This window comes from Castellaniella sp., from assembly GCF_049650445.1.
GTDB lineage: Bacteria > Pseudomonadota > Gammaproteobacteria > Burkholderiales > Burkholderiaceae_B > Castellaniella.
Genome location: NZ_JBASAD010000020.1, coordinates 55,459 through 111,435, shown reverse-complemented (window position 1 = coordinate 111,435; position 55,977 = coordinate 55,459). Strand labels below are relative to the sequence as shown.

53 protein-coding genes and 2 tRNA genes (2 of these 55 cut by a window edge) are annotated in these 55,977 nt (G+C 65.7%); 17 read left to right on the top strand and 38 right to left on the bottom strand.

Annotated elements, in window-relative coordinates:
- Both WA983_RS07120 and WA983_RS07115 read left to right on the top strand, forming a co-directional pair.
- Window positions 1-1,158, top strand: the 3' portion of a protein-coding gene (locus WA983_RS07120; protein WP_113931796.1) for a TrbI/VirB10 family protein. It extends 102 nt beyond the left edge of the window; only the last 1,158 of its 1,260 coding nucleotides appear in the window; the start codon falls outside the window, past its left edge; the stop codon is at window positions 1,156-1,158.
- Window positions 1,155-1,397 carry a DUF2274 domain-containing protein gene (locus WA983_RS07115; RefSeq protein ID WP_073665898.1) on the top strand — a complete coding sequence of 81 codons (243 nt, stop codon included), beginning with the start codon at window positions 1,155-1,157 and terminating at the stop codon, window positions 1,395-1,397. Before WA983_RS07120 ends, WA983_RS07115 begins: the two co-directional genes overlap by 4 nt.
- A 598-nt stretch (window positions 1,398-1,995) precedes the next feature.
- On the opposite strand, the gene WA983_RS07110 is transcribed toward WA983_RS07115, so the two are convergent.
- The 3 genes from WA983_RS07110 to WA983_RS07100 all read right to left on the bottom strand — a co-directional run bounded on the left by WA983_RS07110 (window position 1,996) and on the right by WA983_RS07100 (window position 4,030).
- Window positions 1,996-2,688 (bottom strand): substrate-binding periplasmic protein, encoded by a 693-nt coding sequence (locus tag WA983_RS07110; RefSeq protein ID WP_424311801.1) that lies wholly within the window; start codon window positions 2,686-2,688, stop codon window positions 1,996-1,998.
- Between the two features lie 6 nt (window positions 2,689-2,694).
- Window positions 2,695-3,798, bottom strand: coding sequence for a PLP-dependent cysteine synthase family protein (locus WA983_RS07105; protein ID WP_424247103.1), 1,104 nt, complete (start codon window positions 3,796-3,798; stop codon window positions 2,695-2,697).
- Between the two features lie 144 nt (window positions 3,799-3,942).
- A tRNA-Ser gene (locus WA983_RS07100) sits at window positions 3,943-4,030 on the bottom strand.
- A 58-nt stretch (window positions 4,031-4,088) separates the two neighbouring features.
- On the opposite strand from WA983_RS07100, the gene WA983_RS07095 reads away from it, so the two are divergent.
- Window positions 4,089-5,069, top strand: a complete 981-nt coding sequence (locus WA983_RS07095) for an NAD(P)H-quinone oxidoreductase (RefSeq protein ID WP_424311800.1) — start codon at window positions 4,089-4,091, stop codon at window positions 5,067-5,069.
- A 178-nt stretch (window positions 5,070-5,247) separates the two neighbouring features.
- Window positions 5,248-5,805, top strand: a complete 558-nt coding sequence (gene speG, locus WA983_RS07090) for a spermidine N1-acetyltransferase (RefSeq protein ID WP_424249644.1) — start codon at window positions 5,248-5,250, stop codon at window positions 5,803-5,805.
- A gap of 119 nt (window positions 5,806-5,924) precedes the next feature.
- Here speG and pnp read toward each other — a convergent pair whose 3' ends face one another.
- From pnp to WA983_RS07055, 7 genes are all read right to left on the bottom strand, one after another.
- On the bottom strand, window positions 5,925-8,066 hold the full coding sequence (gene pnp, locus WA983_RS07085; RefSeq protein ID WP_424249646.1) for a polyribonucleotide nucleotidyltransferase: 2,142 nt from the start codon (window positions 8,064-8,066) through the stop codon (window positions 5,925-5,927).
- 158 nt (window positions 8,067-8,224) lie between these two features.
- Window positions 8,225-8,494, bottom strand: a complete 270-nt coding sequence (rpsO, locus tag WA983_RS07080) for a 30S ribosomal protein S15 (RefSeq protein ID WP_043683847.1) — start codon at window positions 8,492-8,494, stop codon at window positions 8,225-8,227.
- Between the two features lie 129 nt (window positions 8,495-8,623).
- Window positions 8,624-9,409, bottom strand: a complete 786-nt coding sequence (pssA, locus tag WA983_RS07075) for a CDP-diacylglycerol--serine O-phosphatidyltransferase (protein WP_424249649.1) — start codon at window positions 9,407-9,409, stop codon at window positions 8,624-8,626.
- 38 nt (window positions 9,410-9,447) lie between these two features.
- On the bottom strand, window positions 9,448-10,131 hold the full coding sequence (locus WA983_RS07070; RefSeq protein ID WP_424311799.1) for a phosphatidylserine decarboxylase: 684 nt from the start codon (window positions 10,129-10,131) through the stop codon (window positions 9,448-9,450).
- A gap of 238 nt (window positions 10,132-10,369) precedes the next feature.
- Entirely contained in the window at window positions 10,370-11,386 is a 1,017-nt protein-coding gene (gene ilvC / locus WA983_RS07065) for a ketol-acid reductoisomerase (RefSeq protein WP_424249653.1), read from the bottom strand.
- 82 nt (window positions 11,387-11,468) lie between these two features.
- On the bottom strand, window positions 11,469-11,960 hold the full coding sequence (gene ilvN, locus WA983_RS07060; RefSeq protein WP_043683853.1) for an acetolactate synthase small subunit: 492 nt from the start codon (window positions 11,958-11,960) through the stop codon (window positions 11,469-11,471).
- A gap of 12 nt (window positions 11,961-11,972) precedes the next feature.
- A complete protein-coding gene (locus WA983_RS07055) occupies window positions 11,973-13,694 on the bottom strand; it encodes an acetolactate synthase 3 catalytic subunit (protein ID WP_424311798.1) in 1,722 nt (573 codons plus the stop codon).
- Between the two features lie 427 nt (window positions 13,695-14,121).
- Between WA983_RS07055 and WA983_RS07050 the strand changes: the two genes are divergently transcribed.
- Window positions 14,122-16,353, top strand: coding sequence for an FUSC family membrane protein (locus tag WA983_RS07050; RefSeq protein ID WP_424311797.1), 2,232 nt, complete (start codon window positions 14,122-14,124; stop codon window positions 16,351-16,353).
- A 26-nt stretch (window positions 16,354-16,379) separates the two neighbouring features.
- Here the strand turns inward: WA983_RS07050 and WA983_RS07045 are convergent, their stop codons facing one another.
- The 9 genes from WA983_RS07045 to WA983_RS07005 form a co-directional block, all read right to left on the bottom strand.
- Window positions 16,380-17,699 (bottom strand): TRAP transporter large permease, encoded by a 1,320-nt coding sequence (locus WA983_RS07045; RefSeq protein WP_424249186.1) that lies wholly within the window; start codon window positions 17,697-17,699, stop codon window positions 16,380-16,382.
- Window positions 17,696-18,184, bottom strand: coding sequence for a TRAP transporter small permease subunit (locus tag WA983_RS07040; protein ID WP_424249188.1), 489 nt, complete (start codon window positions 18,182-18,184; stop codon window positions 17,696-17,698). The genes WA983_RS07045 and WA983_RS07040 overlap by 4 nt, the downstream gene beginning before the upstream one ends.
- Before the next feature lie 76 nt (window positions 18,185-18,260).
- Window positions 18,261-19,256 carry a TRAP transporter substrate-binding protein DctP gene (dctP, locus tag WA983_RS07035; protein ID WP_424249190.1) on the bottom strand — a complete coding sequence of 332 codons (996 nt, stop codon included), beginning with the start codon at window positions 19,254-19,256 and terminating at the stop codon, window positions 18,261-18,263.
- Window positions 19,257-19,342: 86 nt separating this feature from the next.
- Window positions 19,343-20,875: a malonate--CoA ligase gene (locus tag WA983_RS07030; protein ID WP_424249192.1), complete on the bottom strand. Its 1,533-nt coding sequence runs from the start codon at window positions 20,873-20,875 to the stop codon at window positions 19,343-19,345.
- A gap of 1 nt (window position 20,876) precedes the next feature.
- A complete protein-coding gene (locus WA983_RS07025; RefSeq protein ID WP_424249193.1) occupies window positions 20,877-21,680 on the bottom strand; it encodes an enoyl-CoA hydratase/isomerase family protein in 804 nt (267 codons plus the stop codon).
- The gene (locus tag WA983_RS07020) at window positions 21,671-22,981 is read right to left on the bottom strand and encodes a malonyl-CoA decarboxylase domain-containing protein (protein WP_424311796.1); all 1,311 of its coding nucleotides are present in this window, start codon (window positions 22,979-22,981) and stop codon (window positions 21,671-21,673) included. Before WA983_RS07020 ends, WA983_RS07025 begins: the two co-directional genes overlap by 10 nt.
- Window positions 22,968-23,690, bottom strand: coding sequence for a GntR family transcriptional regulator (locus WA983_RS07015; RefSeq protein WP_424250695.1), 723 nt, complete (start codon window positions 23,688-23,690; stop codon window positions 22,968-22,970). The genes WA983_RS07020 and WA983_RS07015 overlap by 14 nt, the downstream gene beginning before the upstream one ends.
- 93 nt (window positions 23,691-23,783) lie before the next feature.
- Window positions 23,784-24,557 carry a peroxide stress protein YaaA gene (yaaA, locus tag WA983_RS07010; protein WP_424311795.1) on the bottom strand — a complete coding sequence of 258 codons (774 nt, stop codon included), beginning with the start codon at window positions 24,555-24,557 and terminating at the stop codon, window positions 23,784-23,786.
- Between the two features lie 16 nt (window positions 24,558-24,573).
- Window positions 24,574-25,356 (bottom strand): 3-hydroxybutyrate dehydrogenase, encoded by a 783-nt coding sequence (locus WA983_RS07005; RefSeq protein WP_424250692.1) that lies wholly within the window; start codon window positions 25,354-25,356, stop codon window positions 24,574-24,576.
- Window positions 25,357-25,466: 110 nt separating this feature from the next.
- Between WA983_RS07005 and crcB the strand changes: the two genes are divergently transcribed.
- Window positions 25,467-25,856, top strand: a complete 390-nt coding sequence (gene crcB, locus WA983_RS07000) for a fluoride efflux transporter CrcB (protein ID WP_424250690.1) — start codon at window positions 25,467-25,469, stop codon at window positions 25,854-25,856.
- A gap of 97 nt (window positions 25,857-25,953) precedes the next feature.
- Here the strand turns inward: crcB and WA983_RS06995 are convergent, their stop codons facing one another.
- Together WA983_RS06995 and WA983_RS06990 are read right to left on the bottom strand one after the other, a co-directional pair.
- Complete coding sequence (locus tag WA983_RS06995; protein ID WP_424250688.1) at window positions 25,954-26,667, bottom strand: TerC family protein; 714 nt, start codon at window positions 26,665-26,667, stop codon at window positions 25,954-25,956.
- 250 nt (window positions 26,668-26,917) lie between these two features.
- Window positions 26,918-28,063 (bottom strand): diguanylate cyclase domain-containing protein, encoded by a 1,146-nt coding sequence (locus tag WA983_RS06990; RefSeq protein WP_424250686.1) that lies wholly within the window; start codon window positions 28,061-28,063, stop codon window positions 26,918-26,920.
- Window positions 28,064-28,271: 208 nt separating this feature from the next.
- On the opposite strand from WA983_RS06990, the gene WA983_RS06985 reads away from it, so the two are divergent.
- Both WA983_RS06985 and WA983_RS06980 read left to right on the top strand, forming a co-directional pair.
- Window positions 28,272-29,108 (top strand): universal stress protein, encoded by an 837-nt coding sequence (locus tag WA983_RS06985; RefSeq protein ID WP_424250684.1) that lies wholly within the window; start codon window positions 28,272-28,274, stop codon window positions 29,106-29,108.
- 77 nt (window positions 29,109-29,185) lie between these two features.
- The gene (locus tag WA983_RS06980) at window positions 29,186-31,045 is read left to right on the top strand and encodes an ABC transporter ATP-binding protein (protein ID WP_424250682.1); all 1,860 of its coding nucleotides are present in this window, start codon (window positions 29,186-29,188) and stop codon (window positions 31,043-31,045) included.
- Window positions 31,046-31,096: 51 nt separating this feature from the next.
- Here the strand turns inward: WA983_RS06980 and WA983_RS06975 are convergent, their stop codons facing one another.
- The 4 genes from WA983_RS06975 to WA983_RS06960 all read right to left on the bottom strand — a co-directional run bounded on the left by WA983_RS06975 (window position 31,097) and on the right by WA983_RS06960 (window position 34,579).
- Window positions 31,097-31,846: a sulfite exporter TauE/SafE family protein gene (locus WA983_RS06975; RefSeq protein ID WP_424250681.1), complete on the bottom strand. Its 750-nt coding sequence runs from the start codon at window positions 31,844-31,846 to the stop codon at window positions 31,097-31,099.
- Window positions 31,847-32,986: a metallophosphoesterase gene (locus WA983_RS06970; protein ID WP_424311794.1), complete on the bottom strand. Its 1,140-nt coding sequence runs from the start codon at window positions 32,984-32,986 to the stop codon at window positions 31,847-31,849.
- A 92-nt stretch (window positions 32,987-33,078) separates the two neighbouring features.
- The gene (locus WA983_RS06965; RefSeq protein ID WP_424311793.1) at window positions 33,079-33,372 is read right to left on the bottom strand and encodes a hypothetical protein; all 294 of its coding nucleotides are present in this window, start codon (window positions 33,370-33,372) and stop codon (window positions 33,079-33,081) included.
- Window position 33,373: 1 nt separating this feature from the next.
- On the bottom strand, window positions 33,374-34,579 hold the full coding sequence (locus WA983_RS06960; protein WP_424311792.1) for a S8 family serine peptidase: 1,206 nt from the start codon (window positions 34,577-34,579) through the stop codon (window positions 33,374-33,376).
- A 237-nt stretch (window positions 34,580-34,816) separates the two neighbouring features.
- Between WA983_RS06960 and WA983_RS06955 the strand changes: the two genes are divergently transcribed.
- Window positions 34,817-36,148: a ferredoxin reductase family protein gene (locus WA983_RS06955; protein WP_424252368.1), complete on the top strand. Its 1,332-nt coding sequence runs from the start codon at window positions 34,817-34,819 to the stop codon at window positions 36,146-36,148.
- Between the two features lie 56 nt (window positions 36,149-36,204).
- A tRNA-Cys gene (locus WA983_RS06950) sits at window positions 36,205-36,278 on the top strand.
- A 152-nt stretch (window positions 36,279-36,430) separates the two neighbouring features.
- On the opposite strand, the gene WA983_RS06945 is transcribed toward WA983_RS06950, so the two are convergent.
- The 6 genes from WA983_RS06945 to WA983_RS06920 form a co-directional block, all read right to left on the bottom strand.
- Window positions 36,431-36,592, bottom strand: coding sequence for a DUF1328 domain-containing protein (locus tag WA983_RS06945; RefSeq protein ID WP_424252370.1), 162 nt, complete (start codon window positions 36,590-36,592; stop codon window positions 36,431-36,433).
- A 482-nt stretch (window positions 36,593-37,074) separates the two neighbouring features.
- Complete coding sequence (locus tag WA983_RS06940) at window positions 37,075-37,488, bottom strand: I78 family peptidase inhibitor (RefSeq protein WP_424311791.1); 414 nt, start codon at window positions 37,486-37,488, stop codon at window positions 37,075-37,077.
- 177 nt (window positions 37,489-37,665) lie between these two features.
- On the bottom strand, window positions 37,666-37,881 hold the full coding sequence (locus WA983_RS06935; protein ID WP_424250129.1) for a cold-shock protein: 216 nt from the start codon (window positions 37,879-37,881) through the stop codon (window positions 37,666-37,668).
- A 134-nt stretch (window positions 37,882-38,015) separates the two neighbouring features.
- The gene (locus tag WA983_RS06930; RefSeq protein ID WP_424250131.1) at window positions 38,016-38,249 is read right to left on the bottom strand and encodes a hypothetical protein; all 234 of its coding nucleotides are present in this window, start codon (window positions 38,247-38,249) and stop codon (window positions 38,016-38,018) included.
- Between the two features lie 288 nt (window positions 38,250-38,537).
- Window positions 38,538-39,467 (bottom strand): ZIP family metal transporter, encoded by a 930-nt coding sequence (locus WA983_RS06925; RefSeq protein ID WP_424311790.1) that lies wholly within the window; start codon window positions 39,465-39,467, stop codon window positions 38,538-38,540.
- Window positions 39,460-40,944: a M20 family metallopeptidase gene (locus tag WA983_RS06920; RefSeq protein WP_424311789.1), complete on the bottom strand. Its 1,485-nt coding sequence runs from the start codon at window positions 40,942-40,944 to the stop codon at window positions 39,460-39,462. The genes WA983_RS06925 and WA983_RS06920 overlap by 8 nt, the downstream gene beginning before the upstream one ends.
- A 100-nt stretch (window positions 40,945-41,044) precedes the next feature.
- On the opposite strand from WA983_RS06920, the gene WA983_RS06915 reads away from it, so the two are divergent.
- The 3 genes from WA983_RS06915 to WA983_RS06905 all read left to right on the top strand — a co-directional run bounded on the left by WA983_RS06915 (window position 41,045) and on the right by WA983_RS06905 (window position 43,925).
- A complete protein-coding gene (locus WA983_RS06915; protein ID WP_424247956.1) occupies window positions 41,045-41,638 on the top strand; it encodes a DUF2946 family protein in 594 nt (197 codons plus the stop codon).
- 148 nt (window positions 41,639-41,786) lie between these two features.
- Window positions 41,787-42,956, top strand: coding sequence for a p-hydroxyphenylacetate 3-hydroxylase oxygenase component (locus WA983_RS06910; RefSeq protein WP_424247954.1), 1,170 nt, complete (start codon window positions 41,787-41,789; stop codon window positions 42,954-42,956).
- 12 nt (window positions 42,957-42,968) lie between these two features.
- Window positions 42,969-43,925 (top strand): p-hydroxyphenylacetate 3-hydroxylase reductase component, encoded by a 957-nt coding sequence (locus tag WA983_RS06905; protein WP_424247952.1) that lies wholly within the window; start codon window positions 42,969-42,971, stop codon window positions 43,923-43,925.
- 35 nt (window positions 43,926-43,960) lie between these two features.
- On the opposite strand, the gene hpaA is transcribed toward WA983_RS06905, so the two are convergent.
- Window positions 43,961-44,911 (bottom strand): 4-hydroxyphenylacetate catabolism regulatory protein HpaA, encoded by a 951-nt coding sequence (gene hpaA / locus WA983_RS06900; protein WP_424247950.1) that lies wholly within the window; start codon window positions 44,909-44,911, stop codon window positions 43,961-43,963.
- Between the two features lie 87 nt (window positions 44,912-44,998).
- Here hpaA and WA983_RS06895 point away from each other — a divergent pair, with 87 nt between their 5' ends.
- The 4 genes from WA983_RS06895 to WA983_RS06880 all read left to right on the top strand — a co-directional run bounded on the left by WA983_RS06895 (window position 44,999) and on the right by WA983_RS06880 (window position 48,384).
- The gene (locus WA983_RS06895; RefSeq protein ID WP_424247948.1) at window positions 44,999-45,586 is read left to right on the top strand and encodes an NUDIX hydrolase; all 588 of its coding nucleotides are present in this window, start codon (window positions 44,999-45,001) and stop codon (window positions 45,584-45,586) included.
- 28 nt (window positions 45,587-45,614) lie between these two features.
- Window positions 45,615-46,457, top strand: a complete 843-nt coding sequence (gene aat, locus WA983_RS06890) for a leucyl/phenylalanyl-tRNA--protein transferase (protein ID WP_424311788.1) — start codon at window positions 45,615-45,617, stop codon at window positions 46,455-46,457.
- 87 nt (window positions 46,458-46,544) lie between these two features.
- On the top strand, window positions 46,545-47,297 hold the full coding sequence (locus WA983_RS06885) for an arginyltransferase (RefSeq protein WP_424247944.1): 753 nt from the start codon (window positions 46,545-46,547) through the stop codon (window positions 47,295-47,297).
- 43 nt (window positions 47,298-47,340) lie between these two features.
- Window positions 47,341-48,384 carry a quinone-dependent dihydroorotate dehydrogenase gene (locus WA983_RS06880; protein ID WP_424311787.1) on the top strand — a complete coding sequence of 348 codons (1,044 nt, stop codon included), beginning with the start codon at window positions 47,341-47,343 and terminating at the stop codon, window positions 48,382-48,384.
- Between the two features lie 78 nt (window positions 48,385-48,462).
- Here the strand turns inward: WA983_RS06880 and WA983_RS06875 are convergent, their stop codons facing one another.
- The 6 genes from WA983_RS06875 to WA983_RS06850 form a co-directional block, all read right to left on the bottom strand.
- Complete coding sequence (locus WA983_RS06875) at window positions 48,463-51,624, bottom strand: efflux RND transporter permease subunit (RefSeq protein ID WP_424311786.1); 3,162 nt, start codon at window positions 51,622-51,624, stop codon at window positions 48,463-48,465.
- Window positions 51,621-52,817 (bottom strand): efflux RND transporter periplasmic adaptor subunit, encoded by a 1,197-nt coding sequence (locus WA983_RS06870; protein ID WP_424311785.1) that lies wholly within the window; start codon window positions 52,815-52,817, stop codon window positions 51,621-51,623. The genes WA983_RS06875 and WA983_RS06870 overlap by 4 nt, the downstream gene beginning before the upstream one ends.
- A gap of 350 nt (window positions 52,818-53,167) precedes the next feature.
- Window positions 53,168-53,737 carry a TIGR01841 family phasin gene (phaP, locus tag WA983_RS06865; RefSeq protein ID WP_424311784.1) on the bottom strand — a complete coding sequence of 190 codons (570 nt, stop codon included), beginning with the start codon at window positions 53,735-53,737 and terminating at the stop codon, window positions 53,168-53,170.
- 153 nt (window positions 53,738-53,890) lie between these two features.
- On the bottom strand, window positions 53,891-54,613 hold the full coding sequence (locus WA983_RS06860; RefSeq protein WP_424247961.1) for an IclR family transcriptional regulator: 723 nt from the start codon (window positions 54,611-54,613) through the stop codon (window positions 53,891-53,893).
- A 264-nt stretch (window positions 54,614-54,877) separates the two neighbouring features.
- Window positions 54,878-55,753, bottom strand: coding sequence for a competence/damage-inducible protein A (locus WA983_RS06855; RefSeq protein WP_424311783.1), 876 nt, complete (start codon window positions 55,751-55,753; stop codon window positions 54,878-54,880).
- A gap of 12 nt (window positions 55,754-55,765) precedes the next feature.
- Window positions 55,766-55,977, bottom strand: the 3' portion of a protein-coding gene (locus WA983_RS06850) for an EI24 domain-containing protein (RefSeq protein ID WP_424311782.1). 580 nt of this gene lie beyond the right edge of the window; only the last 212 of its 792 coding nucleotides appear in the window; its start codon lies off the right edge, out of view — the gene reads right to left on this strand; its stop codon occupies window positions 55,766-55,768.

The following is a 55,977-nucleotide window of genomic DNA, read 5'->3' as shown; positions in this document are numbered from 1 at the left end:
AACCGGCGCACGCTGGCCATCCTCGTCGGCGGCCTGTCGGTCGCCGTGCTCGGGGCCACGATCTGGTCGCTACAGCCGCAGCGGCGCGGGGCCAACGAGCAGACCGAGCTTTACAACGTCGATCGCGTGTCCAAGTCCGAAGGGCTGGATGGCCTGCCGGCCGACTACTCGAAGCTGACGCCGAAGGTGCCCGAGCTGGGGCCGCCGCTACCGGGCGACCTCGGACCGGCCATCGTGGCCTCGCAGCAGCCGGCCGTGGCCGCCTACTCGGCGCCCGGCCACGACCCGAATGACGCCTTGCGCAAGGAGGCGGAAGCCGCTGCGGCTTCGTCGGTGTTCTTCCGCTCGGGCGGCCAAGCCGCCGCCATGGTGGCGCAGGCGGCGCCGGGTGCAGCAAGCACGCTCGCGGCCTTCGACCCGCTCGCTGCCGGGCCCGCTTCGACATCGGCCCAGCCCGCCGACCCGACCGCCGTGCAGAACCGGCAAGATCAGAAAGAGGCATTCCTGAAAGCCGGTTCTACGGAAACCCGCAATTCCGGCAACCTGGCGTTGCCGGCGTCGCCGTATCAGGTGATGGCGGGAACGGTGATCGCCGGTGCGCTGGTGACGGGTATCAAGTCGGACTTGCCGGGCGACGTGATCGCCACGGTGACGGAGCCGGTCTATGACTCGGCCACGGGCAAGTTCCTGCTGATCCCGCAAGGATCGCGCATCCTCGGGCGCTACAACAGCCAGGTCAGCTACGGGCAGAGTCGCGTGCAGGTGGTGTGGAACCGGGTCATCCTGCCCGACACGTCCTCGCTGGCGCTCGACAACCTTGTCGGCACCGACCCGGCCGGCTACGCCGGCCTGGAGGACGACGTGGACTGGCATTGGAATCGCATCATCGCGGGCGCGGTGCTGACGACGCTGCTGGGCGTCGGCGCTGAGTTGGCTGCGCCGGAGAACCGGCAGGACGGCAACCGCATCGTCATTGCCGGACGCGACAGCGCACAGGACAGCATCAATCAGGTCGGCCAGGAGATGACCCGGCGCAACATGAACATCCAGCCGACGCTGACGACGCGGCCGGGCCTGCCGGTTCGCATCATCGTCAACCGGGATCTGGTGCTGCGGCCGTACCAGCCGCTGTTCTTCAATCGGGGAGTTTCGCAATGAGCGCGACCAAGAAGCTGCGGCTCGGGCCGCTGCCCAAGACCGAGAGCGTCAAGCTGACCTTTGCCTGCCCGGCCAGCCTGAAAGCCGACCTCGACCGCTACGCCGCGTTGCACGCGCAGGCGTATGGCGAGGCGGTCGATGCCATGACGCTGATCCCGCACATGCTGGAAGCCTTCATGGCCGGGGATCGTGGCTTCAAGCGCACACAGCCCAAGAACGGAAAAGCCGCCCCTGCGTGAGCAGGGGCGGCTCTGGATTGGTGCCCGAGGCCGGAATCGAACCGGCATGACCGTGAGGTCGAGGGATTTTCTTACCACTTCGGCTTTCGCCGCCGTCCTGCTCACACAGGGCGTTCGTGGTCTGGAGCACGCCTTCACCATAGCCTTACAGCCGTAGGTGCCCGCCGTCTGCTCTCTACACCTTCCCAAGCGCATAGCTTGGGCTTGGCTCGGCGTTGGCTCGGATGCCGAAGCATCCAGGGCTTTCGCCGAATTTGACGGGCTTCACTTCGGGCGTTTCCCCCCGAAGGCTCAAATTGTTCAAGTCCCTTGTGTCTACCGATTTCACCACTCGGGCGTAGCGCGGTGCGCTGGAAACACCTACCTCTATCTACTGGCGCCTAGTTGGCTCCTGATCGCCAAGCCAAGCTATGAAGCTACATCTTGGATGCTCGCAAACCGTTGTCACTATTGACCTTCTGGCCCGGTAGTTCAAGCAGAAAGGACTTGACAGAACAGATTTTAAGTCCCTTGTGTCTACCGATTTCACCACTCGGGCAGATGGATGCGGCATTGTACAGAATAAGACAGGGCGTCCCGGCAGCGAAAGACGGCTCCCCTAGCCCAGCACCACCGCATGCACCCGATCCCGCCCGGCCTGCTTGGCGGCCTGCAGGGCTTCCTGTTGCCGCAGAATGAGCTGGTTGCGTTCAGCCAGCAGGCGGGACAGCCGGCGGTAGCGACGCAGGGCCAGCACGCACGCCAGGGCCAGCACGCACGCCAGGGCCAGCAGCACGGCAGCGGCGCAGGCGATCTGCAGCAGGGTCCGCTGGCTGCGCTGGGCCACATAGCGCTCGATGAGTTGGACTTCACCCTCCTCGTGCCGCGCGATGGATGCCGACACGTCCAGCGCCGCGAGATACCGGTCGAACACCCGCACCATGCGCCGATGTTCGGCGGTGTCGCTGATGTAGAACCGGTAGGCGCGCGGATATTCGTGCAGGACCAGGACGACTTCCAGATCGAAATATTCGTGGCTGTAGCGCTTCTCGGCAAAAATGTTCTGATTGAACACGGCCACGTCGATCTCGCCCGCGCGCAGTGCCTTGAACAGGCCATCGCTGGAGGACTGGTCGTAAGTCCGCAGCCGGTCCGCCGGCACGACTTCCCTGAGCACAGGCTCGAACGCGACGCCATGCACGAGGCCGACGCGGTAGCGCGCCAGATCGGCCATCTGGTGAATCTGCGACTGCACGCCCTTGCGGGCGATGACGGCGTAGTGACTGTTGTAATAGGGCCGGGTGCGCCGCAATCCGGCCTACAGCAAGCATCCCTCTCCGGTATCCAGAAAATGCTCGATCCGCTCGCGCCATCCGCTGATGTCCAGACTCTGCGCACGCAGCCAGTCTTCGTCGTAATACGTCGTGGCGTAACGGTCGCCGCTGTCGCAGATCAGCGTGACCAGGGACCCGGCCCGCCCCTGCTGCCGCATGAGCGAGGCCATGCACAGCACGCCCATGAAATTCGTGCCCGTCGAACCGCCGACACGGCGGAACAACCGGCCGGACAGCACGTGCGCAGCCGCGATCGAAGCCTCGTCGGGGATGCGGATCATCTCGTCGATGACCGTCGGGATGAAGGAGGGCTCGACGCGCGGGCGGCCGATCCCTTCGATGCGGGAACCCGTCGCCGTGATGCCCCTATCGCCGCTTTGCCAAGCTTCGTAAAAGGCGGAGCCCTCGACGTCGACCACGCAAAGCCGGGTATCCAGATTGCGGTAGCGGATGAAGCGTCCCAGCGTGGCCGAGGTGCCGCCGGTGCCAGCGCTCATGACCACCCATTCGGGGACGGCATGGAACTCGCCTTCCATCTGGCGGAAAATGCTTTCGGCGATATTGTTGTTGCCGCGCCAGTCCGTGGCGCGCTCGGCGTGCGTGAACTGGTCCAGGTAATAGCCGCCCGACTCGTCCGCAATGGCCTGGGCCGCGTCATAGACCTCCCGGGCATGATCCACGAAATGGCAGCGCCCGCCGAAGCGTTCGATCGCCTCGACTTTCTGCTGGCTGGTCGAACGCGTCATAACGGCGACGAAGGACAGGTCCAGCAGACGGGCAAAATAGGCTTCGGATACTGCCGTCGATCCCGATGAGGCCTCGACCAGCAGCGTGTTCTTGCGGATGCGGCCGTTGCAGATGCCGTACAGAAACAGGGAACGCGCCAGGCGGTGCTTGAGGCTGCCGGTCGGGTGCGTGCTCTCGTCCTTGAAGTAGATGTCGATGCCGCGCAGCCCCGGAAAATCCGGCTTCACCAGGTGCGTGTCGGCGGAACGCCTGCCATCGGCCTCCAGGATGCGGATGGCCCGACGCGTCCAGTCCCGGTCTTCGGGCGCCAGGGCGCTTTTCCCCTGCATGCAGTTATTCATATGATGGCTTCCTGGACCGGGTGGCGAGCGTTTCGACATCGGTGGCCGGCAGCGCATTGGGCAGGAAGATCGGACTGACGGTGCTTTGGACGCCGCTGGCGCTGATGGGATTCGAACTGTTTCTTATTATTGCACCGATCATTCTGGCGGAGGCGGTGAGATTCGAACTCACGAACGGTTGCCCGTTGCCGGTTTTCAAGACCGGTGCAATCGACCACTCTGCCACACCTCCGGATCGGAGACCGAGAGTGTAGCGCATAATGCCGCTTGCACATTCGAAGGAGCGCCACATGCAAGCCATTGAAATCACCACGCCGGGCGGCCCCGAAGTCCTGCGCCTGACGGACCGCCCTACCCCCGTGCCCGGTCCCGGCGAGGTTCTGATCGAAGTCGAGGCCGCCGGGGTCAACCGCCCCGACGTCTTCCAGCGTCAAGGCAGTTATCCGCCCCCGGCCGGTGCGTCCGACCTGCCTGGCCTGGAAATCGCCGGCCGCATCGTCGGCGGCGATCCGGCATCTGCAGGATTCAAACCGGGCGATGCCGTCTGCGCCCTGGTGACCGGCGGCGGCTACGCGCAATTCTGCGTGGCGCCCGCCGCACAATGCCTGCCCGTGCCGGCCGGCCTGTCCATGGTCGAGGCCGCCGCGCTGCCGGAAACCTATTTCACGGTCTGGAGCAACGTCTTCGACCGGGGCGCCCTGACGTCCGGCGAGACCCTGCTGGTCCACGGCGGCGCCAGCGGCATCGGCACCACGGCCATCGCACTGGCGCGCGCCTTCGGCCACACGGTCTATGCCACGGCCGGCAGCCCCGAGCGCGTCCAGGCCGTCGAGGCCCTGGGCTGCGCACGCGGCATCGACTACCACACGCAGGATTTCGTCGCCGAAATCAAGACCCTGACCCAGGGACGCGGCGTGGACGTGATCCTGGACATGGTGGCGGGCAAATACCTGGAGCGCAACATCGACGTGCTGGCCGACGATGGCCGGCTGGTGATGATCGCCCTGCTGGGCGGCGCCAAAGGCACGCTGAACTGCGGTGAGGTGATGCGCCGTCGCCTGACGGTGACCGGATCGACGCTGCGGGCGCGTCCCGTGGCCTTCAAGGCCCGCATCGCCCAGGCGCTGCGCGAGCGCGTCTGGCCGCTGCTGGAATCCGGCGCGGTACGGCCCTCGATCCACGCCACCTTCCCGCTGGCCGAGACATCGCGCGCCCACGCGATGATGGACGCGGGCGAACAGATCGGCAAGATCGTGCTGACGCTGCGCTGAAGCGCTGATCGAGCCACCGTCCGCCATGGCAGCGAATTGGCGCAATTGATCTAAATCCCAGCGCATGAGCCATGGATTTCCCATCTATTAATCAGATGGGTTCCATCTTTATGTATCTACAAACAAGAAAGATAATGTTTTCAGCCCCTTGTATTGTCAAGGAGGAAGGATATCGATCATGCACGCCGAACACATCAAACTACGCCCGCTGGAGCGGGTGGACCTGCAATTCGTACATCAGTTGGACAACAACGCCAGTGTGATGCGCTACTGGTTCGAAGAACCGTACGTGACCTTCTCCGAACTGCAGTCCCTGTACGACCAGCACGTCCACGACCAGAGTGAACGGCGCTTCATCGTCGAATGCGATGGTCAGCGCGCGGGCCTGGTGGAACTGGTGGAAATCGACCACATCCACCGGCGTGCGGAATTCCAGATCATCATCGCGCCCGAACACCAGGGCCGGGGCCTCGCCACCCGCGCGACGCAACTGGCGATGGAATATGGCTTCAAGGTGCTGAACCTCTATAAGCTCTACCTGATCGTGGACATCGAGAACAAGAGAGCGGTTCGGATCTATACCCGGATGGGCTTCCAGACCGAGGGCGAACTGAAGGACGAGTTCTTCGTCAACGGCGAATACCGCAGCGTCCTGCGGATGCGCCTGTTCCAGCACGACTATCTGGGCAAGCATCCACCGTCGCACATCCGCCTGACGGAGACGACCGTCTACTGATCCGACGTCCGGGCGGCGGGCAAGACAGGTTGCCCCAAGCGAAATGGGCGCCCCGAGGGGCGCCCATTTCGCTCTCCCCTGCACGGCCCGCAGGCCGTGCAGGGGAGAGCGGACAGCGATTACTGCGCAGCCGGAGCGGCAGGGCCGCCTTGGGCTTCAATGCCGCCGATCGCCTTGACCGACAGGCGCAGACGGCCGCGTTCGTCGACCTCGAGGACCTTGACGCGCACCGACTGGCCAACCTTCAGCACATCGTTGATGTCGGCGATGCGGTAGTTGGCGATCTCGGAGATGTGCAGCAGGCCGTCGCGACCCGGCAGGACCTGGACGATGGCGCCGAAATCCAGCAGACGCTGGACGGTGCCCTGGTATTCCTGGCCCACTTCGACGTCGGCGGTCAGTTCCTTGATGCGGCGCTCGGCTTCGTGGGCGCGGTCCAGGTCGGCGCTGGCGATGGTGATGCTGCCATCATCGCTGATGTCGATCTGGCAACCGGTTTCCTCGGTCAGCGCGCGGATGGTGGCGCCGCCCTTGCCGATCACGTCACGGATCTTTTCCGGATTGATCTTGATGCTGAGCATGCGCGGCGCGAAGTCGGACAGTTCCTGGCGGGAGCCGTCGATGGCTGCGCGCATCTCGCCCAGGATGTGCAAACGGCCTTCGCGGGCCTGAGCCAGCGCGACCTGCATGATTTCCTTGGTGATGCCCTGGATCTTGATGTCCATCTGCAGGGCGGTGATGCCGCTGACGGTGCCGGCCACCTTGAAGTCCATGTCGCCCAGGTGATCTTCGTCACCCAGGATGTCGGTCAGGACGGCGAACCGGCCGCCTTCCTTGATCAGACCCATGGCGACGCCCGCCACGTGATCCTTGACCGGCACGCCGGCGTCCATCATGGACAGACTGCCGCCGCAGACCGAGGCCATGGACGAGGAACCATTGGATTCGGTGATCTCGGACACCAGACGCAGGGTGTACTGGAAGTCTTCGGCGGCGGGCAGCAGCGGCGACAACGCACGCTTGGCCAGACGGCCGTGGCCGATCTCGCGGCGCTTGGGCACACCGAAACGGCCGGTTTCACCGGTGGCGAACGGCGGCATGTTGTAGTGCATCATGAAACGGTCACGGTATTCACCCATGATCGAGTCGATGATCTGCTCGTCCTGCTTGGTGCCCAGAGTCGTGACCACCAGCGCCTGGGTTTCGCCACGCGTGAACAGGGCGGAACCGTGGGCGCGCGGCAGCACGCCCAGGCGGATGCTGATCGGGCGCACGGTGCGCGTGTCGCGGCCGTCGATGCGCGGTTCGCCGTTCAGGATCTGGCCGCGGACGATTTCCGACTCCAGCGCGAACAGCATGTTCTCGACTTCGACGTTGTCGGGGGCGGCGTCGCCCCGGGCGGCAGCGTGCTCGGCCAGCTTGGCGCGGACTTCGGCGTAGACCTGGCGCAGGCGCGTGGTGCGTTCCTGCTTGTCACGCAGTTGGTAGACGGCCTGCAGGGGCTCGAAGGCGGCCGCGCGCACGGCGGTGGCCAGGACTTCGTTGCGCGCAGCGGCTTGCCAATCCCATTCGGGCTTGCCCGCCTCGGCCACCAGGTCGTGGATGGCGTTGATGCAGGCCTGCATCTGCTCGTGGCCGAACACCACGGCACCCAGCATCACGTCTTCGGACAGTTGCTTGGCTTCGGATTCGACCATCAGCACGGCGGTTTCGGTCCCGGCGACCACCAGGTCAAGCTGGGACTCGCCACGCACCTGCGAAGCACTGGGGTTCAGGACGTACTGGCCGTCGATGTAACCCACACGGGCAGCGCCCACCGGGCCGTTGAAGGGGATGCCGGAGATCGCCAGAGCGGCCGAAGCACCGATCAGGGCGGGGATGTCGGGATCGACTTCCGGGTTGACCGACACGGTATGGATGATGATCTGGACGTCGTTGTAGAAACCGTCCGGGAACAGCGGGCGCAGCGGGCGGTCGATCAGGCGGGAGGTCAGGATTTCCTTTTCGGAGGGCTTGCCTTCACGCTTGAAGAAGCCGCCGGGGATCTTGCCGGCCGCATAGGTCTTTTCGACGTAATCGACGGTCAGCGGAAAGAAATCCTGACCGGGCTTGGCGGTCTTGGCAGCCACCACCGTAGCCAGCACCACCGTGTCGTCGACGGACACCAGCACCGCACCGCCAGCCTGACGGGCGACTTCGCCGGTTTCCAGGACGACAGTGTGCGGGCCGTACTGGAACGACTTGCTCACTTTGTTGAACATTTTCTGATCCTATAAAAGGGACGCCTGCGGGGCTCTTGCCCGCGACCCGCCCACCAGAGGCGGGGCCGATTGCGGCGACCCATGACAAAAAGCCGCGCACGCTGCCTGAAACGATGCAGCGTACACGGCTCGTGCAGAGGGAGCAAAGCCCCCGGGCATTACTTGCGCAGGCCGAGTTTTTCGATCAGCGCGCGGTACGAATCGGGGTTACGGCCCTTCAGGTAGTCCAGCAGCTTGCGGCGGCGGCTGACCATGCGCAGCAGGCCGCGACGCGAGTGGTGGTCTTTCTTGTGGGTCTTGAAGTGGCCGGTCAGTTCATTGATGCGGGCCGTAAGCAGGGCGACCTGGACTTCAGGAGAACCGGTGTCGCTGGCGGCGCGCTGGAATTGCGCGACGATGTCGGATTTGACGATATCTGCAACAGACATTTTTATTCCTCAGTGGACAAGCGGCAGCACCGAGGCGCGCTGCCGTGAGATGAAATGAAAACGCCACGCAAAACGTGGCGCGGAAAGATTATAGCGGATTACGGCCGACAATGCGCGACCGCGCCCCGATCAGGGCTGTCCTTCTCCGGCATCGTCATCGCTGTCGGCGCCCCGCATGCGCTGCCCCAGGCGGCGCGCCCGGCGCACGCGCCAGACCCACAGCACCCAACCCGACAGGCTGTAGACCACGAACAGCATGAACAGCACCACCGGCGGATCGCTGGACACGAAGACGAAAGCCGCCACCACCACCAGCATGACCCAGAACGGCACACTGCGGCCCAGCGCAAAGGATTTGCCGCTGAAAAACGGTGCGTTGGACACCATGGCCACGCCGGCGTAAATCGTCGTTCCGAAGGCGACCCAGGCGATGATGCCATCGGACAGGGACAGTTTGTTGTCCACCGACAGCCAGACGAAACCGGCGATCAGGGCGGCCGCCGCCGGGCTGGGCAGACCCTGGAAGTATTGCTTGTCGACCTTGCCGATATTGGCATTGAAACGCGCCAGGCGCAGAGCGGCCCCCACCACATAGACGAAGGCGGCCAGCCAGCCCCAGCGTCCCAGATCCTGCAGCGACCATTCGTACATCACCAGCGCGGGCGCCATGCCGAAGGAGATCATGTCGGCCAGAGAGTCGTACTGCTCGCCGAAGGCGGACTGGGTATTGGTCAGCCGGGCCACGCGCCCGTCCATGCTGTCGAACACCATCGCCAGGAAGATGGCAATGGCCGCCACTTCGAAGTGCTGGTTCATGGACTGCACGACGGCGTAGAAACCGGCGAACAGATTGGCGGTGGTGAAAGCGTTGGGCAGCAGATAAATGCTGCGACGGCGCTGCGGTTCGTCAGGCATCAGGCGTATTGGATCTAGTGCGTTGCATCAAGTGCGGATCAGGCTGCGGAAGCATCATCGCGAGGCGACGCGACAGGCAGTTCGGCCAGGACCGTGCGGGTGGCCTTGACCTTGTCGCCCAGGGCGACCCTGGGACGTGTCCCTACGGGCAAGTATACGTCCACCCGCGATCCGAAGCGGATGAAGCCGTAGCGCTGCCCCGCGTACAGGGCCTGTCCGGCCTGGGCGTGGCACAGGATGCGCTTGGCCACCAATCCGGCGACCTGGACGGCCGTGACCGTCTGCCCGTCTGCCGTGCGCAGCACCATGGCGTTGCGCTCGTTTTCCAGCGAGGCCTTGTCCAGCGCCGCGTTGAAGAACTTGCCGGGGAAGTATTCGATCGACTGCACCTCGCCGTCCACGGGAGCGCGGTTCGAGTGCACGTTGAAGACGTTCATGAAGACGCTGATCTTCAGCGACGGACGCCCGCCCGCATAGGGGTCGGCCGCGTCCTCGACGCAGACGATGCGGCCGTCGGCCGGACACAGCACCAGGCCGTCGCCTTCCGGCGCCTCGCGCGCGGGGTCACGGAAGAACTGCAGGGCGAACAGCGTGAACACCCAGAACGGGATGGAGGCCCACGGCGACCACCAGGCCACCAGCAGGGAAACAACCAGCGCACCGGCCAGGATGGGCCAGCCTTCGCGGGCGATCAGGGGGTGGGGATAAGGTGGGATTTTCATGATAGGCGCAAGGATAACCCAAAAAAAGCCCCCCCCACGCTGCACAGGCTTACACCTGCTTGCATCCACCGCGCGGCTTGCAAGCCGCTTGGATGCGCCAGGCACGAAACAGTCCACTGGGACTGTCCCGTGTCCGGGCTTATCCCCCGAGGGGCGCGTTTTGTCTTGGGGCGGCCCGGCGACAAAAAAACAGCCGGCATCCCATCGGGATTTCCGGCTGTCCACTTCAAGGCGCGGATCAGTTCTTGGTCTGGTCCACCAGCTTGTTGGCGGCGATCCAGGGCATCATGGCGCGCAGCTTGGAGCCGACCTGTTCGATCTGCGATTCCGCGTTCAGGCGGCGGCGCGAGGTCAGTTCCGGAGCGCCGGCGGCATTTTCCAGGATGAAGTTCTTGGCGTAGACGCCGGACTGGATGTCGGCCAGGCACTGGCGCATCGCGGCACGGGTTTCGTCGGTCACCACGCGCGGGCCAGTGACGTATTCGCCGTATTCCGCGTTATTGGAGATCGAGTAGTTCATGTTGGCGATGCCGCCTTCGTAGATCAGGTCCACGATCAGCTTCAGTTCGTGCAGGCACTCGAAGTAGGCCATTTCCGGCGCGTAGCCCGCGTCGACCAGGGTTTCAAAACCAGCCTTGATCAGTTCGACGGTACCGCCGCACAGCACGGCCTGTTCGCCGAACAGGTCGGTTTCGGTCTCTTCGCGGAAGTTGGTCTCGATGATGCCGGCACGGCCGCCGCCGTTGGCCATGGCATAGGACAGGGCCAGGTCGCGGGCCTTGCCCGAGACGTCCTGGTGCACGGCCACCAGGTGGGGCACGCCGCCGCCCTGGCGGTACGTGTTGCGCACGGTGTGGCCCGGGGCCTTGGGGGCGATCATGATGACGTCCACGTCGGCGCGCGGCACGACCTGGCCGTAGTGCACGTTGAAGCCGTGGGCGAAGGCCAGCGCGGCGCCCGCCTTCAGGTTGGCGGCGACTTCGCTGCGGTAGACCTGGGCGATGTTCTCGTCGGGCAGCAGCATCATGACCAGATCGGCGCTCTTGACGGCCTGGGCGACTTCCTGGACGGTCAGGCCGGCGTTCTCGGCCTTCTTCCAGGAGGCGCCGTCCTTGCGCAGGCCGACGACGACCTTGACGCCGGAATCATGCAGGTTCTGCGCGTGCGCGTGGCCCTGGGAACCATAACCGATGATGGCGACGGTCTTGCCCTTGATCAGGGACAGGTCGCAGTCTTTATCGTAGAAAACTTTCATGTTGGATACTCCGATTCTTTATTCTGAAGAGAGAGGTTGGGTACGATCGGGCGTCCGTACAGCAGGACGCCCGCGGGAAGATTTAAAGCTTCAGTACGCGTTCGCCGCGCCCCACGCCGGAGACGCCGGTGCGGACCGTTTCCAGGATGGCGCTGCGGTCCAGTGCCCCGATGAAGGCGGCGATCTTGTCCTGCACCCCGGTCAGTTCGATGGTGTAGGTCTTGTCGGTGACGTCGATGATGCGCCCGCGAAAGATTTCCGCCATGCGCTTCATTTCCTCGCGTTCCTTGCCGACCGCGCGGACCTTGATCAGCATCAGTTCGCGTTCGACGTGGGGGCCTTCGGACAGATCGACGACCTTGACCACGTCCACCAGACGGTTCAGGTGCTTGGTGATCTGTTCGATGATCTCGTCGGAACCGACCGTGACGATGGTCATGCGCGACAGCGTGGCGTCTTCGGTGGGCGCAACGGTCAAGGTTTCGATGTTGTAGCCGCGCGCCGAAAACAGCCCCACCACGCGCGACAGGGCGCCGGGTTCGTTTTCCAGCAAAATGGAAATCACGTGTTTCATGGTCTTATCCCCTCACAGATCCTCGGAACCCAGCAGCATCTCGGTCAGGCCGCGGCCTGCCTTCACCATGGGCCAGACGTTTTCGGTCTGATCAGTGATGAAATCCATGAACACCAGACGGTCCTTGTATTTCGTGAATGCCTCGCGCAGGGCGGGCTCGACGTCGGCCGGCTTGTCGATGCGCATGCCGACATGGCCATAGCTCTCGACCAGCTTGACGAAATCCGGCAGGGCGTCGACGTAGGATTCGGAATAGCGCGAACCGTATTCGATCTGCTGCCACTGGCGCACCATGCCCAGGTAGCGGTTGTTCAGGCACAGGACCTTGGGCGTCAGGTGATACTGCTTGCAGGTGGACAATTCCTGGATGTTCATCTGGATCGAGCCCTCGCCGGTGATGACGGCGACGTCGCGGTCCGGATTGGCCATCTGCACCCCCATGGCGTAGGGCAGGCCCACGCCCATGGTGCCCAGGCCGCCGGAATTGATCCAGCGGCGCGGCTCCGGGAAGGGATAGTACTGGGCCGCCCACATCTGGTGCTGGCCCACGTCTGACGTGACGATGGCCTGGCCGCCCGTGACTTCCCACAGCTTCTGCACCACGAACTGCGGCTTGATGACCGTGTCGGAGTTTTCGTAGTCCAGGCATTTGCGGCCGCGCCAGGTGTCGATCTGCTTCCACCAGGCGTCCAGGCGCTGTTCGCTCAAGCCCTGCTCTGCCATCGACTGGGCGTACAGGCCGATCAGGTCCTGCAGGACGTCCTTGACGTCGCCCACGATAGGCACGTCGACCCGCACCCGCTTGGAGATCGAGGACGGATCGACGTCCACGTGCACGATCTTGCGCGGCACCTGGGCGAAATGCTTGGGATTGCCGATGACGCGATCGTCGAAGCGCGCGCCGATACCGATCAGCACGTCGCAGTTCTGCATCGCCATGTTGGCTTCGTAGGTGCCGTGCATGCCGGGCATGCCGACAAAGCGCTCATCCGTGCCCGGATAGGCGCCCAGGCCCATCAGGGTCGTGGTGCAGGGGGCGCCGGTCAGCCGGACCAGCTTGCGCAGTTCGTCGGCGGCGTCGGCCAGCACGACCCCGCCACCGGCGTAGATCATGGGACGCTCGGCGGCCAGCAGCATCTGCACGGCTTTCTTGATCTGCCCCTGATGGCCCTTGGTCACCGGCGCGTAGGAGCGCATCTGGACCGGGCCGCGCGCCGGCGTGTACTTGCACATGGCCACGGAGACGTCCTTGGGGACGTCCACCAGTACCGGGCCGGGACGGCCGGAGCGCGCGATGTAGAAGGCGCGGCGCATGGTTTCAGCCAGATCCTTGACATCACGCACCAGGAAGTTGTGCTTGACGCAGGGCCGGGTGATGCCGACCGTGTCGCATTCCTGGAAAGCGTCCTGGCCGATGGCGTGCGTGGGGACCTGACCGCTGATGATCACCATCGGGATCGAGTCCATGTAGGCCGTGGCGATGCCCGTGACGGCATTGGTCACGCCCGGACCGCTGGTCACCAGGCAGACGCCGGTCTTGTGGGAGGATCGGGAGTAGGCATCAGCCGCGTGGACGGCCGCCTGTTCGTGCCGCACGAGCACGTGCTGGAATGTGTCTTGCTTGTAGATCGCGTCGTAGATGTAGAGGACGGCACCGCCGGGGTAGCCAAACACGTGGTCTACGCCTTCCTCGATCAGACAACGCACGACGATGTCGGCGCCATTGAGTTCCATGATGATTCCTTTCTTGACCTGTGTCGGACACCAAGCGGCCTGTCGGCAGCCCGGGCCAGTCCCGGCGATCCGCCACATGATCCGACGCTGGGCGATTCACGGAATCGCTTTGCCCGGACACATTGCGGGACCAGTCTGTACCCCTTGGCACCAGACACTCGCGCACTCAGGCGCAATGTGGTGGGAAATGGACGCCCCGGACCGCGCTTGTGACACATCCTGGGACATAAAAAACGGAAGACGAAAAAAACCGGGTGTGTGACCCGGGAGTGCTCGCCACGCCGGGCGACCGCGATAGGGCCGACCGAAGCGCCTAATTTACCGCGTTGCAACATTGGCCGCAAGCGGCCCCATCCCGAGCGGACTCACCCCGAGATTCCCTATACTGGCGCCATCGCCCTCGCCAACCACTCCGGATGCTGGCCGCATGATTCTGCCCACGTCGCAGTTGCAGCGCTTTTTCTACAGCCACTATTTCTTCGGCGGGCTGCGCCAGGCCACAGGCGTGCTGTTGCCGGCGCTGGTGCTGTCGGGCTTCTTCGGCTGGCACGCCGCCGGCTTCGTGGCGGCGGTCGGTGCCGCCTGCGTAGCCATCCTGGACCAGCCCGGCGGCCCCCGGCGCTACGGCATCAACGGCATGTTCGCCGCCCTGTGCCTGGGTTCGGCCACCACGGCCCTGACCGGCCTGGCCTCCAGCCACCTCCTGGCCATCTGGCTGCTCGTGCCCGCACTGTGCTTCGGCTTTTCAATGCTGACGGTCTACGGCAAGCACGGCGGCCTGCTGGGCTTTGCCTGCCTGCTGATCATGACCCTGACCCTGCGCACGCCGCTGACGCTGGCCGACGTGCTGCAACACACGCTGACTTCGTTTCTGGGCGGGGCCTTCTACCTGCTCTACAGCGCCGCCGCCCACCGGCTGCTGTGGCACCGCGAGGAACAGCAGGCCCTGTCCGTGGCGCTGTTCGCCACGGCCGACTACATCGCCGCGCGGGCGCGCCTCTACGACATCCACCTGGATCTGGACGACAGCTACCGCCACCTGATCCGCCGCCAGGCCCTCATGACCGAGGCCCACCAGGCCGCCCGCGACATGGTGCTGCGCGAACAGCCGCGCGGCACGGCCTCGCACGCCGACCGCCTGCGCCAGGGGCTGCTGAACCTGTTCGTGGACATGATCAATCTGCTGGACAGCATGGTGGCGACCCACACGGACTATGCCACGCTGCGACGGGCGCTGCCCGACAGCGACATTCTGCTGTTCGTGCGCGACGCCATGATCAAACTCGCCGCCAACGTGGACGGTCTGGCCCTGAACGTGGCGCGCAACCGCCGCCACCGGGTGCGCAACAGCGTCAAGGCCGAACTGCGCGCCCTGGAATTCGAGCTGCAGCAACTGCGCGAAGGCGGCATGCCACATTCAGACCCCGAGCTCTACGCCCTGCTGGTCCAGGTGCTGCGCCGGCTGCGCAACATGACCCACCAGGTCGACCGGATGGCGGACCATTCCGTGAACCCGTTCCCGCCGCAGACCAATCCACTGCGCGCAAACCAGTCCTTGAACCGCTTTCTGACGCGACAGAAATGGCGTGCGGGCCTGCTGACACGCAACCTGAACCGCCAGTCCGCGCACTGCCGCTATGCGCTGCGCGTGGCGGTCGCAGCGCTGCTGGCCATGCTGGTGGGCGCGTTGCTGGCCCACACCCCGCTGGTCAGCACGATCGATCCGGGCATGGCGGGCCACGGCTACTGGATCGTCCTGACGGTGCTGATCATCATGAAGCCAGGCTTCGCGCTGACCCGCCAGCGCAACGGCTGGCGCCTGATGGGAACGCTGATTGGCTGCGGCCTGTCGCTGCTGCTGTTCAGCATCGTGCACAACCCCTACATCTTCCTGTTGATCCTGGTGGCCTGCAGTGTCCTGGGCTACAGCCTGGTCCAGGTGAACTACACCCTGTCGGCGGTGTTCAACACCCTGTTCGTGCTGCTGATCTTCCATTTTCTGGCGCCAGGTTCCAACGCGGTTGTGGGCGAACGCCTGGTGGACACCGTGATCGGCAGCATCCTGGCACTGACCTGCAGCTACATCCTGCCGTCCTGGGAACGCAACACCCTGGACGAATTGGCCCGCGCACTGCGCGCCGCCAACGAAGCCTTCCTCCAAGCCGGCCTGGATCTCGTCCACGCCGCGCGTGCTGCGCGGACGGCAGACGCACGCGATGCTCCTGACCCCGGCGAAGCCGACGTGCGCTGGCGGCTGGCCCGCAAGCACGTGCACATTGCCTTCAGCAACTTCGCTGCCGCGTTCTACCGCATGATGGACGAGCCCGTCAGCCGCCAGCGCCACGTGCCCGAGCTGAACCGCCTGCTGATCCAGAACCATACGCTGGCCTCGCAGGTCGCCGCCGTCATCCCGCACCTGGCCTTGCTCGATGACGAGCCCGAAGGCATCCGGCAAGCGCTGGCGGCCACTCAGGACGCGCTGGCGGGCCGGGCAGCCGCCCCCCCCAAGGTCATCGAGACCGAGGGCGACTATGCCACCCTCGCCTACCCCTTGCGCCAGATGATCAAGGCCGCGCAGCGCATCGAGGATGAAATGAAGGCGCTGGAAGCGCCACCGGCCGGGACGGCGGCGCAGATCCGGGCAGCGGCGGCCGGCTGAGGGTCGCCCCGGACGGCGCGCCAGGTCTACGTGATCGCCGCGCCCATGACCAGATCGGGCAACCAGGTGACGATACCCGGGAACATGCACAGCAACACGATGGCGGCCATCATGACCAGCACGTAGGGCAGTGCCCCCCGGAGGATTTCCTGGGTGGGCACGTCGGGCGCGATCGCATTCAGAACGAACAGATTCAGCCCCACGGGCGGCGTGATCAGGCCGATTTCCATATTGATCGTCAGCACCACGGCAAACCAATAGGGATCGAAACCCGCCTGGGTGATGATGGGCAGCAGCAGCGGCGCGGCCATGACGATGATCGCCACCGGCGGCAGAAACATCCCCGCCACCAGCAGAAAAACGTTGATCAGCCCCATCAACAGCCAGCGGTTGATCTCCATTGCCGCGATCGCCGCCGCCAGCGACTGAGTGATGAACAGCGACGACAGGGCAAAGGCGAACAGTTCGGCCGAGGCCATGATCATCATGATCATGACGCTTTCGCGCATCGCCGAGCTGAACACGTCGACGTAAGTCTTCATGCGGAACAGGCGGTAGATCAGGACGACCACCACCAGCGTCAGCAACGCACCGGCCCCGGCGGCCTCGGACGGGGTCGCCACCCCGCCATACAGCACGAACAGCATGCCCAGGATGATCAGCAGCAAAGGCAAGACCTTGGGCAGCGCAGCCAGTTTGTCACGCCAGGAGTAGCTCAGGGTCCCGCCACCGAAGCGAAAGCCCTTGCGACGGGCGTCGTACAGGGCCCAGGCCATGAACATGGCCGTCAGCAGGATCCCGGGCAGCACGCCGGCCAGGAAAAGCCGTCCGATCGAGGTCTGGGTCGAAATACCGTAGACGATCATGGTGACCGAGGGCGGGATCAGGATGCCCAGCGTGCCACCCGCTGCGATCGAGCCGGTGGCCACCGAGGCCGGATAGCCCCGCCCGAGCATTTCCGGAATGCCCATCTTGCCGATGGCGGCGCAGGTGGCCGGGCTGGACCCGGTCATGCCGGAAAAGATCGCGCAGGCGCCGATGTTCGACAACACCAGCCCGCCAGGCACCTTGTGCAGCCAGCGGTCCAGGGCCTTGTACAGGTCGCCGCCGGCCGGCGTACCGGCCACGATGGCCCCCATCAGCACGAACATGGGGATGGCGACATAGCCCAGGTTGGCAATGCCGGCGAACATAGTCTCGGCCAGCACATAGATCACGTCCGGCCCCATGTCCAGGAACAGGCCGACCACGGCGGCCAGCCCCAGGGCGAAGGCGATGGGCATGCCGGTCGCCAGCATCAGGCACAGGCCCAGGACGATGCAGATCCCCGCGAGCATGGGCGTCATGACGGCTCTCCTGACAGTTTCATGAGTTCGACGACGTACTGCAGGCTTAACAGGGCAAAGCCGAACACGACCGGCGCCAGCGGCATCCACAGCGGCACGGCGGCCACGCTGGGCGTCGTCCAGCCGCCTTCCAGGGCCTCGAACAGGTGCAGACCGGTGGCCACGGTCATCAGGGCACAAAACGCCAGCCCCAACCAGGCTCCCACGCGGTCCATCCAGCGGCGGGTCCGGTCACCCACCAGCATCTGGATGAAATCCACGCCGACGTGCCCCTTGGTCATGAGCACGTAGGGCGCGCCCAGAAAAATGGCCGCTGTGGCGCTGAACACCACGGCCTCGGTCTGCCAGATCGTGGGGGCGCGGAATACGTAGCGCATCAGGATCATCTGGCAGACCACCAGCATCGAAAATACCAGCAGCAGGGCTGACAGCACGCCACAGGCGCGCGACAGGCCTTCTACCCAGCGCGTAAAGGTTCGATTCATGCGACCTCCCTGTGTGTCGCGCAAGACGGGGGAAGCCGGCGGCTCCCCCCGGACGGACCGGACGTGGCCGGACGGCCTACTGGACGGCCAGCGCCTTTCTCAGCAGTTCGTCGCCGCCCTTCACCTTCTCGGCGAACAGGCGATAGGAGGAGTGTTTGGCCACCGCCATCCAGGCCTGGTAGTCCTCGGGCGACATGGTCACGATCTCCACCCCGGCCTTGGCGTAGATGTCACGCATCTTCTGCTCGCCCTTGAGCGCCTCGGTGGTGAAGTAGTCCTCGGCCTTCTTCGCCGCCGCCAGGATGGCTTCGCGCTGCTTGGGTTCCAGGCCGTCGAAGACCTTCTTGGACATCAGTACCGGTTCGTACATGAACCACAGTGCGTTTTCACCCGGCGCGGTCAGGCACTTGGCCTGCTCGTACAGACGATAGGACACGAAGCTGTCGTTGGACGTGTTGGCCGCGTCGAGCACGCCCGTCTGCATGGCCGAATAGACCTCGGACGAAGGCATGGACGAGATCGACGCCCCCGCCGCTGCCAGCATCTGCTCGAAGGCCGGGCCGGCCGCCCGGATGACCTGACCCTTGATGGTGTCGGGTCCGGTGATGCAGTTTTTCTTGGAGGCAAAGCCGCCGGCCAGCCAGGCGTCGGCGATCACCACGGCGCCCTGCTTTTCCACCAACGCCTTGATGTCCTTCATGAAGTTGGACTGGTTCAGTCGCTGGGCATGCTCGTAGTTGCGCACCAGGCCCGGCATCAGGGTGGCGGAAAACTGCGGCACGCGGCCCGAGGCGTAATCCAGGGGAAAGGCCGCCATGTCCAGTTGCCCGCGGGTGAGCGCGCCCCACTGTTCCGCGGCCTTGTACAGCGAAGAGCCCGGGAAGACCTGGATCTTCAGTCCCACATTGGCCGCCTCGACCTCGCGGGCGATGATCTGCACCATTTCATCGCGCGGATCGCCCTGCCCGCCCGGGAACTGGTGCGAAGCACGCAACGTGGTCTCCGCCAGAACAGTGCCCGAGCCGGCCGCCAGGGCCAGCCCCAGCATGGCGCATAGCATGTGTCGCTTCATGATTGTCTCCTGATGTTTTTATAAAGGTCGCCGGCCCGGGTCCGGGCTCGGCCATGGCCCCGGCGGGGCCTATCGAACGCCCCTTTTCATTCCAGGTCCGCGTACTGCTGCCGCAGCACGTTCTTCTGGACCTTGCCCATGGCATTGCGCGGCAGCGCATCGATCACGTGAATTTTTTTCGGCACCTTGAAGTTCGCCAGCCCCGACTTCAGACCCGCCTGGATGGCGGCCGGGTCCACCGACGCCCCGGCGCGCGGCACCACCACAGCCACCACGGCCTCGCCGAAGTCCGCATGCGGCACACCGATGACGGCGGATTCCTGGACGCCGGGCATGACGTCGATGACCAGTTCGATTTCCTTGGGATAGACGTTGTAGCCCCCGGAGATGATCAGGTCCTTGCTGCGTCCCACGATGCTCAAGTAATCGTCGGGGATGCCCGATCCGCCCAGCATGCCGATGTCGCCGGTACGAAACCAGCCATCGGCGGTGAATTCCTCGCGGGTCTTTTCCGGCATGCGCCAGTAGCCGGCAAACACATTGGGCCCGCGCACCTGGACGTGGCCCGGCTCACCCACCGCGATGGGCTGGTCGGCATCGTCCACCACCCGCACCGTCTCGCCAGGCAGCGCCGGCCCCACGGTGCCGGGAATGCGCTCGCCACGCGCCGGTTCCCAGGGGTTGGATGTGATCATGCCGGTCTCGCTCATGCCGTAGCGTTCCAGGATGGTCATGCCCGCACGGGCCTGGAATTCGCGGAAGGTATCCACCAGCAAAGGCGCGGAGCCGGAGATGAACAGCCGCATATTGGCGCAGGCCTCGCGCGTGAAACGGGGATCAGCCAACAGGCGGACGTAGTAGGTGGGCACCCCCATCATCAGGGTGCAGCGCGGCAGATAATGCAGGGCCTGATCCACGTCCAGCTTCGGCAGCCAGATCATGCGCGCGCCCGCCAGCAATGCCCCGTGCGATGCCACGAACAGGCCGTGAACGTGGAAGATCGGCAGCATGTGCAGCAGCACGTCATCGGCGCGCCACCCCCAGAAGTCCCGCAGGGTGAGCGCGTTGGCGGCCAGATTGGCGTGCGTCAGCATGGCGCCCTTGCTGCGCCCCGTGGTGCCGGACGTGTACAGGATGGCTGCCAGGTCCCCGGGCGCGCTGTGCGCGGTCTCGAACATCGGATCCATCGTCGCCGCGGCCTCGACCAGAGACCCGCCGCCGTCGGCGTTCAGCGTCAGCACCTGCAGGGCGCCCCGGGCCCGCGCCAGGGGTTCGCACCAGCTTTTTGCGCCATCTCCGCAGACCACCACCGCAGGCTCGGCATCGCCCAGAAAATAGGCGACTTCGGCCTCGCGATAAGCCGTGTTCAGCGGCAGGTAGACCAGGCCGGCGCGCACGGTCGCCAGATACAACATCAGCGCCTCGGGGGATTTCTCGACCTGGACGGCGACACGCGCGCCCTCCGGGGTGCCGAACGAGCGCAGCAACGCGGCCATACGGCCGCTGATGGCGTCGATGTCCGCCCAGCTATAGGTGCGCTCGGGGGTTTCGATCGCCACGGCGCTCAGGTCGGACGGAAAGCCGCCCCGCAGCACGGTGTAGAGATTCGCGTTGTCCAAGTCATTCTCCTGTGAAAACGGGGGCGGTGCCCTGCAGAAAGGCCTGCACGCCCTGCCGGTGATCAGGGCCGTCGGCGTAGGCAAAACAGGCCTGCCATTCGGCGTTGCTCAGAGGCGCCGGGTCGCCAGCCAGACGTGCGGCGGTCCATTTGTTCAGGCGCGCAGCGAGCGGTGCGCCCGCGCACAGGCGCGCCACGGTAGCCGTCAGTTCGGATTCCAGGGTGTCGGCCGCCACGACCCGCGTCAGCAGGCCCTTGGACAGCGCCTCGTCGGCGTCGAACACCCGCCCTTCGAGCAGGATTTCCAATGTCACGGCGCGGCCCGCCAGTTCCAGCAGACCGCGCATCTCGTCAGGCGCCATGGGAAAGCCCAGACGGTTGATGGGCGCCCCGAAACGCGCGCCCCGAGCGGCCAGGCGCAGGTCGCAGCGGCTGGCGATCTCCAGCCCGCCGCCCACGCAGACCCCCTCGATGGCCGCGACCACCGGATGGACGCAGTCCACCACTGCCCGCAAGGCCGGGGCCAGGGTCTGCCGGTGATAAGCCATCACGCTGTCCTGATCGGCGCGCACCCGGGGGAATTCGCGGATGTCGGCCCCGGCGGCGAAATGCCCGCCCGCACCGCGTATCACCACGCAACGCAGGCTGTCGTCGGCCGACAGGCGCTCGAAGATGCGCGCCAGTTCGCCCCACATGGCCACCGTGATCGCATTCAGCCGCCCGGGATGATCGAGCATGACGGTGGCCACCGCGCCCTCGACGCGCAGGTGCACGCGCCCCGCGCCGGATTCAGGATTCACAGCCATTGCACGCCTCGGGACACACGCGGCTTGCCGGCGGCCAGGCGCGCCCGGTTCTCGTCGAGCTGTTCGGGCTCGTACAGGTAATTCACCATCATGCCGCAGGATTGCTCCAGGCCCCGGGCCGACGCATCGGCCGCCCAGTTCAGGCGTTCGATGCGCGCCCCGTTGCCCAGGTGAAAACGAGCCACCGCGTCCAGCGGATTGCCGTCACGCAACTGGATCAGGTAATGCGCCGCCAGTCGCAGCCCGCTGCGGCGCACGGCATCCGACGCCTCGCCCTGTGCCGCAGTGCGCAGGCGTTCCAGCCAGTGGGCGCCGGCCGCCGCATCCTCGGCCGCGGCCAGGCGTTCGGCCTTGTCCTTCAGCAGCGCCTGGATGTCCTCGCCGGACTGGCGGCCCAGCCAGTCGGCGAAACCGGGGATCGGCGACAGGGTGGCGAAAGACTTGAGCTGCGGCAGTTCGTCCAGCAGTTCCTCGATCACCCGCTTCAGCAGGAAATTGCCGAAGCTGATGCCGCGCAGGCCGCGCTGAGTGTTGGAAATCGAATAGAAGATCGCCCAACGCGCCTTGCCCAGCCCGTCGACCGGTCGCGCCGGGTCGATCAGGGCCTGCACGCCTGCAGCCATCTGCCCATCGAAGGCGACTTCGACGAAGATCAGCGGCACGTCGCTCATGCGTGGATGGAAGAAGGCATAGCAGCGCCGGTCGGCGGCCACCCGCCGGCGCATGTCGTCCCACGAACGGATTTCATGGACGGCTTCGTAGCGGATCAATTTTTCCAGCAACGAGGCGGGTGAATCCCAGTTGATATGACGCAGTTCCAGCATGCCGACGTCGAACCAGTTCGACAGCAGGGCGGCCAGTTCCTGCTCCAGCACCGACAGCCCGGCGACCTGATTGCGCCAGCGCAGCATGTCCGCGCGCAGTTCCACCATCAGTTCCAGCCGGTCGCTTTGCGCGTACAGACGACGAAACAGCCGTGCGCCCCGGTCGCCTCGGGGCTCGATGTCCACCCCGGCACGCACCAGGCAGGCCAGCAGGGAACGGCGCTCGTCGGCATCGGCGGCGCGGTAGCGCTCCGCCCACTGGCGTGCCAACTGGTTGGCGCCGCCATCGGTCAGGGACGCCTCGTAGAGCGCGCGCAGCGCGTCCGGATCAGGCAGGTGGTCGCGCTCCAGCCAGCGACCCAGACGCGCCAGCAGGCCACCGGCCCTGGGGGCTTGCGACGCGTCGGCAAGGGCAAGGGATCGGTCCCCGGAGGATTCGGCGGGCCGGGCGGCCGACTTTGGATCAGCGATGTTCATGAGGGGTCTCCACGGCCTGGGCGGCACGCAGCGCCGATGACCTGGCAGCCGACTCGTCCCGGTGCGCCAGAGCGTGCAAGGCGTCGAGCTGGCGCATCAAGTGCTTGCGCGTCACGGCTTCGGCGCCCTCCGGATCGCGTGCTTTCAGGGCGGCGAAGATCGCCAGGTGCTCGGCACAGGATTCGTCGATCCGACCCGGATAGCTGAGGCTGCGGTGGCGCGACAGGCTGAGCACCTGACGCAGTTTGTCGATCAGGCCGGACAGCCAGGGATTGTCGGCCAGATCCTGGATGGCGACATGAATCCGGGCGTTGGCCGCGTAGTATTCATCGATCGAACCCTGTTCCGCGTAGTGACGCAGGTCGTGATGCAAGGGCTCGAGCCGTCGCAAGTCGGCGTCCGTGACCTTCCGGGCGGCCTCGAAGGCACAGCGGCCTTCGAGCATCGCCATCAGGGGAAAGATGTTTTCCAGGTCGCGGCCGGACAGTTCGTTGACGAAACAGCCCCGGCGCGGCTCGATCCGCAACAGGCCTTCGGCCACCAGCACCTTCAGCGCCTCGCGCAGCGGCGTGCGGGAAATGCCCAGCGATTCGGTCAGGCGGACCTCGTCGATCCATTCCCCCGCCCGCAATTCCTCTGCCTGGATCATGCCGCGCAGGCGATCGGCGACTTCCTGATAGAGAATCTTCTGGACGATCCTGGCTGCCATCGAGGCCTCCTGCGCAGAACCCGGAAATTAATAATTCATAATTACAGGGCTAGCGTGCCACGATCTCGAATGGCGCGACAACTCGCGTTATCCCTAAGCGGGACGCCGGAACACCAGCCGGTCGGCCGTGGATTCTCGCGGCGCATAGGCATAGCCTTCCGACGCGAAATCCCGCAGGCCGGCAACGTCTTCGATGCCATGATCGATGACGTGGCGCGCCATCAGGCCCCGCGCCCGCTTGGCGTAGAAACTGATGACCTTCCAGACGCCGTTCTTTTCGTCCTGGAAAACACATTCGACCACGCGCGCGTTCAGGGCCTTGAGATCGACGGACTTGAAGTATTCGCCCGAGGCCAGGTTCAGCAACACGCGTTCGCCGGGCAGCGCATCCAGACGCCGGTTCAGTTCGCGGGCGATGCGATCCCCCCACCAGGCGTACAGGGTGGCGCCCCGGGCAGTGCGCAGCCGCGTACCCATCTCCAGCCGATGGGGCTGAATCAGGTCCAGCGGGCGCAGCGCGCCGTACAGTCCGCTGAGGATGGCCAGATGATCCTGCGCCCAGTTCAGTTGCGCATCGGACAGTTCCGGCGCGCGCAGACCCTCGTAGACGTCGCCGTTGAAGGCCAGGACGGCCTGGCGCGCATGGCGGGCGTCGGGCGCGTCCACCCAGGCGGCATAGCGGTCGGCGTTCAGGCGCGACAGGGCATCGGACAGGCCCATCAGGCCCGCCAGATCACCCGCCGACAGTGTCTGCAGCGTCTCGATCAATCCAAGCGTCTGCTCGGGAAATACCGGCTGCGATTGCAAGGTCGTGCGTACCGGCGTGTCATAGTCCAGCTTCTTGGCCGGAGACAAGACCATCAACATGCAGCGTCCTCCGGCATCAGCGAGCGGTCCAGCCGCCGTCGATGGACAGCGTGGTGCCGGTCATCTGCGCAGCCGCGTCCGAGGCAATGAAGACCGCCGCCTGGCCCAGTTGCTCGGGCGTGACGAATTCCAGGGACGGCTGCTTTTCGGCCAGCAGTTCCTTGGCGGCGGCTTCGATGTCGATGCCCTTTTGCTGCGCGATCGCCTGGATCTGCTTTTCGACCAGGGGGGTACGCACCCAGCCCGGGCAGATGGCGTTGCAGGTCACGCCGGTGCCGGCGTTTTCCAGTGCGGTGACCTTGGTCAGGCCCACCACGCCATGCTTGGCGGCAACGTAGGCCGACTTGTTGACCGAGGCCACCAGGCCGTGCGCCGAGGCGATGTTGATGACGCGGCCGAACTTCTGCTGCTTCATCGTCGGCAGCGCGGCGGCGGTGCAATGGAACACGGCCGACAGGTTCAGGGCGATGATGGCGTTCCACTTGTCGGCGGGGAAGTCCTCGATCAGGGCCGTGTGCTGGATGCCGGCGTTGTTGACCAGGATGTCGATGCCGCCCAGCGCCTTGATCGATTGCGCGATGAAGTCGCGCGCGGCCTGGCCGTCCATCAGGTCGGCATTCAGGTACACGGCCTTGACCCCGAAGTCCTTTTCCAGACCGGCGCGCTCACGCTCGATGGCGTCGGCCTCGCCGAAACCGTTGATGACCACGTCGGCACCCTGGCGCGCCAGTTCACGGGCAATGGCCAGACCGATGCCGCTGGTGGAACCGGTGACGACCGCTTTTTTACCTTTGAGCATGATGCTCTCCTTCTGCAAGAATGCGAGAAAAATCACCGGACCAGTGTAACGCGCAGCGGCCGGACGCAACCTTGCCCCCTCTGTCGCAGCGCTGCTAAGATCGAGCCCTCATGCCAGCCTCTTCTCTGCTTGCCATCTCTCTGGGCGCATCGCTCGGCGCCATCCTGCGCTGGGTGCTCGGGCACGCCCTGAACGGCGTATTCCCTGCGCTGACATTGGGCACGCTGGCGGCCAACCTGCTGGGGGGCTACATCATCGGCATCGCCATCGCCGTGTTCGGCGAACACGCGGGCCTGTCACCCCAGATGCGCTTGTTCATCATCACGGGTTTCTGCGGCGGGCTGACGACCTTCTCGACCTTTTCCGCCGAACTGGCGGTGATGCTGGAACAGGGCCGTCTGGGATGGATGGCCGCCGCGATCATCCTGCACGTCGCCGGATCATTGATCATGACGCTGCTGGGTATGGCCACGGTGACCTGGCTGCGCGCCCTGTCCTGAGGATCGTCGGCACAACCGGCGCAAAAACCCGAAAATCCGGCCCTGACCGGACAGCCGCCGGGGGAGCGGCCGCATTCCAGCGCCGCGCCCCGTTCGTTCAGCCGGCCGCCTTGGCCATCCTGGCCATCTTGCGGCTGGCCAGCCAGCGGCCCAGGATCACGACCAGCAGCGCGCCGACGACTTCCACGGTCAGTTTCAGCGCCGTGGACGGCGGCCCCAGGCGATCGGTGACCACCACGTCGGTGACCAGCATGCCACCCGCGATCCAGCCCAGCAGGCCGGCACCGAAAGTCACCACCAGGGGATAGCGGTCGATCAGCTTCAGCACCAGCGTGCTGCCCCAGATGATGATGGGCACACTGACCAGCAGGCCAAAGATCACCAGGCCGATCTGGTGGTCGAGGTGGGCTCCCTGGGCGGCGCCGGCGATGGCGATGACGTTGTCCAGGCTCATGACGAAGTCCGCCACGAGAATCGTCTTGACCGCAGCCATGACCGATGCGCCCCCGGCGATCTTGTCGTGGTGGCCGTCCTCGGGTATCAGCAGCTTGACGCCGATCCACAGCAGCAGCAGTGCGCCGACGATCTTCAGGAAAGGAATGTCGAGCAGCGTCAAGGCGAAGGCGATCAGTGCCACGCGCAGGATGATGGCCCCGGCGGTCCCCCAGAGAATGCCCTGCATGCGTTGGGCGCGCGGCAGATTGCGGCAGGCCAGGGCGATGACGACGGCGTTGTCGCCGCCCAGCAGAACATCGATCAGGATGATCTGGAAAACGGCCGCCCAATGGAGCGTTTGAAGAAATTCGATCATGGATCCCCCGATTGCGGGTTGTTGGTTTTCGGAATAACCGCCGGGAGGATCGAGCCATTTTCATGGCGGGAAGACGAACCTTGCCCTAGGCGGCAAGGTCTTGCTCGCAACCGGAATCTGTTCGAAGGATTCCCTGGGTTGCCCGGGCACCGGGTGTTGCGCGTAAAGCGCAAACGCCGTCATGACGATGCCGCGGAAAGTGAGCTACTCCCCTTGAAGGCGCAAGTATAGACGAATTCGGGCGCGAGGCTCAATTCAACCCGGCCGTCACGCAGCGATCACGCCCCTGGCGCTTGGCCTCGTACAGCGCGGCGTCGGCGTGTGTGATCAGCGCCGCCGAACCGCTGGCGCCGTTCTCGCCTGGATTGGGCACCTGGCTGCACGCGCCGGCACTGATCGTCACCCAAGGCCCCACCATAGAATCAGCATGCGGCATCCGGACGACACGCACGGCTTCCACCATCTTCCGGGCCATCGAGGCAGCGCCTTGCGCGTCGGTGTCGGGCAGCACCACGACCAGTTCCTCTCCCCCATAACGCGCCACCAGATCCGCGCCCCGACGCAAACAGCCCTTCACGGCGCGCGCCACCGCCTGCAGGCAGGCATCGCCCTGCTGGTGGCCGTAATGATCGTTGTAACGCTTGAAGCAATCCACATCGATCATCACCAGCCCCACCGGACGCTGAGCGCGGCGCGCCAGGGCGCAGACCTGCTCCAGCCATTCGTTGAAATGCGCGCGATTGGCGATATCCAGCAGCGCATCGGTACGCGCCAGGGTGTTCAGGCGTGCATTGGCGTCTTCCAGTTCGCGGGTGCGCCGGGCGACGCGCTCTTCCAGATACAGGTTGGCATCGACCAGTTGCGCATTTTGTTCCGACAGCGCGGAGTAGAGCTTGCCCACCATTTTGATGAGCACCTGGGCGCTGTGGTCATGCGAATTACGCTCGCGTTCGTACGCTTCCCCGGGGCTCAGGCCCTGGCGGATCAATGCCATCTGCCGCGCCATGCTCTGGTCGATGCCCAGGATGTGCAGCCCCAGCCAGGACGTCAGAAAATCGATCAGCGCGGTGCCCGCCTTGGCGTTGCCCATGTAGGCGCGGCGATTCCCCTGCCCACGCACCTGATCGACGAACTGCTGATGGGCCATGCGATGGCCCTCGATATGGCGCTCGTCCAGGCGGTACCGCCTCATCATCCCTTCTTCTTCACGGAAATGATATTCGGCGTAGGACAGCAGCCGGGCGTGGATATCGGCCAGCAAGGTCTCATCGCTGCCTGCGGGTGAAAGCAAGGCCGCATTCAGCTCATTGAACAAATTGATCAAAGCATGATGCTGTTCGTCCACAGAATCCAGCCCAGTGACGAAACCGCCATCCCACGCGAAAACAGTATCCATGCCAGCCGCCTGCCCCTGTATTCGAAATAGACAAGTCAACATACTAAACGCTGGTCTCAATGACAGGGTGACGCCGGACTGAAGTCTTGATATGAATTAAGAAATGCCATCCTACGCGCGGGCTGCCGGCGCCACGCGCGGCCCGGGCTTGGGATAAGATGGTGGGAACTCGCAGGACAGGATTCGCCACACACCAAGGGGGTTTCTCATGCCGGGCCGTATTGCCATTCACCTGAACGACGACACCGTTTGCGAACGCCGCATGGACATCGGCCTGCGGCTGGCCAAAGAACGCGGGGCGCAGGCCGTCGGGGTCTATCCCTCGGCCAGCGTCGCGGGCCTCCAGCAGGATGAAAACATCCTGCCTCAGGACGTCCGCACCACCCTGCGCAAACGCCGTGACGAGCACCGCGAAGCCACCCGCGCCCAGTTCCTCGACAAGGCCCAGGCACTGGGCGTCCAGGCCCAGTGGCGCACACCCCACGGCGACGCCGAAGACGGCCTGACCCTACACGCCCGCTATTGCGACCTGCTCGTCATGAGCAAGGCGGATTCGACCGACAGCCTGACGTCGCTGCGGCCCAATCTGCCCGAAGCCGTGGTCATGGCTTCCGGCCGCCCCGTGCTGCTGCTGCCCAATTTCGGCACCATCGACACCATCGGCCAGCGCGTCCTGTTCTGCTGGGACCAGCGCCGCGAAGCCGCCCGCGCCTTCTCCGACGCGGCGCCGCTGCTGAGGCACAGCCAGGCGCTCACCATCGTGGAAATCGACCGCGACGACAAGCGGGCTCAAGATCTCGACATCCACGAAAATGACCTCGCCGACTACTGCGTCAGCCTGGGCTATCCCAAGCCCAAACACTTGCTGAAGGACAGCAAGGGCTACGGGGTCGGCAACGTCATCCTGAACACCGCCACCGATACCGACGCCGACCTGATCGTCATGGGCGCCTACGGCCACAGCCGCATGCGCCAGTGGATCATGGGCGGCGCCACCAGCACCCTGCTGTCCACCCTGACAGTGCCGGTGCTGCTCGCCAATTAACGGTCTGATCTGATCGCCGCCGGACCGTCCCTGGGAGGTCCGGCAGCCAACGGATCGACCGCCTGCCGGAGCCTCATTTGCTGCACAGGTTCGAAAGCCTGCTCGATCCATTCCCGCCCGAGGACGCGCCTCCGCCACCCAAGGGCCTGTTCCCTTTCCTGTGGGCCTGTACGCACGGCGCGCGCCGTGCCATCGCTGCGCTGGCACTGCTGAGCGCGGGCGTTTCCATCTACGAAGCCTGGCTGTTCGCCTTCCTGGGCCAGGTGGTGGACCTGCTGGAGGCCTGGCGGACCGGGGCCGAGGCCGCCGCACACGCCCAGCGCGTGCTGTGGGGAATCGCCGCCATCCTGGTCGCCAGCATCGCGCTGGTGACGCTGCGCACCCTGATGCAGCACCAGGTCCTGGCCATCAACCTGCCGCTGCGCCTGCGCTGGAACTTCCACCGCCTGATGCTGCGCCAGAGCCTGGCCTTCTTCTCCAACGAATTCGCGGGCCGGGTCACGACCAAGGTCATGCAGACCGCCCTGGCGGTGCGCGACGTGCTGCTGACCTTCAGCGAGATCGTGCTCGGCATCGGCGTGTATTTCGTCACCCTGATCGCGGTGGCAGGCAGCTTCGACGGGCGACTGATGCTGCCCTTCATCGGCTGGCTCGTCCTGTACGGCCTGGCCATGGCGTATTTCGTGCCGCGTCTGGGCAAGGTCGGGCAGGAGCAAGCCCACGCCCGCTCCTCGATGACGGGACGCGTCACTGACGCCTACGCCAACATCACCACCGTCAAGCTGTTCTCGCACACCCGGCGCGAAGCCTGGTTCGCCCGCGCCGCGATGGAGGACTTCCAGGACACGGGTTACCGCCAGATGCGACTGGTCAGCCAGTTCGAAATCGTCAATCAGACGCTGGTGGCGGGCCTGATCCTGGCGGTGGGCGGCTACGCGCTGTGGCTCTGGTACGGCGGGCACGTCGGCACCGGCGCAGTCGCCGCAGTCACGGCCATGGCCTTGCGGGTCAACGGCATGTCGCACTGGATCATGTGGCAGATGGCCTCGCTGTTCGAGAACATCGGCACGGTGCAAGACGGCATCGCCACCCTGACCCACCCTCCCAAGGTGCTGGACGCACCGGACGCCCGCCCCCTGGAAATCCGTCGCGGCGAAGTGATCTTCGAGCAGGTGTCCTTCAACTACAACGGCGAACGGCAGGTCTTCGACGGTCTCGATCTGCATGTGCGTCCCGGCGAAAGAATCGGTCTGGTCGGGCGCTCGGGCGCCGGCAAATCCACGCTGATCAATCTGCTGCTGCGCTTCTACGACGTGAACGGCGGCCGGATCCGGATCGACGGCCAGGACATCGCCCACGTGACGCAGGACAGCCTGCGCAGCGCCATCGGCATGGTGACGCAGGACACCTCGCTGCTGCACCGCTCGATCCGCGACAACATCGCTTACGGCCGCCCCGACGCCGATGACGAAGCGATCCGCACAGCGGCGATACGCGCCCAAGCCGACGAATTCATCCAGCAACTGGGAGATCCGGGGGGCCACCGGGGTTACGACACCCTGGTGGGCGAGCGCGGCGTGAAACTGTCCGGCGGCCAGCGCCAGCGCATCGCCATTGCCCGCGTGATGCTCAAGAACGCGCCGATCCTGCTGCTGGACGAGGCCACCAGCGCGCTGGATTCGGAGGTCGAGGCGGCCATCCAGGAAAGCCTGGACGAGATCATGCAAGGCAAGACCGTCATCGCCATCGCCCATCGCCTGTCCACCATCGCCGCCCTGGATCGACTCATCGTCCTGGACGAAGGCCGCATCATCGAACAGGGCAGCCATGCCGAACTGCTGGCGCAAGACGGCGTGTACGCACGTCTGTGGCGTCACCAGAGCGGCGGCTTCCTGGCGCAGGACATGGACAGCGAGGCCCTCGAACCGGCATCGTGAAACCGAGCGGCGCCGGGCGCGCCACGCCCGGGGTTCGGTCCGGACCGGATTTCAGCCGTACGCCCGCACAAAGAACGCCACAGTGATGAAGGCGGTCAGCAGCAAGGTCCCGGCCCTGACGATCGGAGCCGGGATGCGTTTGCCCAGCAACGCCCCGCCATAGCCGCCCAGAATGGCGGCCACCAGCATGATCAGGGTCTCGCGCCACTGCACCGCGCCGGCCGCGATGAAGATCAGCACCGCCATGGTATTGGCGGCGGTCACCATCAGGGTGCGCGGCGGGTGCATGCTTTTGATGTCATGCGCGCCCAGCAGGCCCCAGACGGCCATCATCATGATGCCGACCGCACCACCGAAATAGCCGCCATACACCCCCAACCCGAACTGCAGGCCCAGCACCAGGACCGGGCGAACGCGCCAGCGCGCGCGCATCCATTCGCCCAGGCGGCGCCCGAAACCCAGGGCGAAGGCAGCGACCAGCAGCAACCAGGGCAGCACGACATCGAAGGCCCGCGTGGAGGTATGCAGCAGCAGAAAGGCACCCGCGACGCCACCCAGCAGCGTCACCGCCAGCAGCGGCCGCAAGCCGACATCGCCCACGCCGACGAGTCCGTCGCGGTAGGCCCAGGCGCTGGCCATGCCCCCGGGGTACAGTGCAACAGTGCTGGACGTATTGGCCAGCACTGGCGGCACGCCGGCGGCGATCAGGGTGGGCAGGCTGACGAACGAGCCGCCGCCGGCCAGGGCGTTCATGGCGCCGGCCACCACACCCGCGCCTGCGATCAGGATCAGGGAGTCCACCTAGCGGCCTCCCGACCGCAATATGAACTGAGTGATCTCGGACGGCCGTCCCAGACGGATCGCCAGGCCGTTCCACAACCCCGCGCCGTTGCTGACGTACAACTGCATGCCGTCCACCTGATACAGGCCGGAAACGAAGCCCCCATTGGCCCACTTCGTCAACAGGTGCGGCCCCAGGATCTGCCCGCCATGTGTATGGCCGGACAATTGCAGCGTCACCCCGGCCTGCGCATGCTGCACCGCGCTCTCCGGACGATGGTCCAGCAGGATCACGGGCACGCCCGGCTCCAGGCCCTTCAGGGCCGCACCCAGGTCGGGACGCGGTTGACCGAACGGCACCGCCTGGCGATCCGTGATCCCGGCTACCGCCAGCGTGGCATCGCCGCGCCGGATGAGAACGTGGGCGTTTTCCAGCATGTCCAGGCCCAGCGCCCGATACGCGGCCATCCAGCGTTGGTAGTTGGCGTAGTACTCATGATTGCCGGGGACGGCCAGCACGCCGTCGCGCGCCCGCATATCCTGCAGGGGACGCACGTCGGCCGCCCGGGCCTCGGGCATGCCATCGGCCAGATCGCCCGTGATGACGACCAGATCGGCATTCAGGGCATTGGTCTTTGCCACCACGGCCGCCTGCCAGTATTCCGGCAACAGGCGACTGGCGTGCAGATCGGTCAACTGCACGAGACGGTAACCATCGAAGGCCGGCGGCAGACCGAGCAGCGTGATTTCCAGCGTCTTGACGCCAGGCACCCGAACCGCCTGCCAGACGCCGATGGTCGACAGGATCAGGGCCAGCGCGCCCAGCGACAGATGCAACGCCCGCCCGCCCAGAATGGCTCGCCCAGCATCGCGTGCGACCAGGAACACCAGCCCGCCCGCCACGTCGCGCAGCAGCAGAAGCATCGCCAGCAGCAGGAACGCGCCAAAGGCCCAGCCCAGGCCGATGAGGACGCCCTGGGGCAATTCCGGCGACGCCAAGGAACCAAAGAAACGGCTGGTGAACCAGTGGTACTGGGCCACCAGGAAAACCACCAGCGCCAGGATGGCCCGCGTACCGATCCCGCACGGCAGGGGCCAGATGAAACGCCCCAGCACATACAGCCAGATGGCGCCGGTGATGAACGGTAGCGTGGTACCCATGGATCGACCCGGAATGTGAAGGAAAACGCCATCTTAACAACTTCACTCTCTCGGCCGATCCGCACCAGGGCGACCAGCGTGCAGGTCGAGGATCAGCGGACGGGCGATCCGGAGACGGGCCCGGGCGTTCGATTCAGGGGCTCGGCACAGGGCTCGCCGCAGGGATTTTCGAGGGCCCGACTGATGCGTTCAGGCTCCACCGCCGCAACGCCCTCGATCTCCGCCAGGGCGGCCAGCAGGTGTTCCTCGATGCTGCCGGCGATGACACCTGCGGCGATCATTTCCCGCTCCACCGTCAGCCCCGCCTGTCGACAATCCTCCACGACCAGGGAATAACGGTCGCGCCAGGTTTCATGCACCAGGACGATCAGGTGTATCCGGGCCATGTCATGCTCCAGACGGTGCCCGCACCAGGCCGGCGCCCACATCGCGCGCGGAATCCCGCAGGGCCTGTGCGGACTGCGTCAGCCGCTCGCCCAGGCGGGCGGCGCGAGCGGCCGGGTCGGCCTGTGCATGCAACGCGGCCACACCCGCCACGAACGGCGTGGCCATGCTGGTGCCGCTGATGGTGTTGTACAGATCCGGCGCAGACCAGGCCGACAGAATATCCACGCCGGGCGCCGACACGTCCACATCGCCGCCACCGCCCTCCAGTCCGGCGCAGGAAAACGGCGCCACACGCAGCCGCTCATCGACGGCGGCCACGGCCAGGATCGACGGACAGTTGGCCGGATGGCCGACCGGCGCGACGGATTCCGGACGGTGGCTCTCGTTGCCCGCAGCCGCCACGATCAGGGTGCCGGCCGCCAGCGCGCGCTGGCCGACTGCTTCGAACACGGCCGAATAGCCCTGCCCGGGCTGCACCGGACTGCCCAGCGACATGGAAACGATATGGCAGCCGTGCTCGATGGCCCAGTCGATGCCCTCCAGGATGCCGCCATCGCTGCCGCTGCCCTCGTCGCCCAGCACCTTGCCCACGTACAGTTCCGCCTCGCCGGCCACACCGTAACGGGACTGCGCGCCGGGTGCCGCCGGGCCGGCCGCGATGCCCGCGCAGTGCGTACCGTGGCCGTTGCCGTCCTGGACAGTCTGGCCTTCCACGAAAGACTGAGACACGATATCGCGGCCGGCGAAATCCGGATGGGACAGATCCAGACCGGTATCCAGCACCGCGATGCGGATGCCCTTGCCCGTATAGGGCGAGGCATCCGCGCCGACCGCATGCGCGCCCCAGGTCGCACCGGCCTGTCCGTACCCATGACCGCGCGCGGGGACTGGCGCGCGGGCCCCGGTGGCGATGGCGTAGACGGTGCGTTCGGACTCGATCGCCAGAATGGCGCTGTTCCCGGCTGCCGCCGCATCGGCCAGACGTTGCCGGGTCTGCGCGGTGCAATGCACGCGCGCGACACCGATGTGGTCGAAAACCAGGGCGCAAGGCGCAGCCCGCTGCGCCGTCGTGGCGTTTGAGCGGCTGATCACGGTCACCTGAGTCAGTTCGGCGAGCGCCTGGGCCCCCCCGACGGGGTCATCCGGACGCAGCAGGACGAGATAGCGCTCCACCACGTCCCGGGCTGTGGACTGTGTGCTCGGCATGATTTCCTTCCTCGCTGTCCGCTGACGGGATGACTCACCTTAGCATGAGGACCAGGGCCGGGCGGGCTCCGGAAACGCTCGCTTTCAACATGACGGATCCCGCCACGCCCCTGTCAGCCGCCCCGCACCGCCGAGCATGAACGCCAGATGAACGCGGGCTTCACGAAGGATTCAGGCACCGGATTCCATACTGCCTCCATCACCGATCCGCATCGGTCCGCGCACAAGGAATCACCCATGAAAATTCGAACCATCCTGACCGCTTTCCTCGGCGTCCTGGCCCTGGCATGGGCCTGGGACGCCTTCGTCCTGAACCCCATGGCCGGTGACTGGCCATGGGTGGCCCGCAAGCAGGCGATTTACTTGAGCGGCGTCTGGGCCATGGGTCTGATGTCCCTGGTCATGATCCTGGCAACCCGCCCGGCCTGGCTGGAACCGGTGCTGGGCGGCATGGACCGCATCTACCGTCTGCACAAATGGACCGGCATCCTGGCCATCGGCCTGGGCACCCTGCACTGGCTGCTGGAACTGGGCGGCGGCACGCTGCGCAGCCTGATCGGCGCAGCCGTGAACAAGCCGCCCAAGGTCGCCGTGCTGGACTTCATGCAATCCAGCCACGGCCTGGCCAAGGACGTCGGAGAATGGGTGATCTACGCCCTGCTCGTCTCCCTGGTCCTCACCCTGTGGAAAGCATTTCCTTACAAGCCCTGGCGGCTCCTGCACCGCGTCATGCCCCTGCTTTACCTGGCCCTGGTGTTCCACTCCGTGGCCCTGACGCCGTTGGCCTGGTGGATGCAGCCCCTGGGCCTGATGATGGGCGCGCTCATGCTCGCAGGCAGTCTGTCGGCCATTCCTGCGCTGCGCCAGCGCATCGGCCAGCGCCGCCGCCACACCGGACACATCGAGTCCGTCCGTGCCCTGCCCTCCGGCATCAGCGAAGTCTCCTGTGTCATGGACGCCGGCTGGCCCGGCCACCGAGCGGGACAATTCGCCTTCGTGACCTTCGATCCCCGTGAAGGCGCCCACCCCTATACCATCGCCAGCGCCGACTCGGCCGGCGCCCGCCGCCTGACCTTCCAGATCAAGGCTCTGGGCGATTACACCCGCGGCCTGGCGCAGCGCCTGGAACCCGGTCAGCCCGTCCAGATCGAAGGCCCCTACGGCCGCTTCGATCACCGCCGGGGCGATGCCCGCCAGGCCTGGGTGGCCGGCGGCATCGGCATCACCCCGTTCCTGGCCTGGCTGGAATCGCTGCAGGCCCGCCCGGACGTCGCGCCCCAGGCACAACTGCACTACTGTGTCCGCGACGCGGCCCACGATCCCTTCGTCGAACGCCTGAAGACACTCTGCGCCACCCTGCCGCACATCACGCTGCACATCCATGACGCCGGCGCCGGCCAGCGCCTGGACGCCGAGACCCTGAGCCGCGAAGCCGGCGCCCAGCCCGGCGATGCCCTGGACGTCTGGTTCTGCGGCCCGGCCGGCCTGGCCCGGAACCTGGAGACCGGCCTGCGCACTCTGGGTCTCAAGGATGTCCCGGTACATCGGGAGGCGTTCGAGATGCGGTGAAAAATATCGTATAATGCTGGACTTGGCCTGGGACACCCCGGGCACCAGACGTCACCGGCGCAATGGCAGAGTGGTGATGCAGCGGATTGCAAATCCGTGTACGTCGGTTCGATTCCGGCTTGCGCCTCCAGTATCGATGCGGCTATCAACGCATCATTTGAAGTTCCGCATTTCCGCAAAGTGCCACAGCAGCCCGCCCCAGCGCGGGCTTTTTTGCGTCTGGAATCGGAGGATGTGGCGCTGACCGCTGCGCTGGGTGGACTGCGCCCGGCAGCGTAGCGGTCATCCCCGTCCGCGCCCGAATATCAAGGATGCGATAAACAGAATGATGAAAATGATGAAGAGGACCTTGGCAATTTCAGCGGCAATACCAGCAATGCCGAAGAAGCCGAGAAACCCTGCCACCAAAGCGATAATGAGAAACACGACAGCGTAGTGAAGCATGAGACCTCCTTATTGATAGTGCTTCATCCCCAAAATTGACGATTTCACAATACACGGCAACTTGTACGGGCTGCGTTTTCGGTTGAAACGTCATGTGTCAATAAAAGTGAGGCCGCATCGGGTCAGCAAACGGCAGATCGCCCGACAGACCCGCGGGCGGATGCCGTACGGAACCCGGTCTATCGGCCCCGCGCCGACCCGCGTCCCGTTGGCATGCGACTATGCACGGACTTGGCGCTTTTGATCCCTGAGTTGCCGCCCATGCCTGGCCAACGCGGCTGTTTCGGCACGGCCTTGGGATTTGCGGGCTTCACCGCCTCTTGCTTCTGATCTTTATCTTTCTTGTCCATTTCTTCCCCGCTGTCAGTGACCGGAACGGATTTGCTTCAGTCAGCCCATCAGCATAGGCCACATCGCGGAATAAAGCTTGGCTTGCCCATGAACGATCAACGCCTGCATAGCGTCGAACTCACCGGCAAAAATCACCCACAAGCGACGCGCGCAATCTTTCCTTTTTCGTCGACGTACACATTCAGCCGGTCTGATCTGAAATCCATTGTGACCGCCGAATTGTGGTGAATGACTCGTGACAGTTTCGGCATCAAGGATCGATCGAGACCGGATTCAGGTGTACCGACTAAATTTTGACGGGAGTCAGCGCCACATTGACGCGCGGCCCTAAACAGCTCCCATTCCTCGATTTTGCTTCCATCGGGCAGCGCGCACATTCCTACCTGACCTGCTGGTGTGTTTTCGATCGTCAACTTGCCGCCCACCTGTTGGCAATACACCGACGCTGGGTTTGCCATGCCTACCCGTTCCGTTTGCTGGTGACCGGACACTTGCGCGCACCCGCCAAGAATAGCGAGTACAGCAGCGATTCCGAGTTTCTGCATTGATGGTCCCCTTGAGGCAATTGATGCGAAGAAGCTTAGCCCACTGGATAATGTGTCGCCAATGTACTTGCACCCGCAGGAGTGCGCCCATGCTGGGCGCACAAAAAAACCGGGCCCCCGTTTCGGGAGGCCCGGTCGCTCCGCGCATCCCCGCCGAAGGCGGGAATACGTCTGAGATCAGAGCACCTGGATCTTGGTGGCCTGAGGTCCCTTCTGTCCGGGTGCGGACACGAAGGAGACGCGTTGGTTTTCTTCAAGGGACTTGTGGCCGGAGCCCTGGATCTCCGAGTAGTGCGCGAAAAGATCCTTGCCGCCGGAATCCGGCATGATGAAGCCGAATCCCTTTTCGCTGTTGAACCATTTCACAATGCCAGTTTCTGTAGTCAATGTCATTCCTAAAGGATAAAAGGGAAACTTTCCCCGTCCCCACTATGGGGGTTTATTGCATGCAACACAATCACGATTTCAATTTGTCGCAAATGAAGCACCGGACGCAAGAGCAATGTTCCCACCGCCTGCGGGCGTGGCTACGCCTGGATGACGGGCAGCGCACGCGTCCGGATATAGCTGAATGCCTCGGCCTTGGCGAACTCGACCGCCGCCTGGGCAGATTCGAAGAGCGGCGAGAACCGCATCAGGCGATCCTGGGTCATGCTGGCATGGCCGCTGCGAATCGAAACGGAGGCGACATACTGCCCCCCATGATCGCGGCGGACCAGCGGAGAAACCAGGTACTTGCCAACCTGTATGGATGGATACATGAAAACCTTTCGATGCGGGCGACGAGGGCCGGACATCCGATGAAAACAATGAGAGCGCAAAGCGCGTGGGGTTGAGCTCTACCCGCAGGGGTATTCGCTGCGGGCGAGAGGCTGCCGGAAACGGGAGCCCGGGATCGGGCGCGGCCGGCAAAGGAAGAAGATCAGGACAAGCACCGCGCGTTTTTCATGGAATCATTCTGCACGTCGCGGCAACTTTGGGAAAGTATACTACAACCTATACACATCATCAGCCATGCCGCAAAAAAACAACAGAACGGGACGCCTAACCTACCCCAGCGCCGTATCCAGAAACATCATCACGGCGAAGCCGGCCATCAGGCCGACGGTGGCCGCCGTCTGGTGGCCGTTGCGGTGGGTCTCGGGGATGACTTCGTGCGACACCACGAAAATCATGGCGCCGGCAGCCAGGCCCAGGCTGACCGGATAGGCGATGGGCAGGCCGCTGGCGATACCCACGCCTATCAGGGCGCCCAGAGGCTCCATCAGGCCGGAGGCGACGGCGACCAGAACCGCCCGTCCGATCGGCAGGCCGATGGCCCGCAGCGCCAGGGCCACGGCCAGACCCTCGGGGATGTCTTGAATGGCGATGGCCGTGGTCAGCGGCAGGCCGACCGCCAGGTCGCCCCGGGCAAAACCCACGCCGATCGCCATGCCCTCAGGCAGGTTGTGCAGGATGATGGCCAGCACGAACAGCCAGACGCCGCCGATGCGCTCGGCGGCCGGGCCATGAGCACCGGAACTTTCGTGCTGATGGGGTGTGAAGTAGTCCAGCCCCAGCATCAGCAGCACCCCCAGGCCCAGGCCGATGGCGACCGTCAGCGCCGCGCCCGCACCGCTGTCCAGCAGATCGCGGGCCGCGTCCAGGCCGGGCAGGATCAGCGAAAACGAGCTGGCGGCCAGCATCATGCCGGCAGCGAATCCCAGCATGCAGTCCTGGGCGCGGGTCTCGACGGACCGCAGGCCAAAGGCCAGCAGCGCACCCAGCGCCGTAGCGCCGAAACCGGCCGCGCCGCCCAGAGCCGCATACCCCAGATAGTCCCGATTGCCTTCCGAAAACGATTCCGCGCCACCGCCGAGCAACAGCCAGAGCACGGCCAGCAGCGCCACCCCCAGCCCCAGGGCCGCGACCCGGTGCTCACGCAACTGGCGGCGCCAGGCCTGGATCAAAGGCGCTGGAACTGCCCGCGCCTCACTCATCGTCCCGCATCCCCGTCGGCAAGGCCGCCATGGCCTGAGCCACCGCTGCCGTCAGCCGTTTGCCGTACGACACGTGCAAGAATTCGTTGGGACCGTGGGCGTTGGATTGCGGCCCCAGCACGCCGCAGACCATGAACTGGGCGGCCGGGAAGCCCTCACGCAACAGGTTCATCAGCGGGATCGTGCCGCCCTGGCCGATGTAGCCGCAGGGCGCGTCGAAATATCGCCGCGATGCGGCATCCAGCGCAGCGGTCAGCCAGGGCGCGGATTCCGGGGCGTTCCAGCCGCTGGCGATGCCGGGATCGGGCTGGAACAGGACGCGGGCCCGATAGGGGGCATCCTGCTCCAGCAAGTGCTTCAGTTCTTCCGCTGCCGCACCGGCGTCGACCAGCGGCGGCAGGCGCAAGGACAGCTTGAAGGCGGTGCGCGGACGCAGCACGTTGCCCGCGCTGGTCAGGGGCGGCAAGCCCTCGGCGCCGGTGACGGACAGCGTCGGCCGCCAGGTGCGGTTCAGCAGTGCCTGCTGCGGTTCCGTGGTCATGGGCAGGACGACGCTGCCCTCGGCGCCGCAACTCCAGGGGAAGCGCTTCCAGACTTCGTCGCCCAGAATGCGGGCGGTCGCCTGCGCCTGCTCGGCGCGCTCGGCCGGGATCTCGCAATGAAAGCTGGCCGGCAGCACGCGGCCCGTGCCGCTGTCTTCCAGGCGATCCAGCAGATGGCGCAGGATGCGGAAGCTGGACGGCACCACACCACTGGAATCACCCGAATGCACGCCCTCGTCCAGCACCTGGACTTCCAGTGTGCCGGTCACCAGGCCGCGCAGCGAGGTCGTCATCCAGAGCTGGTCATAATTGCCCGCCCCGGAATCCAGGCAGACCACCAGCGCGACGCGGCCCAGGCGGTCGCGCAGGGCATCGACGTAAGGCAGCAGATCGTAGCTGCCGGATTCTTCGCAGGTCTCGATCAGGCCGACGCAGCGCGGACGCGGCACGCCCTGGCGGTCCAGCGCCTCGAGAGCGGTAAGCGAAGCGTAGACGGCATAGCCGTCGTCGGCGCCGCCCCGGCCGTACAGCTTCCCGTCGCGCATCACGGGCGTCCACGGCCCCAGGCCGGCGCGCCAGCCGGAAAATTCCGGCTGTTTGTCCAGGTGACCGTACATCAGCACCGCGCCGCCGTCGTCCTGACGCGTCGCGGGCGCCTCGAAGTACAACACCGGGGTACGGCCCGGCAGGCGTATGACTTCGACAGACAGGCCCTGGATCCGCCGCGTCCGCACCCAGGAGGCGGCATCCTCCACCACGCGGTCGATGTAGCCGTGGGCGGCCCAGTCGGCGTCAAAGGCGGGGCTTTTCGCCGGCACGGCGATGTAATCGGTCAAGGCGGGAACGATCTCGCGATCCCAGACGTCATCGACGAAAGTCCGGAGGGCGTCGGCGTCCAGGCCGGCGGGCGTGGCGCTGGTCAACGGGGTATCCATGATGTGTCCTGACATGATCCAAAAGGCCATTCTACGCCCCGGGGCTGCCCGGACTGCGCTCGGCTACACTGCCTGGACAAGCTGCATCCGGAACCCCGCAATGGACGATCAAGTACTCGCCGCCATGGCCCGCTGGCCGAACGTGCCGGCGGTCCACGGCTGGCTGTCGCTGACGGCGCGCGGCCAGTGGCGCCTGCATCCCCACGGACGGGGCTGGGGCGCGCCGGATGAAGAACCCGGCGAGGCCATCACCAGCCCGCAGATCATCGCCTTCATCGGCCGCAACTTCCAGGCGGACGACGCGGGCCGCTGGTTCTTCCAGAACGGCCCACAGCGCGTCTACGTGCGCCTGGACGGCGCCCCCTGGATTCTGGGCCTGGAGACCGACGCGCAGGGCAGTCCCCTGCTGCGCACCCACACCGGTCTCGACTACGGTCCGGTGACACATTGGTGGCTGGACCCGGAAGGCCGTCTGTACGCCCAGGCGGGCCAGGGCGCTGGGCTGGTGGCGGACCGTGATCTGGCCCGGGTGCTCGACACCTTGTGCACGGCCGATGGCCGGCCGCTGGACGATTGGCTGGAAAACCCCGATGCCCCCGTCATGGCCGTGCATCTGGGCGGCACCGAGACGCCACTAGGCCTTTTGTCGGCCGATGCCCTGGAAACCACGCTGGGTTTCATCCGTCGGCCCTGAGCCGGGCTGACTCGGGGTTTTCCCCAGATCCGAGAAAAGTGCCATGTTCGGCCCGGAATGTGCATTCAGGAAAATTCACTAACATATTTACAATTTTTGGGAGCCGTTCATATTCGTCATTCGATCCTTCGGATCCAGGAGACAAGCCATGACAAACACGACCCCCATGCTGGAACGCATCCAGGCCATTCTTCCCGAACTCGCCGCCCGCGCCGCACAATCCGAACACGAACGCCAGGTGCCCGCAGAAACCATCGCTCTGCTCAAGAGCACCGGCCTGCACCGCGCCTTCCAGCCCAAGGCCTACGGTGGCCTGGAAATGTCGCTGCCCGAATTCGGCGATTGCGTCGCCGCCCTGGCCGGTGCGGACGCCGGCGCGACCTGGGCCTTCAGCCTGCTGTGCACCCATAATCACCAGCTCGCCATGTTCTCCAAGCAACTGCAGGACGAACTCTGGGGCGAAAACCCCGACGCCACCGCCAGCAGCAGCATCGCCCCCTTCGGACGCACCGAAGAAGTCGAAGGCGGCGTGCTGTTCAGCGGCGAAATGGGCTGGAGCAGCGGCTGCGATCACGCCGAATGGGCCATCGTCGGTTTCAACCGCATGAACCCCGCCGGCGAAAAGACCTACTGCTTCGCCGTGGTGCCGCGCCAGGACTACACCATCCGCGACGACTGGTACGCCATCGGCATGCGCGGCAGCGGCTCCAAGACGCTGCTGCTGGACAAGGTCTTCGTGCCCGAACACCGCATCCAGGCCGCCAAGGACATGATGGAAGGCCGCTCGGCCGGTTTCGGCCTGTACCCCGACAGCAAGATCTTCTACACCCCGTACCGACCCTATTTCGCCAGCGGCTTCTCATCCATCAGCCTGGGGATCGCCGAGCGCATGCTCGAAGCCTTCAAGGAAAAGACCCGCAACCGCGTGCGCGCCTACACGGGTGCCAGCGTGGGCACGGCCACCCCGGCCCTGATGCGCCTGGCCGAATCCACCCACCAGGTGGCGGCCGCCCGGGCCCTGCTCGAAAAAACCTGGGAAGACCACCGCGCGCACGGCGAAGCCAAGCGCTATCCCTCCGTCGAGACGCTGACCGCCTGGCGCACCAACCAGGCCTACGTGGTGAAGATGTGCGTCGAGTCGGTCAAGCGCCTGTTCGAGGCCGCGGGGGCCGGCGCCTGGTTCGAAACCAACGAAATGCAGCGCCTGTTCCGCGACAGCCACATGACGGCCGCCCACGCGTATACCGACTACGACGTGTGCTCCCAGATCCTGGGACGCCAGCTCATGGGCATGGAACCCGACCCCACGATGATCTGAGGAGAGCCGCCCATGGACGCCCCGCACCTCGCCGAACAGACCGCATTCGACCCACGCATCTTCCGCCGGGCGCTGGGCAATTTCGCCACCGGCGTCACCGTCGTGACGGCCCGCGCCGGTGATGACATGGTGGGCGTGACCGCCAACAGCTTCAGTTCGGTTTCGCTCGATCCGCCGCTGATCCTCTGGAGCATCGACAAGCGCTCAGGCAGCTTGCCGGTGTTCCGGCGCGCCACCCATTTCGCCATCAATGTCCTGGCCATGGACCAGATCGAACTGTCCAACCGCTTCGCCCGGCCGATCGAAGACCGCTACGCCGGCGTCGCCTGGCACGCTGGACAGAGCGGCTGCATCCTGCTGGACGGCGCCAGCGCCAACTTTCAGTGCGAGAAGGTCGAAATCATCGAAGGCGGTGATCACTGGATCCTCATCGGCCGGGTACAGGCATTCGAAGACCGGGGCACGGCCCCCCTGCTGTACCACCAGGGCTCGTACGCCATGGTGCTGCCCCACCCCCACCGGCAGCCGCCGCAGGCCGCGGCCTCCGAAGAGGCCGCCAACGACCTGCAGGCCCGCCTGGCCGATCATCCCTATTTCCTGATGACCCAGGCCGTGCGTCACTACCAGGAAAGCTACCAGCCCCGGCAGATCGAAACCGGCTGGCGGCCCGGCGAAGCACGCCTGCTCATGATCCTGAACGACGGCCCCGTCCAGGACATGGCGGTGCTGGCCCGTCAGGCCGATATGCCGCAGCACCAGGTTGAACAGACCCTGGATCTGCTGCGCAGCCGCAGCCTGGTCGAGCGCACGCCGGACGGCGAAACGCTGACGGCGGCAGGTGCGACGCAAGCCCGTGGAATCTGGGCAACGGCGCGGCGTCACGAGGAAAAGGTCTTCGCCCGCTTCGACCGGGCCCAGGTGGAGACCTTCAAGCAGGTACTCAGAGGGATCATCGCTGCCCCGGCCTGATCCCCCGACCGGAAATCACCGGCAGGGCCCGGGCTTCAAGCGTCCTGCGCTCGGGCCGGGACATCCTGGCCTGCGGCCTGGCGCTCGAGCGCGCCGGCCATGCGCGCCCGGTAGATGCCCGGCGACTCGCCCGCCTGCCGCAAAAAGAAACGACCGAAGTAAGCGGGGTCGTCGAACCCCAGCTCATAGCCCACCTGACTGACCGCCTGCCCGGTATACAGCAGCAGGCGGCGCGCCTCCTGCATCAGTCGATCGTTGATCAGCCGCTTGGGCGGTTTGCCGGTCATGCGGCGGCACACCTCGTTGAGCCGTTGTTCGCCGATGGCCAGATCGGCCGCATAGCGAGGCAAGGTCCAGTGCTCACGGAAGTGGGCCTCCATCAGGGCGCTGAATTGCTGAAAGAGCTGCAATTCCTCGCGGCACGGCGGGGGTGAGGCCAGCGCCTCGGAAGACAGCCGCAACAGGCTGATGAAGATCAGCCGCGCCAGCAACGTCAGACTCTGGGCCTGACCGGGCCGGCGCTCGGCATGCTCGCGGCGCAACAGGCCGAACAACAGATCCATGCAGTGCGCCTCGGCGGCGTATTCGCCTTCCAGCGCCTCGATCGGCAGGCAGACGGGCGCGATCTGCGCGCCATCGCCCGGCCAGGCCATGCCATCACGCGGCATCGGTCCGAGCGACCGCGGCCGGACGGTCAGGACATGACCATCGGCATCGTCGTCGGTCACGAACGCATGCAGGAACGCGGGCGGAGTCAGGAACACCATGGGCGCCTGCAGGCGATAGAGCCGGTCTTCGAGTTGCACGCGCACCATGCCGTTCAGGACGTAATGCACCTGAAAGAACTGGTCGTGCCGATGCATCGCCATGCTGCGCCCCAGTTGACTGGCCAGGGTGCCGAGCGCTTCGTAGTGCAGGTCGGCATCCGCGTGGTCGGGGCCCGCGATATGGCTCAGGTCGAGATTGGGGATGGCCTGGCGCGACATGCCGTGACTCAGCGAGTTGTTCCGATGCCCATTCTATACGCGATACGTCGGCATCACGCCATATCGCTCGCAGGCTAAAATCCTGGCATGACTTCGCCCGATCCCGCCTTCTACCACCCCGCCCCCCGCACCCAGCAGTTCTGCTCTCAATGCGGTCATGCCCTCAGCCGGGAAACGCCACCGGACGACAACCGCATCCGCGACCTGTGCCATCACTGCGGTGCGGTCCACTACCAGAACCCACGCAACGTGGTCGGCGTGGTTCCAATCCTGGGCGACCGGGTGCTGCTGTGCCGCCGTGCCATCGAGCCGCGCTACGGCAAATGGACGCTGCCGGCCGGTTTCATGGAACTGGGCGAAACCACCGAACAGGGCGCCGAGCGCGAAAACCAGGAAGAATCCGGTGCGCGCATCGAGATCCGCTCCCTGCTCACGGTGATCGACGTGCCCCTGGCCAACCAGGTCCACCTGTACTACCTGGCCGACGTCCTCGGCCCAGACCTGGCGCCGGGACCTGAATCCCTGGAGGCCGCCTTCTTCGATCTGGACGAGATCCCCTGGGACGAACTGGCCTTCCGCACCGTCAGCACGACGCTGGAACACTACCTGCAGGACCGCGCCCGGGGCGAATACCCCACCCACCACTACGCCATCACCCTGCGCTTTCCGGACTGAGCCGCAGGACACACGCCGTGACGATGCCATGACGATCGCCTGGGTCGAAGACCGCGATCCCCTGCCCGACCCGGCCCATGCGCCGGTGCCCGCCAGCGGCCTGGCGGCGGCAGGGCTGGATCTGTCACCCGCCCGGCTCTACGAAGCCTACCGCAAAGGCCTGTTCCCCTGGTACAGCCCCGGCGAGCCGGTGTTGTGGTGGAGCCCCGATCCGCGCATGGTGCTGCGCTGCGAGGATTTCCACCTCGGCCGTTCACTGGCCAAGCGCGTCCGGCAGTTCGACCGGGACACTGCACCCGAAACCGTCACCGCCCCGACCGCCTCGGACTCGCCGCCCGACCTGCACGTCACCCTGAACCAGGCGTTCTCCGACGTGATCGCCCACTGCGCGCGACGCGGTGCCCCGCGCATCGGCCTGGGTGCCGCCCGCACCGGCCAGGACTGGTTCGCACCCGGCGCGGCACAAGGGCGGGACGGCACCTGGATCACGCCGGACATTCAGGCCGTCTACACCGCATGGCACCGCATGGGCTACGTCCATAGCATCGAGACCTGGATCGGCGGCCGGCTGGCCGGCGGCCTGTACGGCGTCAGCCTGGGACAGTGTTTCTTCGGCGAATCCATGTTCAGCCTGGCCGCCGACGCCAGCAAGATCGCCCTGGCCTATCTGGTCAGCCACCTGCGCACGCGGAGTGTGTCCTGGATCGACTGCCAGCAGGAAACGCCCCACCTGGCCAGCCTGGGCGCACGCCCTGTGGCCCGGCCCGAATTTCTGGCCATGCTGGCGGCCGGCCGCGACACCCCGGCCCCGGCCTGGGGACGCGGACGCCTGAGGGCCGATGGGCGTCTGCAAGCCCGACCTGCCCCCTGAACCAGTTCCTCAGCGGGCGCGCGGCCCCGGCTGGCCTTCCCACGTCGCCGGTGCCACAATGAATCGATCGCCACTTCGGCCCGTTTCATGAGCAATCCCAGCGAATCCATCTTCCGCCGCCTGCAGTTCTACACCACCGCCAGCTACCCATGCAGCTATCTGCCCGGTCGCATGGCACGCTCCCAGGTCGCCGCGCCCACCCACCTGGTGGACGAATCCGCCTACGCACGCCTGATCGAGCAGGGCTTTCGCCGCAGTGGCCTGTTCACCTACCGGCCCGCCTGCGAGCAATGCCAGGCCTGCATCCCCATCCGCGTCGACGTCCGGCGCTTCCATCGCGATCGCACCCAGGGCAAGCTCTGGCGCCGTCTGCAGCCCGTCCTGAGGGCCCGGCTGGCACCGCTGCACTGGGACGTCCGGCATTTCGACCTCTATCTGCGCTACCAGAAGCGCCGTCATCCAGGTGCCGGCATGGACCAGGACGATCAGGCTCAGTACACCCAGTTCCTGCTCACCAGCCGGGTCCATTCGGAACTGGCCGAGTTCCACGACGCCGACGGCGTGCTGCGCATGGTGGCCATCATGGACCGCGTCGACCACGGACTGTCGGCCGTCTACACCTTCTACGATCCCGACTGGCCGGGCAGCCTGGGCACCTATGGCATCCTCTGGCAGATGGACTACGCCGCCCGCCTGGGCCTGCACTGGCTGTACCTGGGCTACTGGATCGAGGAAAGCCGTAAAATGGCTTACAAATCACGCTTCAGGCCGCATCAGATCCTGCGCGGCGGCGTCTGGACCGAGCCGCCGGACACGCCCCCGCCGTCCGCCGGTCGTTGACGCCAGGCTCCCGCCCTCTCCCAACCTCATCCGACGAGCCCCCATGTCCCTGTTGTTCCAAGCCTATCCGCTGGCACGCGCCGCCCTGTTCTCCATGGACCCTGAACAGGCCCACGAATGGACCTTGCACGCGCTGCAACGCAGCCAGGGCTGCGCCGCGACGCGGCTGCTGAGCGCGCACCAACCGGTGCTGCCGCGCACCGTCATGGGCCTGCCGCTGCGCAACCCGGTCGGCCTGGCGGCGGGCCTGGACAAGAATGGCGCCTGCATCGACGGTCTGGCCGCCCTGGGCTTCGGCTTCATCGAGGTCGGCACCGTCACCCCGCGCGCCCAGCCCGGCAACCCAAAGCCGCGCATGTTCCGCCTGCCGCGCGCGCGCTGCCTGATCAACCGCATGGGCTTCAACAATGACGGCCTGGACACCTTCATCGCCAACGTGCAGCGCAGCCAGTGGCGCCGCCAGGGCGGCATCCTGGGACTGAACATCGGCAAGAACGCCGACACGCCGATCGAGCGCGCCGTGGACGACTATCTGCAGTGCCTGGACGGCGTCTACCCCCACGCGGACTACGTCACCATCAATATTTCTTCGCCCAACACGCGCAATCTGCGCAGCCTGCAAAGCCACGACGCACTCGACGCGCTGCTGGGTGCCCTGCGCGAACGGCGCGAGGCCCTGGCCGACCGCCATGGCCGGCGTACGCCGCTGGTGATCAAGATCGCCCCCGACCTGGAAACCGAAGAAATCGACGCCGTCGCAGAACTGGCGCCGCGCCATGGCATCGACGGCATCATCGCCACCAACACCACGCTGTCGCGCGACGCGGTGCGCGGCCTGCCCTACGAAGAAGAGGCGGGCGGCCTGTCCGGCCCGCCCGTGCATGCAATGTCCCTGGCGGTGATCCGCCGCCTGCGCGAACGCCTGGGCAAGGACACGGCGATCATCGGCGTGGGCGGCATCGAATCCGGCCGCCAGGCCGTGGAAAAAATCCAGGCCGGCGCCGATGCGGTACAGCTCTACACCGGGCTGATCTACCGGGGCCCGGCGCTGGTCGCCGAATGCGTGCGGGCGCTGGAAACCGCCTGAAACCGGCACACAGTCCGCGACGGCACCCGACGCTTCAGGAAGCCGAATAGCCGCGCCGGCTCCCGCCGCCAGGCCGGCTCAGCCGGCCGCCCGACCGCCCCGAGCGCGCCGCAAGCGTTGCGCCTGCTTCATCGCCCGGCCGCGCACGTAGCGGTGATGCAAACGATCCAGGTACAGGTACACCACCGGGGTCGTGAACAAGGTCAGCGCCTGCGACAGGATCAGGCCGCCCACCATCGTATAGCCCAGCGGCTGGCGCAGTTCGGACCCCGCGCCGGTGCCCAGCATCAGCGGCAGGCCCGCCAGCAGGGCGCACATCGTGGTCATCATGATGGGCCGGAAGCGCAGCAGACAGGCCTGATAGATGGCCTCGCGCGGGGACAGGCCCTGCTGGCGCTCGGCCACCAGGGCAAAGTCGATCAGCATGATGCCGTTCTTCTTGACGATGCCGATCAGCAGCAGAATGCCGATGATCGCGATCACACTGAGATCGAAGCCGCTGCCCATCAGGATCAGCAACGCCCCCACGCCCGCTGACGGCAGCGTGGACAGGATGGTCAAGGGGTGGATGTAGCTTTCGTACAGCAACCCCAGCACGATGTACACGGCCACCAGCGCGGCAGCGATCAGGTAGGGCTGGGTCGCCAGGGATTCCTGGAAGACCTGGGCTGTGCCCTGGAAGGCCCCCTGGATCGACAGCGGCAGGCCCATGGTGGCCTGGGCTGCGTGGATGGCGTCGACCGCCTGCCCCAGCGAATAACCCGCCGCCAGGTTGAACGAGATCGTCACCGCCGGGAACTGGCCCTGGTGATTGATCGACAGAAAGCCCGGCTTCGAGGTATCTACCCGCGTCAGGCTGGACAGTGGCACCTGCTCGCCGGTCAGCGGTGATTTGATATACAGGCGCGAGAACACGTCCGGATCCGCCTGCAGTTCCGGAGTGATCTCCAGGATGACCTGATAGCTGTTGATCTGGGTGGAATACTGCGCCACCTGACGCTGGCCCAGCGCGTTGTAGATGGTGCTGTCGATCTGGGCCGGGGAGATGCCGAACATGGCCGCGCGGGCGCGGTCGATCGTGACCACCGCCGTGTTGGCGCTGCTCTGCTGGTCGGTCGCCAGGTCGGCCAGTTGCGGCAGACCACGAAAGCGTTCCAGCAGACGCGGCGCCCAGGTGTTCAGTTCGTCCAGGTCGGCGCTGGTCAGGGTGTACTGGTACTGGGTGCGCGACATGCGCCCGCCGACGTTGATGTCCTGGCCCGCCTGCATGAACAGGCGTACACCGGGCACGTGCTCCAGTTGCGGGCGCAGGCGGCGGATGACGTCATCGGCGCTGGCACGCCGCCCCGCTTCGCGCGGCTTCAGGCTGATGAAGAAACGCCCGGTGTTGAAGGTCGGCGCATTGCTGCTCATGCCAAAGGCGGCGATGTCAGGGTCCTGGCGCAGCACCTCGGCCAGCGCCATCATGCGCTGGTTCATGGCCCCGAATGAACTGTCCTGGGACGTCTCGGCGATGCCGAAGATCGCACCCGTGTCCTGCTGCGGAAAGAAGCCCTTCGGGATCACGATGAACAGCGCGGCGGACGCGGCCAGCGTCGCCAGGAACACGCACAGCGTGGCAAACTGATGGTCCAGCGCGTGATCCAGGCCCCGGCGGTAGACCGCCAGCATGCGGTCGAAACCGCGCTCGAAGGCCTGGTAGAGACGCCCATGCGAGGCCTGCTGCGGATTGCGCAAGTAGCGCGAACACAGCATGGGCGTCAGGCTGAGCGTCACCAGCACGGAAATCACCACCGTCATGGTGACGGTCACGGCAAATTCACGAAACAGCCGCCCCACCATGCCCCCCATCAGCAGCAAGGGGATGAACACGGCCATCAGCGACACCGAGATCGATACGATGGTAAAGCCGATCTCGCGCGCGCCTTTCAGGGCCGCCTCCATCGGCTTCATGCCTTCTTCCACGTGACGCCAGATGTTTTCCAGCATGACCACGGCGTCGTCGATGATGAAGCCCACGGAAATCGTCAGCGCCATCAGCGACAGATTGTCCAGACTGTAGCCAGCCACGTACATCAGGGCAAACGTGCCCATCAGCGCCAAGGGCACCGTGACACTGGCGATCAGCGTGCCCGCCACATTGCGCAGGAACATGAAGATCACCATCACCACCAGCACGATCGACAGCAGCAGCGTGAACTCGACCTCGTGGACCGAGGCGCGGATGTTCTGGGTGCGGTCGATCAGGGTGCTGACCTGGATGCTGGCCGGCATGGACGCCATGAGACGCGGCAGTTCCGCGCGCACGCGCTCGACCGTGTCGATGACGTTGGCCCCGGGCTGCTTGGTGATCCCCATCACCAGGGAACGCCCGTTCCGGTCCACGTCCCCCGGCCCCGCGCCCTGGCCGGCGAAGGCCCAGGCGGCCTGTTTCATGTCCTCCGGACCCGGTACGGCGATGCCGATGTCGCGCACGCGCACCGGCGCACCGTTGCGCCAGGCGATGATCACGTCGTTCCAGGGGGCCGCATCCAGGATCTGGTCGTTGGTGTAGATGGTGTAGCTCTGGCGACTGCCATCGATCGTGCCCTTGGGCTGATTGACCGTGGTGGTGGCGATCACGCCCCGGATCGATTCCAGGTCCAGGCCCAGCGCGGCGATCTTCTGCGGATCGACCTGGATGCGGATGGCCGGCTTCTGTTGACCGAAAATATTCACCTGGCCCACGCCCTCGACCCGCGAAAGCTGCTGAGCCAGTATGTTGTCGGCGAAGTCATTGACCTCGGTGACCGGCAGCACGTCGGACTGCACCGACAGGATCAGGATGGAAAAATCCGCCGGATTGACCTTGCGAAAGGTCGGCGGACTGGACAGGTTCGAAGGCAACTGGCGCGAGGCCGCGTTGATGGCGCTTTGCACGTCCAGGGCGGCGCCATCGATATTGCGATCCAGCGCGAACTGCAGCGTGATGCGCGACGAGCCCAGCGCGTTTTCGGAACTCATCTGCACCAGGCCGGGGATGGTGGAAAATTCTCGTTCCAGCGGCTGGGCCACGCTGGTGGCCATGGTTTCCGGATTGCCGCCGGGCAGCTTGGCAGTGACCTGGATGGTGGGAAAATCGACCTGGGGCAGCGGCGCAACGGGCAGCAGCGGGAACACCGCCAGGCCCAGCAAGAACAGGGCCATCGCCAGCAGCGAAGTCCCGATGGGGCGGCGGATGAACGGTTCGGAAATGTTCACGAAGCGTTCCCCGGCGCGGACTTCCCGTCAGGCGCGGCTTGATCGGCCGCTTTCAGCTCGGCGATCTTCAGGCCGGGCCGCAGCTTGTACTGGCCGTCGATCACGACGCGCTGGCCTGCCGACAGCCCCTCGGCCACCACGATCAGGCCGTCCTGGGCCACGACGGTCCGTACCGTCTGCACGCGCACCGTATCATCGTCCCCGACCACGTAGACGTACAGCCCCTGGGCACCGCGCTGCACGGCAGACTCGGGCACGACCAGGGCCTTCGACCGATCGCCCAGGATCAGCCGCACGTCCACGGTCTGCCCCGGCCACAGCGCCATGTCGGGATTGTCCAGTCGCGCCTTCAGGCGCAGCGTGCCGCTGGCCGCGTCGATCTGGTTATCCACCAACACCAGTTCACCCTGGCCCAGCCGTTCCGGCTGGCCCCGGCCGTAGACCTCGACCGCCAGCCCCGGGCCGGGTCTGCCGGCCGCGTGGACAGCGGCCTGGACCTCGGCAAAGGCCGTGTCCGGCACGGTGAAGCTGACGGCAATCGGGTCGACCTGATTGATCAGCACCAGACCATCGGCATCCGTCGCGCGGACCAGATTGCCTGGATCGACCCGCAGCGTCCCCGTGCGCCCCGTCAGCGGAGCCGTGATGCGGGTGTAGTCCAACTGGACACGCGCAGCCTGGATCTGGGCCTCGTCGGCCTGGATCGTGGCCTGCAGCACCGCGACCTGGGCGCGCTGGGTATCGAGAGTCTTGCGGTCGATGGCGCCGTGGCGAGCCAGCTCGACGTAACGCGTCAGGTCCTGGCGCGCATTGTCCAGTTGCGCCTGGTCGCGTGCCCGCTGGGCGACGGCCTGAGCCAACTGAGCCTTCTGGACGCGGTCATCGAGCTGGGCAATGAGCTGCCCCTGGCGCACCACCTCGCCTTCGCGAAAGCCCACCGATTCCAGTTGACCATCGATCCGCGCGCGCACCGTCACGCTGGCCCAGGCCTGGACCGCGCCCAAACCCTGAAGACGGATGGGCATGTCGCGTTCGGCCACGGTGGTCGTATGCACCAGCACCGGGGCCGTCCCCGTGCCGGCCGCAGCGACTGCCGGCCTGGCGCGGCCGGACCACCAGCCCCACACGCTCAGAATCAGCAGCGCCGCCAGGCCCCACCACAGAAAACTACGACGCGCAGAGGAAATCGCCATGAGTCCTCGAAACGGGATGATCGACAGGGGACCTTTCCGTATCGAAACACGGGCGGGCCAAACGACCGGACGGCCGCCTGTGGGCGAGTATACGAGGAAAATCCCACCTCGCGGCCTACATGCCGCTCGGATTCGCCAGGCACAACTCAGTCCGCAGGGACTGACTTGTGTCCGGGCTCATCCCCCAAAGGGGGCGCTTTTTGCCTTGGGACGGCCCGGCGGCAAAAAGGGCTCCCACGCTGCGCAGGCCCGCCCTGCTTGAAGCAAAAAGCAAAACGACCCCGGGACTTTCGTTCCGGGGTCGTGCGCCCGACCGGGGTTTCCTCGGTCGGGTGATCTGGCTGGGCCGATCAGGCGGCGCGGCGAGCGCGCGAGCTGGTCTTGGTGGCCTTGCCGACGTCGGCGGCGGCCTTCAGCGTGGCGTTGGTCGCGGCGGCGAAGTTCGATTCGGCGGCGCTGGCGGCCTGGCGAGCGGCCTTGGAGGCGGACTCGTAGGCGTTGTTCGCGGTGGCCAGCGAGGACTTCAGCAGCGCCACGGCACCCTCGGAACCGGTGGGGGCGTTACGGGCAAACTGTTCGACGGCGTCGGACACCTGCTGCTGGCCTTCGGCCAGTTGGGCTTCGGCCAGCTTGCTCAGGTCGCCCTGGATGCCGGCCAGGATGCCATAGACGTCCTTGCCGTAGGCCACAGCCTGTTCCGGACGCACGAAGGCAGAGGTGAAGGCCAGCAGTTCCTGGGCGTCCTTCAGTTCGGTGACTTCCTGGGACTTCTGGACGGCGTCTTCCAGAGCAGCCTTGGTAGCCTTCAGGTTCAGGTCGACCAGCTTTTCAAAGCCGCTGAAGAACGTGCCTTGGACGGCCAGCAGGTTGTCGATAACGGCCTTTTGGGTGGCCAGCAGGGATTGTTGATTCGCGCTCATGATGACTCCTTATCAATGGTAGAAGGTTTCCTCAGAGGCACAATGCCCGGCACCTTCTCGATCGCAGCGTTTGCTGCAACGCACAAATGAAATTTTAAAGGAATCACCAAGGATGTCAATTGATTTTGTTGCGACGCAACAAAATAATGTGACTCAGTGTTGCGCCTCGTAGCCCAGGGCCTCGGAAATGAGGGCGCTGGTGCTCATCAGCAACGGAATCCAGTCGTCGCGCATGCGTTCGGCGGGGGCCGACAGGGACAGCCCGGCCAGCAGCGCCCCGGTATCGTCGTAGACACCGGCCGCGATGCAGCGCACGCCGAGTTCCAGTTCCTCGTTGTCACGCGAATAGCCGTGCCGGCGCACCAGCGCGAGTTCGCGTTCCAGTTGATCGATCTGGGTGATGCTGTTGCGCGTAGTGCCGGACAACCCCGTGCGCATGGCGTAGCTGCGTACGCTGCGGGCGTCCCACACGGACAGGAACAGCTTGCCGGTGGAGGTCAGGTGCAGCGGTGCCCGGCCACCGATGGCGCGCACCACCTGCATGCCGGAGCGTTCGCTCCAGGCGCGCTCGATGTAGACGATCTCGTCACCCTGGACCAGCGACAGATTGACGGTCTGGCCGGTCTGGCGGTGCAGTTCGCGCATCGGGCCGATGGCCGCCGCGCGCACGTCCAGCCGCCCCTTGACCAGCGAGCCCAGTTCCAGCAGGCGCATGCCCAGGCGATACAGGCCGCTGTCCACGCGTTCGACGTAGCGACCCACGGCCAGGTCAGCCAGGATGCGATGCGCCGTCGAGGCGTGCAGACCCGTGGCGGCCGACAGGTCCTTCAGGGTGACCGGTTCGCGCTGTCCGGCCAGGACGTCCAGGATGCGCATGGCGCGATCCAGGACCTGGATCGTCACCGCACCATGATCGCCAGGGGTTGCGGTGAGCACAGAAACACTGGACGGAGTGGAGGTATGAGGAAGATGTGCCATGGGTTTTTTTGTTGCAGCGCGCCATTTTTCCATACTATGAAAAAACGTCACGCATGGCAAGCATTTTCTGGCTCATCCAAGGCGCTTGCCCCGCGTGATCTCCGTAGAAGAACACGCCATCCAGGGCGGCCGCCCGGCAGCCGTCTGCCAGGCGATATCGGCTCAGGCCGGAGGATCAAGCCGGCCGCCCAGCGACAGGACCTGGGCGCGCAACCAGGCCAGGGCCTCGGCGGCAGGTTCGGGGGCGCCTTTGACGCCCAGTTCGATGTGTGGATGCCCCCCCGAGTCGCCGACGTTGGGCAGGCTGAAGGCACGGATGCCCGCCCAGCACAGTTCCAGCGATTCCAGTGCCGGGGTGATGCGCGATTCGGGCAGGCCGAACACCAGGAAGGAATGCTCGACCCGGGACTCGGCGTGATGCCAGCGGGCATAGCGCGTATCCAGGGTCCAGGCCATCATGGCATGCGCCATCACCGGAAAACCGGGCATGAAGCTATGGTTGCGGATGAAGAAACCGGGGATCTTGTTGTAGCTGTTCGGGATGATTTCCGAGCCTGCGGGGAACACCCCCATCTGCAGCCGCTGCTGATTTTCAGGGGTGGACATGTCGGCGCTGCCCTGGCCCTTGGCGGCCGTCTCGGCGCAGCGTTCTCCGATGAGGCGTTCGGCGTCAGGGTGCAGCGCCAGCGACACACCCAGGGCACGCGCAGCGGCCTGCCGGGTGCGGTCATCGGGCGTGGCGCCGATGCCGCCGCAACAGAACACCAGGTCCGGCGTGGCAAAGCTGCGACGCAGGCATTCGACGATGTCGTCCTCGTCGTCGGAAATGAATTCGGCGGCCTGCAGTCTCATCCCGCGTTCCTGCAGCAGTTCGATCAGGCGCGAGAAATGCTTGTCCTGACGACGCCCGGACAGGATCTCGTCGCCGATGGCAATCAGGCGGACGCGCGGCGGTGTCTGGGGAATCGGGCAGGCGTGCGCGTCACAGGCGGGCTGCGCAGCAGACGAGCCGGCGTCATGGAAAACGGATTTCGGCATCGGAGTTCCTGGTCAGAGATCTATGACGGTTTCGGCCCGCAAGCGGCGGATGGATTCCAGACAGAAGTGAGCGTACACCAGCGCCGAGAACACCGGCATCACCAGCCAGAACAGCGGGATCAGATTGACGACGGCCAGGCAGGCCGCAATCAGCCAGAGCTGACGATTGTGGCGACGCCACAGCAGCCGGCGCTCGGCCGCGCTGGCGTGCTCGATCATGGCGT

Excerpts from the sequence above, each read along its gene's own strand:
- WA983_RS07115 (WP_073665898.1), top strand. The coding sequence starts at position 1,155 with ATGAGCGCGACCAAGAAGCTGCGGCTCGGGCCGCTGCCCAAGACCGAG.
- WA983_RS07105 (WP_424247103.1), bottom strand. The coding sequence starts at position 3,798 with ATGAATAACTGCATGCAGGGGAAAAGCGCCCTGGCGCCCGAAGACCGG.
- WA983_RS07095 (WP_424311800.1), top strand. The coding sequence starts at position 4,089 with ATGCAAGCCATTGAAATCACCACGCCGGGCGGCCCCGAAGTCCTGCGC.
- speG (WP_424249644.1), top strand. The coding sequence starts at position 5,248 with ATGCACGCCGAACACATCAAACTACGCCCGCTGGAGCGGGTGGACCTG.
- pnp (WP_424249646.1), bottom strand. The coding sequence starts at position 8,066 with ATGTTCAACAAAGTGAGCAAGTCGTTCCAGTACGGCCCGCACACTGTC.
- rpsO (WP_043683847.1), bottom strand. The coding sequence starts at position 8,494 with ATGTCTGTTGCAGATATCGTCAAATCCGACATCGTCGCGCAATTCCAG.
- pssA (WP_424249649.1), bottom strand. The coding sequence starts at position 9,409 with ATGCCTGACGAACCGCAGCGCCGTCGCAGCATTTATCTGCTGCCCAAC.
- WA983_RS07070 (WP_424311799.1), bottom strand. The coding sequence starts at position 10,131 with ATGAAAATCCCACCTTATCCCCACCCCCTGATCGCCCGCGAAGGCTGG.
- ilvC (WP_424249653.1), bottom strand. The coding sequence starts at position 11,386 with ATGAAAGTTTTCTACGATAAAGACTGCGACCTGTCCCTGATCAAGGGC.
- ilvN (WP_043683853.1), bottom strand. The coding sequence starts at position 11,960 with ATGAAACACGTGATTTCCATTTTGCTGGAAAACGAACCCGGCGCCCTG.
- WA983_RS07055 (WP_424311798.1), bottom strand. The coding sequence starts at position 13,694 with ATGGAACTCAATGGCGCCGACATCGTCGTGCGTTGTCTGATCGAGGAA.
- WA983_RS07050 (WP_424311797.1), top strand. The coding sequence starts at position 14,122 with ATGATTCTGCCCACGTCGCAGTTGCAGCGCTTTTTCTACAGCCACTAT.
- WA983_RS07045 (WP_424249186.1), bottom strand. The coding sequence starts at position 17,699 with ATGACGCCCATGCTCGCGGGGATCTGCATCGTCCTGGGCCTGTGCCTG.
- WA983_RS07040 (WP_424249188.1), bottom strand. The coding sequence starts at position 18,184 with ATGAATCGAACCTTTACGCGCTGGGTAGAAGGCCTGTCGCGCGCCTGT.
- dctP (WP_424249190.1), bottom strand. The coding sequence starts at position 19,256 with ATGAAGCGACACATGCTATGCGCCATGCTGGGGCTGGCCCTGGCGGCC.
- WA983_RS07025 (WP_424249193.1), bottom strand. The coding sequence starts at position 21,680 with ATGGCTGTGAATCCTGAATCCGGCGCGGGGCGCGTGCACCTGCGCGTC.
- WA983_RS07020 (WP_424311796.1), bottom strand. The coding sequence starts at position 22,981 with ATGAACATCGCTGATCCAAAGTCGGCCGCCCGGCCCGCCGAATCCTCC.
- WA983_RS07015 (WP_424250695.1), bottom strand. The coding sequence starts at position 23,690 with ATGGCAGCCAGGATCGTCCAGAAGATTCTCTATCAGGAAGTCGCCGAT.
- yaaA (WP_424311795.1), bottom strand. The coding sequence starts at position 24,557 with ATGTTGATGGTCTTGTCTCCGGCCAAGAAGCTGGACTATGACACGCCG.
- WA983_RS07005 (WP_424250692.1), bottom strand. The coding sequence starts at position 25,356 with ATGCTCAAAGGTAAAAAAGCGGTCGTCACCGGTTCCACCAGCGGCATC.
- crcB (WP_424250690.1), top strand. The coding sequence starts at position 25,467 with ATGCCAGCCTCTTCTCTGCTTGCCATCTCTCTGGGCGCATCGCTCGGC.
- WA983_RS06995 (WP_424250688.1), bottom strand. The coding sequence starts at position 26,667 with ATGATCGAATTTCTTCAAACGCTCCATTGGGCGGCCGTTTTCCAGATC.
- WA983_RS06990 (WP_424250686.1), bottom strand. The coding sequence starts at position 28,063 with ATGGATACTGTTTTCGCGTGGGATGGCGGTTTCGTCACTGGGCTGGAT.
- WA983_RS06985 (WP_424250684.1), top strand. The coding sequence starts at position 28,272 with ATGCCGGGCCGTATTGCCATTCACCTGAACGACGACACCGTTTGCGAA.
- WA983_RS06970 (WP_424311794.1), bottom strand. The coding sequence starts at position 32,986 with ATGGGTACCACGCTACCGTTCATCACCGGCGCCATCTGGCTGTATGTG.
- WA983_RS06965 (WP_424311793.1), bottom strand. The coding sequence starts at position 33,372 with ATGGCCCGGATACACCTGATCGTCCTGGTGCATGAAACCTGGCGCGAC.
- WA983_RS06960 (WP_424311792.1), bottom strand. The coding sequence starts at position 34,579 with ATGCCGAGCACACAGTCCACAGCCCGGGACGTGGTGGAGCGCTATCTC.
- WA983_RS06955 (WP_424252368.1), top strand. The coding sequence starts at position 34,817 with ATGAAAATTCGAACCATCCTGACCGCTTTCCTCGGCGTCCTGGCCCTG.
- WA983_RS06945 (WP_424252370.1), bottom strand. The coding sequence starts at position 36,592 with ATGCTTCACTACGCTGTCGTGTTTCTCATTATCGCTTTGGTGGCAGGG.
- WA983_RS06940 (WP_424311791.1), bottom strand. The coding sequence starts at position 37,488 with ATGCAGAAACTCGGAATCGCTGCTGTACTCGCTATTCTTGGCGGGTGC.
- WA983_RS06935 (WP_424250129.1), bottom strand. The coding sequence starts at position 37,881 with ATGACATTGACTACAGAAACTGGCATTGTGAAATGGTTCAACAGCGAA.
- WA983_RS06930 (WP_424250131.1), bottom strand. The coding sequence starts at position 38,249 with ATGTATCCATCCATACAGGTTGGCAAGTACCTGGTTTCTCCGCTGGTC.
- WA983_RS06925 (WP_424311790.1), bottom strand. The coding sequence starts at position 39,467 with ATGAGTGAGGCGCGGGCAGTTCCAGCGCCTTTGATCCAGGCCTGGCGC.
- WA983_RS06920 (WP_424311789.1), bottom strand. The coding sequence starts at position 40,944 with ATGGATACCCCGTTGACCAGCGCCACGCCCGCCGGCCTGGACGCCGAC.
- WA983_RS06915 (WP_424247956.1), top strand. The coding sequence starts at position 41,045 with ATGGACGATCAAGTACTCGCCGCCATGGCCCGCTGGCCGAACGTGCCG.
- WA983_RS06910 (WP_424247954.1), top strand. The coding sequence starts at position 41,787 with ATGACAAACACGACCCCCATGCTGGAACGCATCCAGGCCATTCTTCCC.
- WA983_RS06905 (WP_424247952.1), top strand. The coding sequence starts at position 42,969 with ATGGACGCCCCGCACCTCGCCGAACAGACCGCATTCGACCCACGCATC.
- hpaA (WP_424247950.1), bottom strand. The coding sequence starts at position 44,911 with ATGTCGCGCCAGGCCATCCCCAATCTCGACCTGAGCCATATCGCGGGC.
- WA983_RS06895 (WP_424247948.1), top strand. The coding sequence starts at position 44,999 with ATGACTTCGCCCGATCCCGCCTTCTACCACCCCGCCCCCCGCACCCAG.
- aat (WP_424311788.1), top strand. The coding sequence starts at position 45,615 with ATGACGATCGCCTGGGTCGAAGACCGCGATCCCCTGCCCGACCCGGCC.
- WA983_RS06885 (WP_424247944.1), top strand. The coding sequence starts at position 46,545 with ATGAGCAATCCCAGCGAATCCATCTTCCGCCGCCTGCAGTTCTACACC.
- WA983_RS06880 (WP_424311787.1), top strand. The coding sequence starts at position 47,341 with ATGTCCCTGTTGTTCCAAGCCTATCCGCTGGCACGCGCCGCCCTGTTC.
- WA983_RS06870 (WP_424311785.1), bottom strand. The coding sequence starts at position 52,817 with ATGGCGATTTCCTCTGCGCGTCGTAGTTTTCTGTGGTGGGGCCTGGCG.
- phaP (WP_424311784.1), bottom strand. The coding sequence starts at position 53,737 with ATGAGCGCGAATCAACAATCCCTGCTGGCCACCCAAAAGGCCGTTATC.
- WA983_RS06860 (WP_424247961.1), bottom strand. The coding sequence starts at position 54,613 with ATGCGCATCCTGGACGTCCTGGCCGGACAGCGCGAACCGGTCACCCTG.
- WA983_RS06855 (WP_424311783.1), bottom strand. The coding sequence starts at position 55,753 with ATGCCGAAATCCGTTTTCCATGACGCCGGCTCGTCTGCTGCGCAGCCC.